The organism is uncultured Thiodictyon sp. (genome assembly GCA_903837595.1).
GTDB lineage: Bacteria > Pseudomonadota > Gammaproteobacteria > Chromatiales > Chromatiaceae > Thiodictyon.
Genome location: CAILVI010000029.1, coordinates 1 through 57671, shown reverse-complemented (window position 1 = coordinate 57671; position 57671 = coordinate 1). Strand labels below are relative to the sequence as shown.

Below are 57671 nucleotides of genomic sequence, written 5' to 3'. Positions count from 1 at the left end.
ACTCCTCACCACCTTGGAGAACCGCGGCCGCCGCCCCAAGCCTGCGACGGCTGACGACCTGACGCGCTTCCCGGCACTGTATCGGCGACTCTGCGCCCAGTATGCCCTGGCGCGGACCCGCCGCTATGCCCCAGGCCTGATCGCGGAATTACATGACCTGGTGCGGCGCGGCCACCCCTGTCTGTACCGCCGCCGGTTCGCCTGGCTGGCCCCAACCCTGGGCTTTATGGCCGCCGTGTTTCCCCGTACCCTGCGCCGTCACGCCCGCGTCTGCGCCCTGGCCGCGGCCCTGTTTTTCCTGCCCGCGCTGGCCATGGGGCTCGCCTGCGGGCAGGACGGTGAGGTGGTCTATAGCCTAATGGACGCCTCCCAGGTGGCGGAGTTGGAGTCCATGTACGACCCCGGTACCCGCAAGCCCGGACGCCGAGCGGACCGGCAGGCCGATACCGATTTCCAGATGTTCGGTTTCTACGTCATGAACAACATCGGCATCGGCTTTCGCACCTTCGGCGCGGGGCTGCTGCTGGGGCTGGGGAGCCTCCTGATCCTGGTCTTCAACGGCCTCAACATCGGCGCGGCGGCCGGTCATCTGACCCGCCTGGGGTTCGGCAGCACCTTCTGGCCCTTCGTCAGCAGTCACAGCCCCTTTGAGCTCACCGCCATTACCATCTGCGGGGCGGCCGGACTGCTGCTCGGGCGAGCACTGCTCGCCCCCGGGCACCTGACCCGATTGGGCGCCCTGCGCGCCAATGCGCGCGACGCGGTGGTACTGGCGGGTGGGGCGGCACTGATGCTGCTGCTGGCGGCCGTGGTGGAGGCCTTCTGGTCGGCAGGGGGGGCGCCCGCGGGGGTTAAATACCTTGTCGGAACAATTGGATGGGTGGCCGTGGCACTGTATTTCGCGCTGGCGGGACGGGGGGCAGACCGTGGAACTTGACCGGATCACCGTCGCCCTGCGGCCCCGCGGGGTCTGGGAGCGACTCGACCTGGGCTTCGCCCTGGCACGCGCCTGGTTCCCGACCCTGTGGGCGCTCTGGTGGCTCAGCGCCCTGCCCATAGCACTCTTGGCCCTGCTCCTCACCGGCGCCCGCGCCGACTGGTGGGGCATTCTGGTGTGGTGGTGCAAACCGCTCTGCGAGGTGCCCCTGGTCTGGTGGATTAGCCGCGCCCTCTTCGGCGAGCGAACGCCGCTGCGCTCGGCACCGGGCCTGCTGCGGGCCGCTTGGACGCGCCGCCTGATACCCTATCTGCTGTGGCGGCGCCTTACGGCCCGCCGCTCCTTCACCTTGCCGATTGGGCTACTGGAAGGATTGGACGGCAAGGCGCTGGGGCAACGCCGACAGCTCCTGAGCGTCGGCGCCGGGGCCGGCTGGCTGACCGTGATCTGTTACCATTTCGAGGCCATCCTGTGGGGCGGGCAACTGCTCTCGCTCTATTATCTGATTCCCAACGGGCTGGCCGGCCTCGATCTGGAGGCGGCCCTGACCGACTCCCAATCCTGGCCCTATTGGGTGAGCGGCGGGTGCTACCTGCTCGCCTGCTCGGTGATCGCGCCCTTCTATGTCTGCGCCGGTTTCACGCTCTATATCGGCCGGCGCACCGAGTTGGAGGCCTGGGATTTGGAGCTGGCCTTTCGTCAGGGGCGCGCGACTGGGGCGTCCGGCACCGGCGCCCCTTGGCGACCCAAGGCCGACAGCAGGCGCACGGTAGCCCTGGCCGGCCTGCTGTGCGCCGCCCTGCTGCTCGCCTGGCCCGGCCCACCGGCGTTTGCGCAAGCCGCACCGCCGCCCTTGCCGGAGCCGACCGCCGCACGCGCACTGATCACCGAGGTCCTGGCCGACGAGACCTTCGGACGCACCCGCCAGAGCAGCGTCTGGACCTATATCGGGGATGAGGCAGCGGACGAGGAGCCGTCCGCCCCCCGCTGGCTCGACGGTCTGGGCGATCTGGCGGTGATCCTGGGGCGCGTGTTCAAGACGCTCCTGGTGGTCCTGGCGGTCGCCGCGCTGGCTCTGTTGATCCAACGCATCCTGCGGGACTGGCAACCGGGCACTTGGCGACGACGCGCCCGGCCGGCGACGCGCCCGCGCGAGGCAGTGACATCACTGGGCGGGGAAGCGGACCCGAGCACGGCGAACTTGGCGCAGGCGGTGCGGGCACGCCTGGCCGCGGCAGACCCGCGGGGCGCCCTGGCCCTGCTTTATCGGGGGGCGATCGCTCACCTTCGCAGCCGTGGTGTCGCGATCCCGGACGCCGCCACCGAGGGCGAATGCCTGCGCCTGGCCACGGACCACTTAGGGGCCGCCGACGCGGCTCCCTTCCGGTACCTGACCAGGGATTGGCAGGCCCTGGCCTACGCCCAGCACACGCCGGAGCCGCAGACCATCGCCGCGCGGCTCACCGACTGGCTGCACTGGACGGGGGCTGCCGACGGTTCTGAAAGCACCGATCATGCCGGCTGACCGGCGCATCCTGTGGCTATGCCTGGGCGGCTTGGCCCTGATCGCCGCAGCCGCCTGCACCGCGTGGTTTTTCGCCAATTTCGAGCGCCACCCGCAGACGGTTGAGATCGGCGCCAGCGCGCAGGCCCGCCGCAACCCGTTCCTGGCCGCAGCGCGCTTCCTCGTCCGCGTGGGTATCCCGGTGGAGAGCCGCACCGGCCGTGACCTGCTGCTGCGCCCGCCGCCCACCACGGACACCCTGGTGGTCAACGGCCTGGGGCCGCTCAACGCGCGGCGCCGGGCGGCATTGCGCGCCTGGCTCGAGGGCGGCGGCCGTCTGGTGGTGGAGGCGACCGACCTGTGGGACCGAGACCGGCGAGCAGACGACTTCCTGGGGCAGTTCGGTATTCGCCTTGAGAAAGTGAAAACGGCGACCAAAGATACCCCGGGCCTGGCCAAGGTCCAGTGGGGTGATGGGCTCACGCCGCTAACGGTCCGCTTCCGTCCGGATTGGTCCCTGGAGGCGCGCAACGTCAATCACCCGTTCGTAGTCCGGGCGAATGGACACACCCACCTGGTACGCCAGGCGGTCGGCGCCGGGTGGCTGACCGTTACCAGTGACAGTGAGTTTCTCACCAACGGGCACATCGGGCGTCATGACCACGCGCTGTTCCTGGCCGAACTCGCGCGGCCGGCCGCCGGGGGCAAGGTCTGGCTACTCTATGACAGTGCGGTGCCCTGGCTCGGTGCACTGCTGTGGGCCGCCGCGCCCGCCGCCCTGGTCGCGGCGGCGGTCCTGATCCTGGTCTGGGCCTGGTCACTGGGGGCCCGCTTGGGACCCCGGGCGGGCACCCCGGACCGGCGCCGCCGCGACCTGCTCGAACATCTGGACGCCGCCGCCGCCTTTGCGTGGCGCCATGGGCGCGCCTCCCAACTGGTAGCGACGACCCGTCGTCAGGTGCAGGGCGCCTGGCAGCGGCGGCGCCCCGAACTGCGCCACTTGGGACCCATGGAGCAGGCGGCAGTGATCGCCAAGGCCAACGCCCGCCCCACCGAGGTGATCGCGCGCGCCTTGCAGGCGCAAGCCCAGGGTGTCCCCGGCTTCATCGACCAGGCGCGCGTCCTCCAGTCACTCTGGGAGGGTACGAGGCCCCGGCGCACCGGAATACCGGGCGCGCCGCAGCCTCGCAGACCGCCCGTACCCATTAGCCTAAGTCCGGCAATGACTCTTTCCAGGATTACGGAGACGCGATGAACCAGTCAGAACCCAGCGTGACGGTCGCCGAGGCCGCCCGGCAACTCCAGGCACTGGAGGGCGCCGTCGCCCAGGCACTGGTCGGCCAGCCCCAGGTGATCCGCGAGGCCGTGGTCGCGCTGGCCGCTGCCGGTCATGTCCTGCTGGAAGGGGTGCCGGGGGTGGGCAAGACACTCCTGGTACGTGGCCTGGCGCAGGCCCTGGGCGGGCATTTCGCACGCATCCAGTTCACCCCGGACCTGATGCCGAGTGACGTGACCGGGCACGCACTGTTCGACATGACGAGCGAGGGGTTCCGCATCCGGCGCGGTCCGATCTTCTGCAACCTGCTCCTGGGCGACGAGATCAACCGCGCCCCGGCCAAGACCCAGTCCGCGCTGCTCGAGGCCATGCAGGAGCAACAGGTTACCATTGAGGGCCAGCCCCTGGCACTGCCCGCGCCCTTCCTGGTCTATGCCACCCAGAACCCCATCGAACAGGAGGGCACCTATCCACTGCCCCAGGCCCAGCTCGACCGCTTCCTGCTCAAGGTCTTCATCGATTACCCGGGGGCGGAGGAAGAATTGGCGGTGGTGCGCCAGATGACCAACGGGCAGATCGGCGACCGACTCGACACCTCCCGGGTCACGCAAGTCCTTGCGCCAGCAGACGTACTGGCGGTGCAGCGTGCGGCAGCGGGGCTGCGGATGGACGACAGCGTCCTGCGCTATGCCGTGCGCCTGGTACGAGCGGCGCGCGACTGGCAGGGGGTCGAGACGGGCCCGGGCACCCGCGCAGCCATCGCCCTGGTGCGCGCCGCCCGCGGCCACGCACTGATCGAGGGTAACGGCTTCGTGACCCCGGACGACGTCAAGATCATGGCCCCCGCGGTGCTGCGCCATCGACTCAAGCTCACCGCCGACCTGGAGATCGAGGGTTACCGCCCCGACGATGTCCTGGTCGACCTGCTGGCGGGGGTGCCGGCGCCGCGGAACTAACTCATTGTTGATTGATGATTTCGGATTGATGATTGATGGTCGGTGCAATCAGAAATATTCAATCAGAAATCCGAAAACCCCAAATCCGAAATCCACAATATGCACCCCCGCCCGCCCTTGCTCCTTGCCCTGGCCGCCTGGACATCTGTCGGCCTCGCTGCCGCCTGGCTGCCCTGGGCCTGGCCTGTGTGGCAGGGCAGCGGGTTGCTGATCGCCGCCGTCGCCCTCGGTGACTGGCTGGCCCTGCGCCGGCTTGCGCCGCCGCGGATCACGCGGCGCATGGGCCGCGCCCTACCGCTCGGGGTCTGGAGCTCGGTCACCCTGGAGGTCGCCAACCCGTCGGATCAGAGCCTTAAGCTCAGCCTTCATGACCTGCACCCAGGCGAGTTCGCCCTGCGCGGGCTCCCCGTGGACCTGAATCTGGGTCCCCGTCAACACGGCCGCGTCCAGTACCGCCTGTGCCCACCCAATCGCGGTGACTTCCCGCTCACCGGTTGTGACGTCGCCACCCGCTCGCCCCTGGGCTGGTGGCGGCGCACCCGCATCCTCCCCCCCGCGGAGACCCTGCGCGTCTTCCCCAATTTCGCCGAAATCAGCCGCTACACCCTGCTGGCGGCCAATGACCAATTGGCCGAACTCGGGGTGCGACGGCTTAGGCGCCTGGGCAGCGGGGCCGAGTTCCACCAGTTGCGGGAGTACCGGGAGGGCGATTCATTACGCCAGATCGACTGGAAGGCGACCTCGCGGATGCGCAAGGTCATCGCCCGTGAGTACCAGGACGAGCGCGACCAGCGCCTGGTCTTCCTGCTCGACTGCGGCCGGCGGATGCGCCACCGCGATCAGGGTCGCGGCCATTTGGACGAGGCGCTGAACGCGCTGCTCCTGCTCGCCTATGTGGCCGTGCGCCAAGGGGATGCGGTCGGACTCATGACCTACGGCGGACCGCAGCGCTGGTTCGCCCCGCGCAAGGAGCCCGGGACCGTCAACCGACTACTCCAAGGCGTCTATGACCTCCAGCCGAGCCTGGAGGCCGCCGATCCCCAGGTCGCGGCCCGCGTCCTGCTGGCAGCGATGCCGCGCCGCGCCCTGGTGGTGATCATCACCAACAGCCGCGACGAGGACCAGGAGGGCCTGGCCCAGGCCGCCCAACTCCTGCGCCGCCGTCATCTGGTGGTGATCGCGGACCTGCGCGAGGCCACCCTGGATCGCGCCCTGGAGGCCCCGATCGACACCCTGGATGAAGCCCTGCGCTTCCATGCCGTCCATGGTTGGATGGCCGAACGCCGGGAGCACCAGGAACGCCTGCGGCATTTGGGCATCCAGGTACTGGACCTGCTCCCGGCGCAATTGCCCATTGCACTGGTCAATCGCTATTTCGAGATCAAAAGGGCGGGGGTGCTTTAGACGCGCTGCTGACACCGCCTCTTCTGGTGACACCGCTGCAGCGGTGTCACCCATGTGTCAGGCGCTCCGCGCCGCGCCTGCCAGACATCCCGGGCTACAGGTCACTGGGAACGCCCAGCCCTGCGCTATGTTCCCCAGCGTACTGACCGCATGGGTCTTGCAGCCTAATGTGGCCACCATCACGGCGGGGTCTCTTGCCACTGCGATTGATCCCAGCGCGGCCGGCAGCGCGACGATCGACCCCCGCCCCTGATAGCCCTGCGGCAGTCGCCGCCCACTTCGGCGACGCTGATCAGGATTGCCAACACTGGCCCCTCCCCTGTTTTTTCGAGAGATAACCAAATGAAATACCAATTTTTCTGCGTCGCGGTGATCGTCGTACTTGGCTTGGGTGGCTGCACTGGTCCGCAAGGGCCGTCCGGGATGCAAGGTCCGACCGGTCAGACTGGGCGGACCGGCGTTGATTCCGTGCTGGTGACGCCAGCCACGAGGACGACCACCGTGGTCACGAGACCGGCAAACCCGACGAGAACAACCACCACCACGACACGCGCGTACTGAAACCGTGGGCGCTGGTGGCACCGCGCCAGCGGTGTCACCTCTCCTTTTCCTACTATGACCGTTGGTCGGATTACGCAAGCCAAAACGCCCGCGCCGTGATCATAATGATTCCATCGCCCTCACCCACCTCCCGCTGACCGCACGGCGCCCGCCGACCGCGGCCCTCAAATGTCCGCACCACCCTCCCCTCTGGAGTCCCTGATGACCCTGCACGGTATCCTTGATTGCTCGCCTTGGCAGGCGGTAGTGATCACGCTCGCCATGACCCATGTGACCATTGCCGCGGTCACCATCTATCTGCACCGCGCCCAGGCCCACCGCGCCCTGGACCTGCATCCCGCGGTGGCGCATGCCATGCGCTTCTGGCTGTGGCTGACCACCGGCGCGATCACCAAGGAGTGGGTCGCAGTCCACCGGCTGCACCATGCCAAGGTCGAGACTGCGTTGGACCCCCACAGTCCACAAGTCCTGGGACTGCACAAAATCCTGACCCAGGGCTATGAGGTCTACCGGGCGGCGGCGGCCGATCCCCAGACCCTGGAGCGCTATGGCCAGGCCACCCCGGACGACTGGCTGGAGCGCCATCTCTATACCCCCCATCACTGGCTGGGTCTGGCCATAATGCTGGTCCTGGACGTGCTGCTCTGCGGGCTTTACGGCCCGGTGATCTGGGCCGTACAGATGCTGTGGATACCCATCACGGCGGCCGGCATCATCAACGGCATCGGCCACTACTGGGGCTACCGCAACTTCGAGACCGCGGACGCCTCCACCAACATCGTCCCTTGGGGCATCCTGATCGGCGGCGAGGAGCTGCACAACAACCACCACGCTTTCCCCAGTTCAGCGCGGCTCTCCTCCCAGTGGTGGGAGTTCGATCTGAGCTGGCTGTATATCCGCACCCTGAGTGCGCTGCGACTCGCCCGCATCAAGCGGGTCGCGCCCCGCCTGACCGTCATCAAGGGCAAGCCACTGGCAGACATGGACACCCTACGCGCCGTGGTGATGAGTCGGATGCATGTCTTCGCCCGCTACACCAAGGAGGTCCTGACCCCCGTCTCGCGGGCCGAACTGTGCCGCGATGCCGCCCACTACCGCCGCCTACTGGCGCGCGAGGGCAGCCGGCTCGATGCCGTCGCCCGCGCCAACCTGGAACACCTGTTGGCCCAGAGCCAGACGCTCACCACCGTCTACCAGTTCCGCGAACGCCTCCAGGCGATCTGGAGCCGCAGCACCGCCAGCCAGGAGGTCCTGCTGGGCAATCTACAGGACTGGTGTCGCGCCGCCGAGGCCACGGGCATCCAGGCCTTGGAGCGCTTTGCGCAGAACCTCAAGGGGTTCTCGCTCCAGCCGATGACTGCCATCTGAGGCAAACGATGGCCCCGGCAACCCAACCGTCGAGGCTTCAGCCGGAAGGAGCTTTGCTCTGTGGTGACACCGCTGCGGCGGTGTCACCCCTGTGTCCGCACTCTGCGCCGCGAATGCCCAACATACCTCGCAATGGTGGCACGCCACGGGGAGCGACTCCCCCGGTGCGGCCTAGACTATCCGCGGTAGTGCTGCAATCTACAGGGTGCGGTGAGTTGGGTCGAACGATTCACCGCTAACACCATACTCGCCGCGGGTGCAGCGTTGTCGCCGTAGTTCCCCGGGGCCCTCGTCTAAAACAGCTCCTCGAGCGTTCGGGGGTTTCGTGGTTCGGGCTTGACATTCGGCCTAGTCTTCGGAGTCACGACCTTAGTGCCTTTACGTGCCGGCAGCGACACAGGCTTCACCGCCCGAGTGCTGTCGGCCGCGGTCGGCACAACGGGTGTGGCGCCCACAGCAAGCGCAGTGACAGTCTCCAGGTTATCGGGCTCGACGTCCGGTGGCGACAAATAAGCCCTGGCGATCAACGGACTGAGTGTCGGCTCCAGGGATTTCAGTATTTGTACCGGCAGCGCGCTGGTGAAGTGGTAGCGCACCGCGGTCGGTCCGGTCACATAGGCGGTCAGCACACCAAAGAAGCGGTCGCCAATGAAAAAGGCAAAGACCCCGGCGCGGCTGATGACCTGGCTCGCGATGCGCCGCATGCCAGTGCCGAAGATCTCGCGGCGATGATCGCCGGTGCCGGTCTTGCCGCCGACCAGTAGCGCCTTGCCGTCCGGGCCTTTGAATACCCCCTTGACGCGCGCGGCGGTGCCCTGCTCCACCACTGCGACGAGGGCGCCGCGCGCGGCCCGTGCGACCTCCGGCAACAGCACCTGTTCGCCCTCGCTCGGGGGCATCCGTAGCTGTGTTTCGTAGGGCGTTGCAGTGGCGAAATCGAGGCGTTCATAGCGCACCAGCGGCCGGCGTCTGCCGTCATTCAGCAGAATACCGACGAGTTCCGCCAGCGCCGCGGGACGGTCCCCCGAGGCGCCGATGGCGCTGGCATAGGATGGCGTCATGGTCTCAAAGGGATAACCCACGCGCTTCCAGGCGTCATGTATGGCGACAAAGGCATCGATTTCGAGCTGAGTCGAGATCCGGCTGTCCTGCGCCTGCCGCGGGCCGCTCTTCATCAGCGAGAGATAGACCTGCTGGCGCTGCTCGCGACTGGCGCCCATCACCTCGCTGAAGTTGGCGCTCGGGTGCTCGACTAGATAGCCGACCAGCCAGAGCTCCAGCGGATGGATATGCGCGAGATAGCCGCGGGCTTGCAGGTTGGTCAGCAAGGCCAGGGCCTCCGGCCCACTCTTGCCGTGATATTTGTCATAGAACCGGCGCAGATAGATATTGCCCTCGCGCGCGAAGAAGCGTTGCAAATACTCCAGCCGCAGCCGGTTATCGTCGTCGTCAATCCCGTGTGCCACCCCGTCCGGATGGTATAGATGATAGTAGACGATATCGCGCATCAGCCTGATGAAGACCAGATTCACCGAATTCTGCAACGCCGTCCGGACGGTGATGACGGCACCATCGTCTGAACTGTTGAAATTGGCAAAGGTATGCAGACTGCCGCCGGTGAAAAATGCCTCCTCGGGACTGGCCGAATAACGCCGGTCGAGTGCGCCTTGGAGCAGCGTGCGCAGATCGATCCTCGGATTGTCCAGGATCTGCTTAATCACCCACTCAGTCAGGTGATCGCGCGCATCGATCTTCACTGCCCTGAGCCGCTGCGTGGATCGGACCGAATATTCGCCATACAACTGCGCGATAATCTCCAGATAATTGACCAGGGTCCGTAATTTGGCGGTGGAGCCCAGGTCCAGTCGGATACCCTCGCTCACATCCATAGGTTCGTCGTAGCTGTCGGCCTGTACGCGCAAGCGGTTTCCTTGCGGTCCTCGCTCGTATAGCACCAAGCTGTAGACGACGGGGCTCGCATCGCTTTGGGTGTTGAGCAAGTGGGAGCCAACCACACCCGCCGCGCGCGCCCGATCAGGTTCACTCAACTGGTGCAAAGCGACGCTCACAGCCCGTTGTGTATCCAGGTCCAAGGACGCGCGCCCGGTCAAATCGAGCCGATCCAGATCATAGAGCCGATCCAGGCCCAAGGCCGCGGCAAGCCGGGTACGCAAGACACCCGCGGTCTTGCGGTCTCCGCGATATCCAGTCACCCCGGGCACCGGCGTCTCGCCCACATCGCCCTTGATCCCCAACGCGGCATCGCGTAGCGCCGCACTGATGACGCCGTGTTCGGCCAACACCCGCAAATGGCTGTCGGCCAGGGTTTGCAGATCGGTTCGGCCATTGCGCAGATACCACGAGGGGCGCCGCTGGGAGAGCAGCAGACACAAGACCTGACGGTAGGCCAAGGCCTGCGCATCGGTGATCCGGGCGCCCGGGCGGTCGCCGGCTAGGGCCGCGTCACCCAGCAGGCGGTTGACGGTGTCGAAGTCCGCCCCGAACCAGGCCCATAGGGCATCGCCGAGACCCTGCACCTCGCCATAATCGGGGACGGCGGCGAGCGGTATGGAATTCAGATAGGTCAGAGCAATCCCGCGTCGCGTCTTGAGCGTGTCCGGCCCCGCCAGGTAGGCGCGCAGCGAGGCGCTCACCATCTGCTGCAATTTATCCCGCACCGACGCGGTTCGGCCGTCGTGAGAATGGCGAAACTTTTCAATCTGGGTCGCCAGCGTGCTGCCACCGGCAACAGGGAGATTGACCCCGAGTTTGCGCGCCACCAGGCCGGCGCCGGCACGGGCAAAGCGACCCCATTCGACTGCGGGATTGGCGTGTGGATCCTGCTCATCCAACAGTTCGCGGTTCTCAATAAACAGCAGGGTCGCCAACACCAGGGGCGGAATCGACTCGAAATTGGGGTAGACACGGGCCGGATACTGCTCATCAAACAGCATCTTGCCATCACGGTCAAGCAGCCTGAGTCCGGCCTGGCTCTTCTCTGCATAGGTGGCATTTAGGCCCCAATCCACCCCGCCCAGCAGCTGCGGCGAGAGCTGCGCCTGGGCGGTGATGGCGAACCCTTCACCCTGAAGCCGTGGCAGAAAATCCGGCAGTTGCGCATAACCCAACCGCTGGTCATAGGGACCGCCGGTCGGATAACGGATAGTCGGACTGGGTCCAGGTTCCACCTGAAAGCGCATCCGCGCACTGATCGCGGAGAAATAGCGCGCCTGCAGCTCGGAGGTCGTCATTTCCTTCATGACCAAGTAAGCGGTAACCGCCAACAGCGCCGCGATCGCTACACTCAACCAGTGTCTTGCAAGATACCGCACTGACAGGCCCTCGACGTTGGCCATCTTCCTGGCGGCGGCTTCGGCGGTTCGGCGATAAACCGTGGCGGTGAATCGGCTATTGCTGGGTGATGTAGACCTCAACTCGCCGATTGCGGCTGCGCCCCTCCGGGGTTTGATTATTCGCGACGGGGTGGGTCGAACCGAGTCCTTCGGTTTGAATACGCTCCGGGGCCACGCCGAGTTTGACCAGAGCGGCCTTGACCGCCGCCGCGCGTGCGGCCGAGAGGGTCAGGTTCGCTGCCTCTTGACCCGTGTTGTCGGTAAATCCCTCCACCTTGGCGGTCAACTGCTGAAACTGGGTCAGGAGCGCGGCAATCGGTTGCAGCTTCTGTGGTAGCGCGTCAGGTAATTTTGACTCGCCGGGGGCAAATTGCAGGTCAGAGTCCCACAGGATGAAAACGAACCCCCTGTCCGATAAGCAGGCGCCCACGCCGGCAAATGCCTTGTTCAGTTCGCCGGCCCCCTGGCCCGCTTGCAGATCGGTAATGATCTTCTCCAGCTCGGCGATCTTTTGGTTGGCGGCGTTCAACGTCCGCAGTGTGTCTGTCAGGATACGTTCGGTGGCCTTGGTGTCGGATGCAGACTGGGGCGTGCAGGCAGCGCAGAGTGCCAGGACGCCTCCCGTGACCATCACCGTCACCAGGTTCAACCATCGGCGCGCCACTGCGCGGTTGGGCGTCGCATGAATTGCCATAGCGTTTGACATGAATAACTCCTGATCCGCGAAGATCAGCCCAGGCGAACGCGGAAACACTGGATCAAAGCCGTGGTGACCGAGTGCGCTGGGCGGATTCACTTGGCCACTGCGTGACGGCGATTATCGCTGCTGGAAAACCGCTAAGCAGGTCGCCGCCTGCTCAGGTACCAGCAGCGGCGGATATTGGACGATGCCCTTGATGGCGCCCGCGTTCTTGATGATGTACTTGACTTGAATCTGCTCCACCGCCAAGCCTTCCAGGATATCGCGCTCAGTGGGGAAATCCGTCGGACGGAATTGGGCACTGCCCCGCTCGAACGTGCGCAGGAAGGCAAGAAATCCCTCGGGGCCCGGCCAGGTCTTCGTCAGGGTAACCTCGGGCATGACAATCTTGAGGTCGACCTCGCCGCACGTCTCCGGCTCCCAGGTGAAGTTGCGCGAGCTCGGGAAATTGAAGTTGTCCAATACCTGTTGCTCGCCTTTGCAGGTCAAGGCCAATTGCGTTTGGCGCGGTATCGATTTGGCCGTCTTGTTGATATTGGTCGGCTGCGCGCTGACGGTGACGGTGTAAGAGGGCTGGAGCGGCGGACGGTTGATCGAACCCTGGTTCAGAAATGACAGGAACGGGTCCTGGAGCGGGAACTTGATCCCCATCCAGGTATCCGCGGTCCAGCCTCTTGGCGTTTGCCGCAGGAAGGGCTTGGCTGGACCGCCCAAGAATTTTGGGACGAGCCCTTGTTTGTCGAAGAGTTGTTGCCAGAGTTCGCCCTGGGGAAGATTGAACGCCGGTGCGACGACATCCGTCTGCCATACCTCATTGAAACCGCATGCCGATTCGCTGAGCAGCATCGCCACCAGGAAGTCCAGCGGCCCATCGATCAGGGCCTGCAAGCTGCCCTGATCGGCATTGCCCTTACCCAGTGATTGCCGCAAACGGTGGGCAGCCGCGGTCGCCAGATCGACCGCACCGGAGGTCTTGGGGTTCGGTGCCTGACTATAACTCTCCGCGATCAAACGGAAGGCCGCGTCGGTGCTGGTCGTGGCCGGGAGCAGGGTGCCCAGCGCAGTGAGGTAATCGGCGAGGTCCTTGGCGGCGATGGCGGACACATCGGTGCGCTGCGCCAGGTCGGAGTCCACTTCGGCCACCCGGCCAATCACTTTCTGTTTCCATGTGGCCGCTTTCGTTTTTCCCTGATAGACCCGACTCATCTCATAGAAGGCTTTTGAAAACTGGGCGATGGGGGCTGGTGCCGCGAGTGACGCGATGGCCGTGAACTCATCGTTCATCCGGTTGATCAGGTGGAAGTAGGGATTCTCCATGGTTGGCATGGTAGCGCCGGCGTTCATCCAGTCGAGTCGCGTCAACAGCAGGTTGCGCCCCGTGTCGAACTGGCTGGCAAAGCTGCCCCACCGGCTGTAGAACTGGGCGGCATACCAGGACCAGAAGGCGGCGGTACGCGGCGCAAGCGCATCCGAGCTCGGAATCACGAGTGCCAGACGGGTGAGAAAGCGTTCGATCTCATCCTTACCGGCGCGGGTGAAGGCCGCCGCGACTATGAGCGAGGGGTCTGGCGTCCCCATGCCGGGCCAGAAGTTCCCGAGGGTCACGGCGGACAGACCAGGTTTGCTGTCGGCCCAGTCGGTCAACCAGTGCAGATTGGTCGATTCCCGCTGGATCAGTTGCAGGGCCATGGTTTGGCTTTGTTTGAGTTCGCTTTCCAGTACCGCCTGGTTCGTCTCCCAGTTGACAAAGGTGCGGTACAGGTCCGGGAACAGTGCGATCACGTAAGGCTCACGCCGACCGAAGCTGAGCGCAATGGATTCCAGCGGGTCAGCGAGCCCGTCGTCCTGCGCCTGGTTCTTGCTATTGCGGTTCTTGACGGTCGCCACGCGCCAGACGAGATATTCGAGAAAGGGCTCGATGGAGCTTGACTGGTTGGTGTATTGCAGGACGGCCAAACGCTCACCCATGGCCCGTTCCATCGGTTGGAGCACATAGGTCCGAAACCATTCCACATAACGTTGCTTCAGCGCGGTGACGGCGGTGTCTCCCTGGGAAAAAAAGGCCAGCGCGGGCGGCAGCCGCCCTTGCAGCCCCTGTTCCATGGTAAGGATATTGTCACGTAAGGTGCCCAGGGTGACGAGGTCCGCCGCGCGGTCGACCCCCAGTTGCGGTTTGCTGGGGAAGGCTTGGCGAGCCGGGGTCATAGCGTCGCGTTCGGTGATATAGGAGAGGCTCGCAAGTCCGACCACGGTGATCAGCAGCAGATACCAGGCGCCCAGGGCGAGTCCTGCGGTGGTGGACCGCCACTTGAGGTATTCGCGGATGCGCCGAAACGACTGGCGGTCCTGAGGGAGAATGGTCGTGAAGATGTCGGGAAGAAACAGCCCCTGACTGGTGTTCTCCGATCCCCAAGAGGTCTCCCGCGTGCTGGCGAGCCCGCCGAGCACACCCGTCTTGAGCGGGCCGCTCTGGCGGGCGCTGGAGATGAAGATCCCGCGCAATAACGGGGTCTCCAGATAGGGGGTCTCGTGGAAGGCGCCGGTGACGAAGGCCGCGATAGCCGGGCCCAAACGCTCGAATTCGTCCGGGAAGAGCATCGCCCGGCCGGCATTCCCGGCGGCGCCATAGGATAGACGCAGGCGTGCCTCCTTGAGCCGCTGCGTCACCTGGTGTATGGCGTCGGTCAGAAAATCCGCCGGTCGGCGGTTGGTTGATTCATTGAGCAGACCGACCACCTGACCCCGCGCACCGGCAGGCAGGAGCTGGCTCAGGGCGCTCATGCCGAAGACCAGGTCCATTTTGGTGAGCAGCAGATAAACGGGGAAGCGGGTGCCGAGTACCCGCATCAGCTGATCGATACGCCGACGCAGCACGCGCCCGTACTCGCTCAGGGCGTCCTCGTCGCCGGCCAGCAGTCGGTCCGCCGGGAGTGTCACAATCAGGCCGTTGAGTGGTTCCTTGCGGCGGTATTTGGCCAAAAGGGTCAGGAAATCCTCCCACTCCAGTTGGTCTTCCTTATCCCGTGGGACGGCATAGCGCCCCGCGGTGTCGAGCATGACGGCATCGGCAAAGAACCACCAGTCGCAGTTGCGGGTGGCGCCGGTGCGCACGGCCGGGTCGGCATCAGTGAGAATGCTCGGCAGGCGGGAACTGGTGAGCGCGGCCGTCTTTCCCGAGCCCGTGTCACCCAGCATCATGAACCAGGGTCGGGCATACAGCGGGTCGCGATTATGCTGCCGGGGGGCGGCGCGCAAGGTGGCGATGGCAGCGCTCCAGCGCTCCTCCAGGTCAAGCAGACGCTGGGGTTTGCGTTGCGCTGATTCCGCGCTGACGCTCAGGTCTTGGGCGACGACACGCTTGACGAACGCCCGTTCGCGGCGCCGCAAGAAATAGCGCCGCAAGAAAAAGACCAGCACGAAGATGAACAGGGCGGCGGCGATGGCGAGCAGGGCGACCCAGTTGGGCCAGCCACGATACTGGGCCAGGAGCAGGCCGCCGAACCCAATTGCCGCCAGCACGACCAGCAACAGCAGGGCCTTAAGGATCGACATCAGGAGTTTGGTCATGTCAGGCGTCGTGGCAAATGGGTGCGGCAGGCGGAGGTCATGTCAATGACTTAAGCCAACTATTGACGAACAGGTTCAATCGGGTGGCATACGCGTAATAGACCATGACGGCCAACAGGACGGGAACACCCGCGAGCAGCAGTGACCGCATGACGCGGTGCTGCTTGCGTGGTGACGCGCTCAGCCTTTTCTGTCCATAGACGTCGGGCACGAGGCGGTCCAGTGCGGCAATGGCGTCCAGGCCCAGCCGGGCGATCGTCTCACTGGTCAGCTGCGCCAGCCGCTGGCGGTCCGACTCACGGAAATACGCGCCCTTGAAGCCGAGGACCAGGCAGGTGGCATAGACCTCGTGCACCTCACGCGCCTCGCGGGGGTCATCGTCCGGCGGCACCTCGACGCTCGGGGAGGTCGGCGCCAGCCCCGTCGAAGCGGCGGATACCATCGATCGCTCCAGCGTCTCCCAGTCAGACGGCTCCACCGCGGCTGGCGGCGGTGTCAACGGTCCCAGCCTGGCGTTTAGCCGCTCGAGATGGGCGAAGAACTCAACGCCGGCATTGGGTTGGTCGAAACGGGCCTGTTGCAGGCTAGGACGCAGCCAGTGGGCCCGTTCGCTCCAGTTGGAGTTGAGGATGGCTTCGTCGGCGAAGGCGCAGACCGCAAACAGGGCCTCCTCGGCATACCGGTTGCCTGCGTGTTGCGCCTTGGCCATGGCTTGGTCGAGTAGCCGGTCCATATCCTCTCGCGCCGTCTGATAGGGCGTGGTGGCCAGGGTGGCATCGCTCCCCAGCAGGGCCGCGAAGGTCAGGGCCGGCAAAAAGTCGTCAATCAGTGCCACGGATCACCTCGCCAACACGGCCAATTGGGCATCGAGGTCCGTCGGTGCATCGCCCCAGAACATGGACAGACTCTGCGCCTTGATCACCTCGTCCCACTGGGCACCGGCCATCGCGACACGGAAATAACAGGTGCTCGGGCGCCGCGGCAGACCGGCCGGCGGCAGTTCGGAGGGCGTCAGCGACAGGCCGGGCAAGGCGCGGACCAGGAGCGAATCCAGCGTGCTGCTGGCGGACAGCTTGAGCGCATGCCGTGCCTTGGTGCGCAGGGTGGCAGGCTCCAGGGAATCGGCATGCAGTACCAGCCAGACCTCCCCACCGGTAGCTTGGGTTTGCGCGAGCACCTGATCCGGGACCACGGCGGTCCATAAGGGCTCAGCGTAATTGAACCGGACCACGGAACGGGGTGCGGCCGAGATCTTGCCCAGCAGGCCGTGGATGCAATCGCTGGTGGCCTGGAAGCAGTGGCCCAGGTCGTCATGATCGTAGGGTGGAACGACCGCCTCATTCTGCCAGTTCTTACCCAGGGCATCGAGCTCCGAGGAGAAGATGGAAAGCTCCCCCACCAGCTCACGCAGCGTGCCATAGGTGTGCCACGGCGACTGACCGGGCGCCGCGGTGACCAGGTCAAGCCGCGCGGCATACCGGGCGATCGTTCGCAAAGCCATCAAGAGCAAGGTGAAATCGGCGGAGAGGCTATCGCGACCGGAGAGATTCTTGTAACCCTCGATGCTGCCGGCCTTGCCCAGGAGGTGATCGCGTAGTTCCCGGATGATGGTGGACAGGGTGGGAGAGGCGCCGAGGCTCAGGCAAGGCCCGACGTAGGTGGGATCGAGGATCACCTGATCACCGTCGCGCTTCAACCTGGCCAGCGGGATGAGTTCGAGTTCCCCGGCCTGCTCCAGTTCATGGTCGAACACCAGATTAAGCACATAGGACAGTCGCCGGAGCGCCGCCGGGGGGCCGTCACCGTAGAGGTCAGGGACCTGGCTCGGCTGCGCCGGCGCGACCAGTCGGGTGGGGGCCGCCGCCATGTTGGCGGCGTTGTCGGACACCGTGACGTTGTGCCCGGCGGGCTTGGCGCTGCGCACGCCGATGCAGACGACGCTGCTGCGATCGGCCGGGATGGTGTCCGGTCCGATGATCCGGCTCGCACACACGGCATTGTCGGGGACGCTGATCAGGGTGGCCTGGTTGGGCAGCAGCAGGCTGATGGCGTTGATTTCCAGTCGTCCGGAGGCCAGGGCCGTTTCGTTAAGGCCACCCGCGGCCAGCCCCCAGAAATAGGGGCGCAGGTGTGTGAGCAGGGGTGCTAAGACCTCCGAGGCCTGCTGGCTCAGGATCTGGAAGTGTTGGGGCTGCAGAAACAGTCCCTGATGCCAGTAAACCGGACCGTTCGCCATCAGTTGAGCCCCATGCGTTGTATTGAGTTGGCGGATAGCAGCACATTCATGGTCAAGGGGCCGGGGTTGTAGACCGATGAGATCGACCAGACATGCAGCCGGCTCTTGAGGATCGGGTAACTGTCGAGCAACGCACTGTTGCCCGGTTGCAGCTGATAGTAACCGGCCACCAGCGCCACGTTGACTGCCCCTTCCGCGCGGTCGAAGACCTGCGTGGATTCCTCTCCCGGCGTGATGAACAGGCGCTGCACGTCGGCGACACTGGGATCGAAGTTCTCGCACTGGAGGAGCTTAGTGAGACCCCCGACCGTTCTCGCTAGCTCCTGGAATAACGTGGGCGTCTTGAGTTGGTAGACGCACAACAGGATGGTATGGTTGTCGCCCTCGAAGGGGTTGAGATCCGCTGCTGCCGTCAGCTTGATGGTCAGCGCCTTGGGCATGTAGGTCCAGACGAGCTGGCTGGCGCTGGGGGCGTTTTGCGCGATCTCCCAGGGCTTGGGTGGCGGTGGCGGTTTGCTCGCGCAGGCGAGTTGAGCGGCAGCGAGACCGACTGCCAGAACGATGGCGAACAGCCGGTGGCTGGCGATCGCCTCCAGCCCGTCCGGCATGGGTGACCAAAGGGCCCTGGCCCCGGCGTTCAGATCGCGTTTCTCTCTGGTAAAACCCACTAATCGAGGAACGTTCATGTGTCAGTCGCTAGCGGCTAGACCAGGGTCATGGAAAAGACTTCGGGATCGTCGACATCCGGGAAGGGACCAAAGATCAGTGCATCCGGGGTCTGGGTGACACGTACAAAATAGGATTGCGCGGGCGATAGCTGATTTTTTGCACCCCAGGCGGAAAACTCCCGCTCGCCGAGGGTGATCTTCATGTCCTGCACCGGGTAATGCAAGGTGGACTTGTTCGGGATGACCCCCGCCAGACCGACGCCATGGGCGTCCGGCGCTGCGCCGGCGCTGCCGGTACAGCCAAAAAAGGCCCCCTGCCAAGGGTCCTGTCCCGGCCCTACCTCGAACCAGAGCCCGAGTCCCGGCAGCGGATGCACGGCCAGGCGATAGTCTTGGCGCAGTTCCTGGCGCTTGGCATTGGCCCGCACCAAGGCCTTGGTCCCGAGTCCCGACAGCACCACCTCGGCCGCACCCAAGGGGGTCGGCAGTGAGCCCGGGTCCAGCGTACCGCCGCTGGGGGAGATGAGGATGGGGAAGTCGCTCCCATGGGCGGACTGGGCCGCCAGTGCGAGCAGCGCCAAGCCTTGGCGGGTCGCCGGTTCGGCGAAGCGGGCGGTCTGGCCAACGATGATCCAGGCCGCGCAGTGGTCCCTGGTCAGCTCGCTAATGGCACCGGCCCAGGCAAAGTTGGCGAGATCGTCTTCCCAGAAGTGACCGCCCGGCGCCAGCCCGTAGTGAGCCAGTTCCTCGAAAATCAGCCGCCCGAGACCCTCGTTTTTCTCCAGAATACTGATCCATACCGATTTCTTCACGATCGACTCCCCGGTGGGCGATAGCGATGACGGGTGCAAATGGCGGCCGGTGCCGGGCGCCTCAGTCAAAATCCAGGGTGAAGTCCCCCGCCTCGCCGACATCCAGATGGACGGCGGCGGGCATGGCACCATCCGTCATATGACTCAGAATGGCCTGGGACAGACGCGGCAGAATGGTACCATCGACGATGTATTGGATGTTACGGGCACCGGTTTCCACCTCCGTGCAGCGGGCCGCAAGCTGCTCGACGGTCTGGTCGGTATAGGTCAGCTGCATCTTGTTGTTGGCCAGGAGGCGCGCGGCCAGGGCGTCCAGCTTGAGCCTGGAGACCCGCTGCATGGCATCACCCGACAGACTCCGATAGGGCACGATCGTCATCCGGGCCAGCAGGGCCGGCTTGAAATGCTCCGACAGCAGCGGGCGGATCGTCTCGATCAGGGTTCCTTGGTCCAGGTCGGCGCCATCCTTGGTCATTTCCTGGATCACGTCCGAGGCCAGATTGGAGGTGAGCATGATCACCGTGTTGCGAAAGCTGATCTCCTTGCCCTCGCCGTCGGTCATGGACCCCTTGTCGAAGGCCTGATAGAAGAGGTTCAGCACATCCAGGTGGGCCTTTTCGACCTCGTCAAGGAGCACCACCGAATACGGCCTTTGCCGGACCGCCTCGGTGAGCATGCCGCCCTCCCCGTAGCCCACATAACCCGGCGGTGAACCGATCAGGCGCGAGACCGTGTTCCGCTCCTGGAATTCGCTCATATTGATGGAGACGACGCTCTGCTCGTCGCCGAACAGGATGTCCGCCAACGCCAGGCCGGTTTCGGTCTTGCCGACGCCGGAAGGGCCGACCAAGAGGAAGACCCCATGGGGTTGCTCGGGGGCACGCAGACCAGCCCGGGCGGACTTGATGACCTCCGCGACCCCAGCAATGGCGGCGTCCTGACCCTTGATCCGCTCCCCCAGGCGGCGTTCCAGATCGATTACCAAGGCGGCCTGCTCACGCGCCATCTTACCGGCCGGAATACCCGTCCAGTCGCTGACCACCCGGGCGACGACATCCGGTGTCACCTCAATGGCGACCAGGCCGTCACCGACCCGGGCCGCCTGATAGGTCGACTTGGCGGACTCGCAGGCGGTGCGCAGCGCCTCCAGATCGGCCGCCGCGGGCTCCCCCAGGGCCGCGTTCATCGCCGCGCGTGCGGCGATCAGCCCATGCGCCGCGTTGCGTTCCTGTTGCCAGGCCGCGCGCAGGGTCTCGGCCTGGCTGGTGGCGCCGGCGATCTGCTCCTCCAGGACGCGGATGCGAGGGGCGTCGACCGCGGCCCCATCGGCCTGGTCACGCATCAGGGTGCGCCGCTCGCGCTCGGCGGCCTGGATGCCACGTTCGATATCCTCCAGCTCGGCCGGCTGGGAGGACAGACTGACCTTGACGCGGGCGCAGGCCGTATCGATCAGGTCGATCGCCTTGTCCGGCAGGAAACGGCCCTGGATGAAACGGTTGGAAAACTCCGCCGCGCTCACCAGGGCATCGTCGCGGATAATGACCGAATGGGCCTTTTCATAGGAATCGCGCAGCCCGCGCAGGATCAGGGTCGTGGTCTCGACACTGGGCTCGTCCAGCTTCACCAGCTGAAAGCGCCGGGCCAGGGCCGGGTCCTTCTCGAAATATTTTTTGTATTCGGTCCAGGTGGTCGCGGCGCAGGTCCTGATCTCGCCGCGCGCCAACGCCGGCTTCAGCAGATTGGCCGCATCTGAGCCGCCCGCGGTACCGCCCGCGCCAATCAGGGTGTGGGCCTCATCAATGAATAGCACGATGGGGGTGGCGCTCGACTTGATCTCGTCCAGCACCCCCTTGAGGCGCCGTTCGAATTCACCCTTCATACCGGCCCCGGCCTCCAGCAGGCCCATATCCAGCGACAGCAGTGAGACGCCATCCAGCGCCTCGGGCACGTCGCCCTGGGTGATGCGCAGGGCCAGGCCCTCGATGACGGCCGTCTTGCCCACGCCGGGTTCGCCGACCAGGATGGGGTTGTTCTTGCGGCGACGGGCGAGGATGTCGACGATCTGACGGATCTCCACATCCCGGCCGAACACGGCATCGATCTTTCCGGCCTTGGCCTTGGCCGTGAAGTCCTCGCAGAATTTGGCGATGAAACTCTCCCCGGCCGCGCTGCCCCGGGCCGCGGCTGCGGTGGCGGCACCCTGGGCGGGCCGTTCACCCGCGTCCTCGGTGGACACCTTGGCCAATTCCCAGAAGTCCTTTTGCAGCGCCTCGCGGTTGATCGGCGCCAGCAGATCGGTATAGCCGCCCTGGGCATAGAGGGCCGGCTTGCGCAGAAAGGCGAGCAGCAGGGCGCCGGTGCGTATCCGCGCGAGCCCCAGGTCCAGCGATGCCACCAGCCAGGCGGATTCGAGCAACTCCATGAGCAAGGGGGAGAAGACCGGCCGCGATGAGTTGCCGGAGCGGAAATCATCCAGGCTGTCGTTCAGCGCGGACTTGAACCGGCCGCTATCCACCCCGAAGCGTGCGAGGGCCAGTGGCAGGTCCGTCTGTTGGTCTTGAAGACAGGACAGCAGCAGGTGCTCCACTGTCACTTCATAGTTGGTGCGGTTCACCGTGAGTCCCGCGGCGGCATGCAGGCAGGCCGTGCAGGTGCTGTTGCATTTGTCGAGCAGGGCCTTGATGTCAACAGTGATCATGGATGGATACCTTGCGCAGCGTGTGTTCCGACATCCGGCGGCAGTCGGGGTAGAGTGCGTAAACGCTCTCCCCGGGCGCCGGCGTCATCCAGGCGTCTTGTCCCAGGGAGCACCAATCGGGATCACCCAGGCGGGCGGGCCGAGCCTCGTCCGGACTCAGAATCAATTCCAGGTCGAATTCAAGTGGCTGGGTGCACCAGAAGCGGATCAGCATCACCAACTCATCATAATCCGGCCCCCCCAGTCGGTAGCGCCGAAAGGTCGTGGCGCGCAATGGGCCGATGCGGATGTGGATCTTACCCATGGCGTCACCGACCTGACTGCCGATCCAGGTCGTTTCACCCAATACCCCGTTACCTTCGCCGAGCTGCCACTGTTGGTCGAGGGGAATCTCCGCGGTCCGCGGCTGGCATTGCGTAATGGCCACGCCGGCATCGAGCTGGTCGGCCAGCAGGCATTTCAGGCCAGCCGCGGAGCGCGGAAACTGCGTGAGCAAGCCAATCGCGCGCAGCAATGCACCGGGGTGGCGGAAGGGCCGTTGGAGCAGCTCCGGGTGACCCAATCCGGCGAGGGCGTACAGGCGGGTGAGGACATCTTGGTCCTGCTCCTCGCACACCTGATGGATCAGCTTGTAGTGGTGGTCGGCCAGGACGTAAAGAACAAAGAAGCCATGATTCACGACGTCCAGAAAATCGCGGCTGACGCTCTGGTCCTCACGCTGTTCGTCGAGCAGTTCCTCCGTATAGAAGGTCGGCAGCGGTGAGGAGGGGCCGTAAAGCCCGAGGAAATTGGCGGTCAGCTGGAACCGGCGGGCCGTCGCCGCGTCGGCCGGAAGCTCGCTGATGGCATCAAGGTCCGTGGCGGGGAATCCCAGTGAGAGATGGGGACGGATGCGCAGTTGATCGCGAAGAAATGCCCGCTCCCCCTCCTTGCCCGGCTGGCCATGTGCCCGCCTGAGCAGTTTCACCGCCTGGATAAACGAGAAGGTACGCGGGGCCGCCAGTAACCGATTTAGGATCGAGGGGGACTCGCGACGCTCCGTCATCACCGGCGGATTCATAGCAGGACCCGATCGCCCAGGCGCGCCGGCCAGGTGAATCTCAGCTTACGATTGGTGTCCTCGACGGTCATCTTCGTGAAGCTGTTGATGGCGGCATAGTTTCCCAAAAAGACGTCCAGGATGGAACCGAACAGGAACAGATCACCCTCGCCGATGAAACCCGCCAGGCGCAGTTGAATGTTGATCTCCTGACCACGCAACAGGTAGCCCTGCAAGAAGCGATCGGCAGCACGTAGATCCAGGCTGTCGATGGCCTCGATCCGCTTGGTGTTGGCGAGCACCGCCTCCCGATTACGGGTCTCCTGAAAGATATAGAGCTTGAGCATCGCGCGCAGATTCTCGGCCGCGGCGAGCGACTGATAGTTCAAAAAGACGTGCGAGAGCAGACGCCAGAGTACATTCTTGCCCAGTGGCGGCTGAACCTGGGCGGTCGGTGAGCTCAGGTTGGCGAAGTCCGCGAGGATCGGCGAGGACTCGGTCGGCATCCGGATGTCACCGGCCCGCAGTGTTTCAGGTAACGCGGCATTGCTGCACAGCGCCTCGATTGAGAGTGTTTCAGGTTTAGGTACGCCCTGCGCCCCGGGATCGGCGACGGACAAATACAGTTCGGCCTGGCCACCGATGGGTGCCAACCGGTGGTGGAGTGCGTAAACGGGTTTGGCTTCTGCCTGCGGATTAAAATGTTCAAAGGGCAGATAGTCCCGCTGACTCACCCCACCCTGGATGAAACCGGTCACCTTGGTGACCGAGTGAATCTGATAATGCCGGGGATTGGCGCCGCTCGGGCGCAGCAGATAGTCCGGCCGCCGGTGGTCGAGCAGCAGGGGGTCCGTATGATGGGGAAAGAGGTTCAGCGCCGGGGTGACGAAGAGCTGGAAGTGCTCGCGGCGCATCGGCGGTGCCGCGGCCGGGAGATTGGCGAATTCGAATTCCAGGCTGAAGCCGGTGCCGACCCCATGCTGTGACAGCGCCGCGAGCCCGGTCACATCAAAAAACAGAAATTTTTCCGGCAGCGCGAAATACTCCTGAAGGATGCGATAGCCGGGGAACGAACGGGTCGGATACGGCAGGAGCGCCTCCGTTTCCTTAAAGCCGACGGGGGTAAGGGCCGCCGTCCCCAGCGGGATGACGGTACCATCCGGGGCGATGAGCCGCAGATCCCGTACATGGGTCAGGATCAACCAATTGCGTTGGGACGCCTCGGTATAGACCCCGGCCAGATGCAGGCGCAGTGTCTTCAGTGGGCTGGCCCGCAGGTCCAGTCCACCCAATGACAGGTCGATCCGCAGCAGGCCATGACCGGCACCCGGCGCGGTAAAGACGACATTGGTAATGGTGATGGGTGAGAGTTCGACCTCCTGGCAGGTCGTGAAGGTGCAGCGCGTCCCCTGCGTTTCCAGTGAGTCGATGGCGGTGCCCTGCTTGACGATGCTGTACTGGCGCAGACTCGGCTTCGGGGTGAACTGGATCAGGGTCGCCGCTGGTATGTGGCTCAGGTAGTGCGGAAAAATCAGTTGGATGAGACCGTGCAGGATTTCGGGGAAATCGCTGTCCAGCTTTTCATTCAGCAGGCCGGCGAGGAACGCGGTGCCTTCCAGGATGCGCTCCACATCGGGATCGGCCGACTGACCGGCGAGCAGTGGGGCGAGGCCGGGGTGGACGGCGGCGAATTCCGCTGCCAATTGGCGCAGATGGGAGAGTTCCTGCTGATAGTATTTGTCGATCACCGCGGGTTACTCCAGGACCTCAATGCGTCCGTCGGCGTTGAGCACGGCCTCGAACACGACCGGGACCTTCTTGTCATTGACCTTGATACTGGCAGCCAACTTGAAGGCGATGACAAAGGGGCTGTCGGCCTTGGCCTGATGGGTCACCGTGACCTCGACCAGGCGTGGTTCGTATTTGGCGATGACCTTACCGAGGGTCTCCTCGATCTCCGGCAGGGTATCGCTGTCAAAGGTGCTGCCAATGCTGGTGAAGTCGGGGATGCCAAAGTCCGGGGCGATCGGTACGCTGCCCTGGCGCGTGTTCAGGATCTCCATGAGATGGCGCAGCACCGAGGCAATCGCCGCCTGAGGCTCGGATTCGCCCCGCCAGGAGGGGTCCAGTTCGATGGCGCGCAGCCGCTCGAGCAGTCGCTTTTCCTGCATCTTGACTCCCGCCGGTGATGACGCGGCCGGTGCGATCACGCCCCGCGGGCGCCTCGGTGGGGAGGCGCCCGGTCGGACCCGTCGCGCCCTCAGGCCTTCCAGTTATCTGTATACTCGATGTTCCCGTCGGTATAGGTCCAGGTGATCTTGGAATAGGTCCAGGACACCTCTTCCATGTCGTGATAAGGCTTGTCTTCAGGCAGGAAGGTCATCGGTGTGTATTCCCGCATGGTGACGATGATGGCCTCCTCCAGCTTGATGGTGAAATATTTCTCCTCGGTGCCATCGCTCTTGATGCGGTAGTAATCGATCTCCACCGTACATTGCTCACCGGTGCAACAGGTCTTGAACAACTTGGGCGAGGATTGGTCCTTGTGCTTGGTGAAGGTCAGTGGGTGGTGGATACGCTGTCCGGTCGGCAGACCGGTGTGCGTATCCTTTGGGATCTCGACCGTATGATCGCCGGCGTAAATCAGGATCTTGTCTTTCTTGTCGCCGCCCTGGGGGCAATCGCCTTTGATGTCACCCTGACTCTTGCCGGTGACCTTTGCATATGCCGTCAATGCCATGATAGTTGCCTCTTGCGCGTGATGATTGATGTCAGATCGCGGTGCCGGCTGCCCACTTTAGCAGCCGCCGCGAACCGCTACTGGCGACGCCCGTGGCTTCTGCACACCGTCCTGCTGCCCGATGCCGGCCGCCCGAGCGCGCGTGATCCGGCCGATCCGCGGCGCCTATTCCTTGTCCAGCTTGCCGACCAGCGACAGGGTGAAGCTGGCGCCCATGTACTTGAAATGCGGCCTGGCCTTGAGTGTGACCGAATACCAACCAGGGTCGCCGGCGACATCATTGACCTCGATCTGGGCCATGCGCAGCGGACGCTTGCTGCGGGTCTCCGGGTCCGGATTGTCCATCTCCGTCACATACTGGCTGATCCAGGTATTGAGTTCGCGCTCCAGGTCCCCACGCTCCTTCCAGGTACCGATGTTCTCACGCTGGATCACCTTGATATAGTGGGCGAGACGGTTCATCACCATCATATAGGGCAATTGCGTGGACAGCTTGAAATTCAACTCCGCGGCCTTGCCCTCCGGCGTATCCGGAAAGACCTTGGCCTTCTGCGCCGAGTTGGCGGAGAAAAAGGCCGCGTTGTCCGAGCCCTTACGCATGGTCAAGGCGATAAATCCCTCTTCCGCCAGCTCATATTCGCGACGCTCCGAGATGAGCACCTGGGTCGGAATCTTGGTTTGGGTTTGACCCATGGCCTCGAACTGATACAGCGGCAGGTCGCCCACCTCGCCGCCGCCCTGTGGACCGATGATGTTGGCGCACCAGCGATACTTCGCGAAACTGTCCGTCAGGCGCGAGGCAAAGGCGAAGGCGGTATTACCCCAGCAGAAATCGTCGTTGTCCTGCACCTCCTCGACAAAGGTGAAGGCCTTGGTCGGCAAGGTAGCGGGCGAATAGGGAAGACGCAGCAGGAACTTCGGCAGGGTCAGGCCGACATAGCGGGCATCCTCGGTCTCGCGGAATGAACGCCATTTCGTGTATTGCGGCATCTCGAAGATGGAATGAAGGTCTTTGAGATTGGGGAGTTGCTCCCACGTCTCGATGCCAAAGAACTCCTTGCCGGCCGCCGCAATGAAGGGGGCATGCGACATGGCGGAGACGGCGGCCACGTCTTTCAGGAGCTGGACGTCCTGGGGGCCGGGCCCGAAATCGTAATTCGCCACCATGGCACCGATCGGTTGACCGCCGAACTGTCCATATTCCGCCGTATAGACCTGACGATAGAGGCCGGATTTGACGATCTCGGGGGCGTCTTCGAAGTCCGACAGCAGTTCCTGCTTGGTGACGTTGATGAACTGGAGCTTGACATTCTGGCGGAAGTCAGTGCGGTCGACCAGGAACTTGAGTGAGCGCCAGGTGCTTTCGAGTTTCTGAAACTCCTGCTCATGAATCACCGCATTGACCTGGGCGGACAGCTTCTGGTCGATCTCACCGATCATGTCATCGACCAGTGCCCCCGAGATCTTGACGTCCGGGCGGCCGGACACCAATTCCTTCAGAAAGGCCTGCAGACCGGCCTTGGTCATGGCGTAACCCTCGTCCGAGGGCTTGAGCTTGGAGGCCTCGACGATTTCGTCAAGCAGGTCGCTGGTGGCGACCGCCGCTGCGGTGTCAGCCGGTTGGGCTTGGGTTTGTTCCTCGGCCATGGCGGTGGTTACCTTGCAAAATTTAACTTTAAGTTCCGGGGCGACCGGCGTCAGGTCTGGCGCCAACGCGCCGCACCGCTGCTTTCACACCGGCGGCGCTGGGTGGTCGTCAACCTTCAATACCGAGTTCGTGGAGCAGCTTGGCGCGAACTCCCTCGTCCTTGACCAAGTCCTGGACCTTCTTGCGGAAATCCGGGACATTGGCGAGTGGCCCCTTGAGCGCCTTGAGCGCCTCGCGCAGTTCCAGCAGCTTGGCCAGTTCCGGAATCTTCTGCGCCAGGGCGTCCGGCTCGAAGTCCTTCATGCTGCGGATGTCCAGATTCACTGCCATCTGGTCATCGTCCTTGCCGGAGAGCTTGTTGGGTACACTCAGGGTCAGATTCAGGCCCTGACCCTTGAGTACGTCATTGAAGGTATCCTTGTCGATGGCAACCGGGTCACGATCCTCCAGCATGCGATCATCGGTGCGTTGCGTGAAGTCGCCGAGAATGAGCAGTTTGAGCGGCAGCTCGACCTCTTCCTTGGCGTCGCCGGTGGCCGGCCGATAGACAATATTGACGCGCTCCTTGGGAGCGACTGAGCCTTCTTTCATCGTCAAATGACTCCTCTGTGCCGAGTGGGTGTGGGGTCAGATCGGGCGACCGTCCTGGTTCATGGCGGCAGATTCATGGCTGCCGAGGGTTGCATGAGGCCAATGTCCACGGCGAGGCGGCGGGCCTTGGCCAGGTCCTCGTCCGCGCCCCGACCGGCCAAGGCGTGGTGACAACCCAGCAGCAGTTCCAACGCCAGGTCCGGCTGCCAGGTCGTCAGCCCCCGCGACGCAATCTCAGCCAGCAGGTGCTCGGCCAGGGCGGCGGCGAGATCGAACCGTTGGGCACGGCCCAACAGACCCATTTGGGCATGGCGCAGCCGCAGTCGCGAGGCCCCGTCCGCGGCCGCGTGGATGGCCGCGGTGAGGTCGTCCAAGGCGCCGCCCTGGTCAGCGGCCGCGAAGCGCTCCTGCGCCCGTCCGATCGCCGTGGCGACTGGGTCGGCCGCCCCCTGGGTCCCATGTGCAGACTGCAGGTCGCCGATCCAAGACTGCGTCTGGGGGTCGGCGAAGGGGGTCCCGTCGGCGAAGGCCAGCCGGTCCACCCCGGGCAGCCGGACCAGCAGACTGCTCAACTCGGCACGGATCGCGGCGCGGGCTGCGGTGTAGTCCGCCCCCAGACCCTCCAGCGCCGTGTCGAGCAGTCGATGTAGATCGAACCAGAAAATGGCCCCGGTGAATTGCTCCTCGATCATCGTCGCCGCCTCCATGAAACGCCCCGCGTTCAATTGGGCCAGCAGCGCGGACTTGATGGCCTCATCCGGGGCCGGGATCAGGGTCTGACCGCCCTGGCTAGGCGGTACCTTCGCCACCCTGAGCCAGGCGCCGAGCCGGTTTGCCTTCCAAGTCCAGGGGTCGGCGAGTGCCTCGGCCCGGCTCAATTGGGCGAAGTTCAGGGCGGCGGCGGCCAATGCCGCGCGGGCCGTCTCGAGCGTCTCGCCCCGCGGTGCCGTTGGCCCGGACGGGCTGGTCGCGCCCGGCGCTGTCCCGGTTGGGACCGGGGCGGGCGGTGCTGTCGCGTGGGGTTGGTCTGGCGGGGGCGCCGGCGGGGGCACGGCCGGCGGCGGCTCGACTGGGAGGCCTTGCAGCTTGCCGATCAACTCCCGCAGTGACCCACAATCGGGTAGCAACGCCGCCATGGTCTGGTCCAGTGCACTGATACCCTCGGTCAGTGACTGGTGAAGTGCCGGGGGCAAGGGTGCCGCGGGGGGATTGCCCTGGAGCCAACCTGTGGTCTCGTCCCGCCACCAGTTCAGCGCGTTGACACGTCCGCGCAAGCGCTTCAGTGGCGGGAAGGCATCCGCCCAATAGGTCTCCAAGAGGTCGCGCAAGACCTGCAACCCCGCCGCTAGCCCCGCCAGCCCCTCCAGATGGGTCTGGCCGACCGCCAGATAGGTCGCCGCCTGCAGGTCCTTGGACCGGGTGGCCAGGATCCGCGCCGCCAGTTCAACGACGCGCGGCCAAACCACCGGCTCGGTCTGGGTGACGGAACTGAGCTTGCCGATCTCGGTCAGCAGATCGGCGTAATCCGTGTCGTAACGGGCGTCTTCCCCGGCCGGTGCAGGGCCAGGGACGGGGGTTTTCCCAAGGTGCGAAATATCCAATCGTCGACCTATCTGCCTGGGTGTAGGGGATCAGCGCCACGGGTATGGACGGCATTAAACCACAGGAATCTTTGGCTGTACTATGGCAACGTGCGTCCCAGATCGCCTTAATAGGTGCTGGTTTGCGGGATGCAAGGGCGTCGGGCGGCAACAGCGGCGAGCCCCGAGCGCCGGCGAGGCCCGCGTCTGGTCCCGGGCGATGGCTCCGCGGGGGCCTGGCCGCACCCCCGATGACTCCTGATGGACGCTTCATCAGCGTCCGTGCCCGTGGACTTGCCGGCGCGCCGCGTGGCCTCATATCGGCAGCAGCCGCCCGCCACTGCGGTCTCACCCCGTGCACATCACGCAGGTCGCGCCATGCCCCCACTGACGGAGAACACCTTCACCTTCGAGAGTATGGGCCTCGCCCCTGAGACCTTTGCGGTCGTGCGCTTCACCGGCGAAGAGGCCCTCTCGACCCTGTACCGTTTCGACCTCCTGTTGGCCGCGCAGCGGGCGGACCTCGACCTGGCCGCCGTCCTCCAGCAACCGGCCACCTTCACCATCAAAGGTCCATTGACCGGCGGCGCCGACCTCCCCTATCACGGCATCCTGGCGAACTTCGAGCAACTGCATCAGGCCGGCCAGTACTATTTTTACCGGGCCGAGTTACGACCGCGACTCTGGGGGCTCACCCTAACCCGCCACAATCAGGTCTTTCTCGATCAGACCATCGCCCAGGTCATGGCCCAGGTGCTGCATGACGGCGGGCTGGAACTGGGGTTGGACGTCGAATTGCGTCGCATGACCAAATATCCGGCCTGGGACTACGTCTGCCAGTATGGCGAATCACATCTCGCTTTCTTTTCCCGCTGGCTGGAGTGGGCCGGCGCCTATTATTGGTTCGAGCAAGGCGCCCAGGCCGAAAAGTTGATCGTCACCGACAACTTGATGGCCCATACACCGATGCCCGGCAAGGCGACCGTGCGCTATTCGCCCATCTCCGGTCTGGATGCGGCCGGCGCGGGTCAGATCGTGGCGGCGTTCAGCCTGCAGCAACGCCCGGTGCCGCACAACGTACTGCTCAAGGATTACAACTATATGAAGCCGCACCTTGACCTGCAGGCGCAGGCCGAGGTCCAGCAACAGGGGCGGGGCGAGGTCTATCTATATGCCGAGCACTTCCTCGACGCGGCGGTCGGGGCGCGCCTCGCGACGGTGCGCGCGGATGAGTTGCGGTGCCGGGAGCGAGTCGGCGAAGGGACCTCCCAGGTCCCCACCCTGAGCCCCGGTTACCTCTTTACCCTGGCGGGACATTTTCGCGACGACTTCAACCAGACCTACCTAACCACCAGCGTACGCCACGAGGGCCGCCAGCCCGGTTATCTGCATGGCGGCTTGGGTGTCCAAGACCCGGCAGAGGGTGATCGACTCTTCTACCGCAATACCTTCCAATGCATCCCCGCCGCCACCCAATTCCGGCCGGGCCGGGTAACGCCGCGCCCGCGTATCCACGGCACCATCCCGGCCCGGATCGATGCCGCGAGCTCCGGTCAATACCCGCAACTGGATCAATACGGACGCTACAAGGTCATCCTGCCCTTCGATCTGTCGGGCCGCGGCGGCGGCCAGGCCTCGGCTTGGCTGCGCATGGCCACCCCCTATGCCGGCAGCAATCATGGCATGAATTTCCCGCTCAACAAGGATACCGAGGTCGCACTGTCCTTCTTCGACGGCGATCCGGATCGCCCCTACATCCTCGCCGCCATGGTCAATCCCAGCACCCCGAGCGTGGTCAACGACCAATCCCAGACCCAATGCCGGATCACCACCGCCGGCCAGAACAGGCTCCATTTTTCGGACGAGCAGGGCAAGGAGTATATCCAACTCACCACGCCCAACGGCAATGTTGCGCTGAAAATCGGTTATCACGGTAGCGACGGTGCGGGTGGCGCCAATCAGGCGGGTGCGACGGCCGGTGCGGCAACGGGTTCCAGTTACCAGTCGAAAAATGCGATGTATCAGTCGCCGTTGGGTGGAAATGTGAGGGGCCAGCGGGTCCCATTTGCGGCCCCGACGCCCCTCGACACAGCGTCTCTCGCACTCACCCATGAAGGGTATGGCGGACGCCATCGTGCGCCTTTTGCGGGTGGCGTGATACCCAGGCCGCCATCGGCGACCCCGCCATCGGCGACCCCGCCATCGCCGTTTGGGGCGAACAATTCGACTTCGACTTATGTTCCGCCGCCGCCTGTACAGATTTCATGGCAGGGCACCGGGAGCTACGTGTTGGAGTGCGGAGGATTCGCCGAATCGATATTTGGCGACCAGACCACCACCGTGGTGGGCTCAACGAATACCTGGGTCGGCGGCTTGTATAGCACCGTGGTGGGCGGAGTGAATGCCACTTTGACCCTTGGTGCGAACACCCAATATACACTAGGCGGCGTGGTGGCCTTCAATGCGCCCGATAAACTCGAGTGCTCCGGCACCAAGAACTCATTCAGCAGCCTCGAAAACAAATTACATGGCGAGATAGCGGTCGTTGCGACTGCGGTAAGCAACGTAGAGGGTGAGGCGAACAAGATCAGTGGAATAAACACCAGACTCATGACCGCGGAACAGACGATCGCCGGGACCAGAACCGAGGTCACGGAGATGGCCGAGCATTTCAGAACAGAAGTGACTGAGTTGACAGAGACCATTAGCGAGACCTACGCGACGAAAGTGGCACTGACGGCGACTGAGGAAAAAGTCCGCGGGAAACTGTCTGAGGTTAGCAGCTCGGTGAATAAGGTCAGTGAAGAAGTGACGCGACTGCAGGGGGAAGTATCTGAAATCGACACGGCATGCAACAGGGTCGCCACTGAGGTCTCCGAAGTGGCGACCAATGTCAGCGTCATCTCCACCGTGATTGAAATGATGTGAGCCGGTGAGAGGCACCGAGCGATGACCCCGGGGCTTCGTGATGGCGAGGCGATCGGCAAACCGTGCCACGGCCATCCCGACTATTCTTTCACCATGAGGTTCATTGGCAATGTCTCAACAGACTGGTCCACTGTTCACCTTCGTCTCTGCCGGACTGGCCGCGGATACCTTCCAGGTCGTGCGCTTCACCGGCCTGGAGGCGCTCTCCACCCTCTACTGCTTCGAGATCCTGCTGATCTGCGGGCGCAGGGACATCGACCTCGATGCCGTGATCGAGCAGCCCGCCACCTTCACCATCAAGGCGGCCGGCCAACCGGCATTGCCCTATCACGGGATACTCTCCAATCTCGAGCAATGGCATGAGGCCGACCGCCATTACTTTTATCGCGCCGAGTTGCGACCGCGGCTCTGGTGGCTGACCCTGACCCGCCACAATCAGGTTTTCCTCAATCAGGCCCCCGCGCAGTTCCTCAGCCAGATCTTGCGTGACGGCGGCCTGGCACCGGGGCTGGACTTTGAGTTCCGCCGTACCAACGCCTACCCCGTCTGTGACTATGTGTGTCAATATGGCGAATCCGCGTTCGATTTCCTCTCCCGCTGGATGGAGTGGGGCGGCGCCTATTACTGGTTCGAGCAGAGCGAGCAAGCCGAGAAGATGATCGTTACCGACACCCGGATGGCCCACACCACTATGCCAGGAGCCAACGGGCTGCGCTATTCGCCCATCTCCGGCCTGGACGCCGTGGCGGGTCAGGTGGTGCAGGCATTGCGCATGCATGTGCGTCCAGTCCCACGCCAGGTCCGGCTCAAGGACTACAACTACATGAAACCCCACCTTGATCTACAGGGCCAGGCGGTGGTACAGGCGCGCGGTCGGGGCGAGGTCTATCTCTATGCCGAGCACTTCCTGGAGCAGGCGCAAGCCAATCGTTTGGCCACAGTCCGCGCGGAGGAGTTACGGTGCCGGCAACGCCTCTTCCAGGGAGAGTCCCAGGTCCCCACCCTGCGTCCTGGCTACACCTTCAGTCTGACCGGACATTTTCGTGACGACTTCAACCAGGACTACCTGACCACGTGGGTGAGCCACGAAGGCAGTCAGGCGCGCTATCTGCAAAGCGGCCTGGGCCTGCCAGGCGATGACCGCAACTCGCTGTTTTACCGTAATACCTTCCAGTGCATACCCGCCACCACCCAGTTCAGACCGCAGCGGCTGACCGCCTGGCCCCGTATTCACGGGACCATTCCCGCCCGTATCGATGCCGCCGGACTCGGTGACTACCCCGAACTGGATCAGTACGGACGCTACAAGGTCATCCTGCCCTTCGACCTGTCCGGGCGCGGCGACGGCAAGGCCTCGGCTTGGCTGCGTATGGCCACGCCCTATGCCGGCAGCAACCATGGAATGCATTTCCCGCTGACCAAGGATACCGAGGTTGCACTGTCCTTCTGTGATGGCGATCCGGACCGCCCGTTCATCCTCGCCGCCATGGTCAACCCCAGCACCCCGAGTGTCGTCAACGAGCAATCTCAGACCCAGTGCCGGATCACCACCAACGGCCGCAACACGCTGCATTTCTCAGACGAACCAGGCAGGCAGTACATTCATCTCACGACGCCGAGCGGCCAAGCCGCCCTGAAGATCGGCTATCACGGGGGCAGTGGTGCGAGTCCGGCAACCCCGACCACGAATGCGGCGAGTGGTGCAAGTGGCGCGACCTATGAACCGCACACCACGATGTATCAGGCAAATTTTGTAGTGACTCAGACTGGTCACGGTGCTGGTCACTATGCCCAGGTACCGACCGGGACGACCGCCCTGGGCCGCGGCTGCCAGCCTGACGCGACTGCGGCGGTAATGAATCGGCCATCCCGCTCACCGTTGGCGGTCAACAATGCCAGTGAGGGTGAGGGTGAGGATGACTCCAATATAGACATTTCCTGGAAGGCTGACGGCAAGTATTCGCTGGAGTGCGGCGCCAAGGCCGAGACGATCATGGGCGACGAATTCACCAGCATCCTAGGCGGTTCGGAAGAGGTCATCCTCGGATTCGATAATGCGACGGTGATGGGCTTGAAGACCGACCTGGTAGCGGGGGGCTTGGTCGAATATAACTTCCCCTCCAAGTGGGAGTGGTCTCCGTTAAAACATGAAATAAGTGAGGTCGAAACCAAATTAAAGACGCAGGTCACCGCGGTGGCCGCGGACGTCACCAAGTTGACCGGAAGGGTCACGACGGCAGAAACCGAGGTCGCCAAGATCACAGGCATCGAAACCAGGGTCACCACCGCGGAACAGGCCATCACTGATAACAAAGATGCGATCACCGCGACGGTGACTAAGATCCAGACTGAGGTCAATGACCTGACAGTCAGCATTAGCCAGACCTACGCGACGAAAACGCAACTGGCGGCGACTGAGGACAGGGTCAGCGCGGACCTGACTGAGGTTCGGGGCGCGGTGAGTCAGGTCAGTGGCGACGTGACGAAACTGCGGGCGGACGTATCGCAAATCGACGCGGCATGCAGCAGGGTCGCCACGGAGGTCGCCGAAGTGGCCACCAATGTAAGCGTCATCTCCGCCGTGATTGAAATGATGTGAGGCGGCGGTCGCTACTGAACGCATGCGCGGACGGGGGGCCGGTGCCAGAATTGATAGGCATCGCGTTTTGTGATGTGATGAGCGGGTAACCCCTGAGGGTAGTCGCCGCTGGCGAACGCGCAGCGGCGCAACCCGTCGGCACAGCTTGCACCGAGGTTTATCGAAAATGGCAGCAGACTCAGGCCCACTGTTCAAATTCGTCTCCACCGCACTGGACCCGGACACCTTCCAGGTCGTTCGCTTTACCGGCGTGGAGGGATTATCGACCCTGTATCGGTTCGAGGTCCTGCTGGTGTCCCCGCAAGACTCACTGGACCTGGAGTTGGTGCTGGCCAGTCCGGCCACCTTCAGCATCCAGACGGATGACAGCAGGCAAGCGGCCCCCTATCACGGTATCATCGAACAGTTCCAACAGTTGCAGAAGGTCGATGACCAGGTCGTCTACCGGGCGGTGCTCGTTCCCAAACTGTGGCGCTTGACCCAGACCCGCCACAACCAGATCTTTCTGGACCAGACGCCTCAGGAAATCATCGAGGCCTGTCTGCAGGACGGCGGCTTGTCCCCAACCGACTATGAGGTCCGGATCCAGACGCCGGGGCGACGCTGGAACTATGCCTGCCAGTACAATGAATCGCACTTCCAGTTCTTTTCGCACTGGGCCGAACGCTACGGCTATTACTATTACTTCGACCAAAGCGGCACCGCGGAGAAGCTGATCTTTACCGATACGCTCATGTCCCACGAACGGCTCGCGCAGTGCCCGACCCTGGGGTTTGCCCCGACCAGCGGTCTGGATGCCATGACCAGGCAGCAGGTGGTCAGGGACTTTAATCTCACACTCAATCCGCTGGCGCACAAGATCAAACTCAAGAACTACTATTACGAACGGCCCGATCTCGACCTGGAGGCTGAGGCGATTATCTCCGCCACCGGGGTGGGTGACATCTATACCTATGGCGAAAGTTTTCCGACCCGGGACGAGGGGCAACGGCTCGCGGCTATCCGGGCGCAGGAACACCTCTGCCGGCACCAACTGTTCGATGCCGGCAGTCAGGTCCCCTTTATCACGCCAGGCTATCGCTTCAGCCTGCGCGAGCACTATCGACCCGATTTCAACGGCGACTATCTGATCATCGGCGTCAGCCATGAGGGGGGACAGGAAGGCTATCTGACCAGCGGGCTGGGGACTCGCCTCGCGGGCGCCGGCGAACGCCCCGCCTATCGCAATCGTTTCACCTGTATTGCGGCCGAGGTACAGTATCGTGCACCCCGCGAAACTGAACGACAGCGGATCCACGGCACCCTCTCGGCCAAGGTCGACGCGGCCGGTTCCGGGAAATATGCCGAACTGGATGCAGAGGGGCGCTACAAGGTCATTCTGCCATTCGACCTGTCCGGCAAGGGACAGGGCAAGGCCTCCGCCTGGCTGCGCAAGGCCGGGCTCTATGCCGGCGCCGATCATGGCATCCATTTCCCGCTGCACAAGGGGACCGAGGTGGCATTGGCATTCCACGATGGCGACCCCAACCGCCCCTATATCCTCGCCGCCATCCCCAATCCCAGCACGCCGAACGTTGTCAACGCGCAATCCCAGACCCAGTGCCGGATCACCACCGCCGGGCAGAATCAGCTGCACTTCGAGGATCTCGAGGGGCAGCAGTCTATCCATCTCTCAACCCCGACCGGCAATAGCTTCCTGCGGCTTGGTTTCGGCGGCGAGGCAGGGGGCGGTGGCAGCGGCGGGGATGGGTCCGGCGACGGTAGCCCGGGTAATACAGGTAATGCGGCTGGCAGCGGAGCGAATGGTGCGAGCTATGAGCCGCACAATACGATGTATCAGGCGAACTACGTGGTGAGGGATACCGGCAAGGCGGCCGGTCGATTCATGGCGGCGCCACCCCGGACGACGCCTGCATCTGGCGGGTGCCACGGGACTCGTGGCCGGCCCGCCGCGCAGCTCCAGGTGATCGGCGCAATCGCTTCGACGGCCCCCGCCGGTGCCCTCATGTCCCAGTCGCCGTATGGGGTCAATCAGTCGTCCTTTTTTTCTCAGGACGGGATCGTACTGAATACCGACAAACGCTTTAGTGTCAAAGCAGGCATACAGAATTCAACGATTCTCGGCGAAAACGGCGCATTTGTCGGTGGGAATGACAATAAGTTTGTGGCAGGCCTCCGCACGGACAGCACGATCGGCCCTAGACTTAACATACAGGTGGGCGCAGTAAAGAACCTGAGCTTTTCCAAGTTGTCACTGACAACGGACCAGACAAGGGCCGCCGCGAGCACCAAGAAGTTAAATGGAACAATCGATCGATTGACTGCACAGTTAACAGACGTAGAGGGTGAGGTGAACAGGATCAACGAGATAGAAACCTGTGTCACAACGGCGCAACAGAGGATCACTGAGACCCAAAGCGAGGTCAGCGCGACCGCCACTAAGATCCGTTCTGAAATCAACAATCTGGCAGTGGACGTTAACCAGACCTACGCGACGAAAGTGCAACTGACAACCAGCAAACAGGAGATCGACGCAAGCGTGACACAGGTCCAGGCGGAGGTTAGTCAGGTCAGTGGCGATGTGACGCGGCTGCAGGCAACCGTCGCAGACATCAACACCGAATGCAGCAGGGTCGCCACAGAGGTCGCCGAAGTGGCTACCAATGTTAGCGTCATCTCCGCTGTGATTGAAATGATGTGAGGCGGCGGTCGGCGCCGGACGGGGCGAACGGTAAACCTTGCCACCGCTAACTGGAATAATTTAGTGAACATCTTGTCTCCACCCTGGCCAGCGCGAATTAAGTCATTGCCAGAGCGATTATGCTCAGGTGATGGGGTGGCCGCACCGCGAGGCCGCCGCCATGCTGACGGTCGGCGAGTCTCGCTACCTCGCACCCTTGCGTTCTTTCACCACCGGGTCCACTAGAAATGGCACAAGAGCTAAGCCCACTGTTCACATTCGTCTGCGCCGACTTGCCGGCCGATGCCTTCAAGGTGGTGCGATTCAATGGGGTTGAGGGGTTGTCGACCCTGTACCGGTTCGAGATCCTACTGGTCTGCGCGGACGACTCACTGGACCTGGAAGCGGTGCTGGCCAGTCCGGCGACCCTCACCATCCGGGCGCAGCCGGGCGGGCCGGCGTCCACCTACCATGGCATCCTTGAAAACCTTGAACAGTTGCACAAGGTCGGCGACTACGTCTCTTACCATGCCGTGCTGGTCCCCCGACTGTGGCTCCTGACCCGGACCCGGCACAACCTGATCTTTCAGGACCAGACACCGCGGCAGATCATCGAGTCCTGTCTGCGCGACGGCGGTCTCTTGACCACCGACTATGAGGCCCGAATCCAGAGCCAGGGGACGCCCTGGCCCTATGCCTGTCTATACAACGAATCGCACTTCCACTTCTTTTCTCACTGGGCCGAGCGCTACGGTTATTACTATTATTTCGATCAGAGTGGTGCCGCGGAAAAGTTGATCTTCACCGATACCTTCATGTCGCACGAACCGCTCGCGGACTGCCCCATCCTGGACTTCGCCTCGACCAGCGGTCTGGATGGCACGGCCCGGCAACACCTCGTGCGGGACTTCAAACTGAAGCTGAATCCGCTGCAGCACAACATCAAGCTCAAGAACTACCATTATGAACAGCCTGATCTCGACCTGCAGGTCGAGGAACTCATCTCCCCGACCGGGGTGGGTGAGCTCTATACCTATGGCGAAAATTTCTCGACACGCGTCGAGGGGCAGTTGCTGGCGCGCATCCGCGCGCAGGAACAACTTTGTCAACACCGGCTGTTCACTGCCGGCAGCGAGGTGGCGCCCATCAGCCCCGGCTATCAGTTCACCCTGCGCGGGCACTATCGGCCGGATTTCAATTGCAGCTATCTGATCACCGGCGTCAGCCATGAGGGTGGTCAGGAAGGCTATCTGATCAGCCGATTGGGGATCAAACTGCAGGACGCCGCCGCAGCGCCAGGTTATCGCAACCGATTCACCTGTATTCCGGCCACGGTGCAGTTCCGGCCCCCGCGGCAGACCGAGCCATCGCGCATTCATGGCACCATCTCCGGCAAGGTCGACGCGGCCGGTTCCGGGCAGTATGCCGAACTGGATGCACAGGGCCGCTATAAGGTTATCATGCCCTTCGATCTGTCCGGGAAGGGCCAGGGCAAGGCCTCGACCTGGCTGCGCAAGGCCGGGCTCTATGCCGGCGCTGACCATGGCATTCACTTCCCGCTGCACAAGGGTGCCGAGGTCGCACTCTCATTCCACGACGGCGATCCCAACCGTCCCTATATCCTGCTTGCCCTGCCCAATCCGCAGACCCCGAACGTGGTCAATGAACAGTCCTCGACCCAGTGCCGCATCATCACTGCCGGGCAGAATCAACTCCAATTCGAAGACCAAGCGGGGAAGGAGTACGTCCATCTCGCCACACCGCACGGCAACACCTATATACGCCTGGGGTTCAGCGACGGTGCCGCGGATGGCGGCGGTAGCGGTGCCCCGTCCCCGGGCACGCCAAATCAATCGCCAGGCCGTGGCGCCAATGCTGCAACCTATGAGCCGCAAAATACCATGTACCAGGCCAATTATGTCGCGAAGGATACCGGCAAGGATGCCGGGCGATTGATCCCGGTGCCCGCCGGGTCCGCCCCTACGCCGCGCGCCCGCCGGAGAAAGCGTGGCAGGCCGGTTAGCGATTGCGTGGCGGCCGGCACAAAGGGTTCCGCCAACCAGCCCCTTGACCCTCAGTACCAGTGGCAGTGTGGAGTCAATCAGGCTGGGTTTTACGATGAAGCGGGCATCGTGTTTCGGACAGATAAGCGCCTGAGTATCAAAGCAGGCAACCAGAATTCGGTCATCCTGGGCGAAAACGGGCTGATGGTGGTGGGCGCAAACAGTGGCGTTTTTGCAGGCGCAAACACGGCATGGACCTTCTTGGATGACAATAAGATAGTGATGGGCGCCCGAACGGACATGACCACAGGTCCCAGATTAAATATGCAGGTCGGGCCATTGAAGGCGATAAATTCTTCTGTAGATAAAGTGGCGGTAAAGATCACCGCGTTAACCGGTTCGCATAATGCAGTGATTGGTGATAGCGTAAGGTTGGTCGCCCAAATCAAGCTGCTCGCTGACGAGGTCGCGAATATCGCGAACTCGCATACGACTCTTGTGGCCAATGTGCAGACGGCGGTACAGCAGTCCAACGCTCTCGCGGCATACACGAACGTGGTCGCGAGTGCGACGAATACAGTTGCCGACCAGGCGAACCAAGTGGCCGGCAACACCACGGCTATCGGAAATAGCCTGACTCAAGTGAGTAACGCAGTTAACACGATTGCCGCAAATTCAAACCTGATTGCCACCAACTCAACTGCTATTGGTACCGAGTGCAGCAATCTGTTTGCCATCCAGACACTCACTTAGTTAATGCTCGTTTCGACGGCCGACCAGTGATACTCTGGTGAGTGCGTAAGCAGGTATACTGGAAATAACTCGGGCGCGATCCCCAGGGGTAACTGTCGTCTGGGTCAGCGCGAACGCTGACACCTTTCAGGTGGTCCGCCGCACTGGTCTGGAGGGGCTGTGGACCCTGGGCCGGTGCTGGCGCTGTTGGTCTGCGCGAACGCCTCTATGGGGCTCGCGCGGGTTTCAAAGTGGGTCAGCAGGTGGTGCCTGTTATTGAGCGTGGCCCAGGGTGAGGTGGAGCAGATGACGGAGTGCTTAATAAACCGGGGGGGAGGTCAGCCGCTGGTCGGCCGCCGTCGGCGAACGCTTTGGTACGACTGGCATTGTAACCGACGTGTTGGCGGTTGTCTGGGACTCGTTGCTGGCCCCGTATGTGATGAGAATAGGTACTGGTCTTTCGGTCTTTGGACCCAAATGGGGTGGACACATCGGTGAAGATCTTCAAACAGAAACAGCAGTCCATCATCCCCCGTCCATTCGCCCTGCAGGGCCGTGACCGGATGGCGATCGGGGTCCTGGTCTTTTTCGACCTGAACGACCCGGACCATCCGCTCTCCGAGCAGGACCTGTGGAAGGCGGTCCCGGGTGAACTCGGCAAGCAGGGTTCGCTCGACCAAGGGCTGCCCAAGCCCAGGGGAGAGGTCCTGGTCTTCGGCTCGGGCTTCGCACCGCGCGGGACGACGCGCACGGCGTCGCGGGTGTCGATCGAGGTTGGCCCCATCAAAAAGTCGCTCGATGTCTTCGGCGACCGCTTTTGGGAGGCCGGGCGGATCACCGACCCGCTGCCGTTCAAGGAGATGCCGCTCACCTGGGATCGTGCCTTCGGTGGCCCCGACTTTGCCCCGAACCCGCTTGGCAAGGGCGTCAAACCGGTGCCCGGTCCGGGCGGGCACGAGTTCCACCCGCTGCCGAACCTGGAACTGCCCGGCCGGACTATCGGCTCACCGACGGATCGGCCGGAACCGGCCGGCCTCGGCCCACTCGACCTGATGTGGCCGCAGCGCTTCAAGAAAAACGGGACCTATGACAAGCGCTGGAAGCGGGAACGCTGGCCCTGGTTTCCGGACGATATGAATTGGGAGTTTTTCAATCTGGCCGCTGAGGATCAGTATGCCCAGGGATTCTTCCAGGGCGGTGAGCGTTGTGTAGTCACCGGGATGCATCCGGACCTGCCGGTGATCGAGACCACGCTGCCACGCATCCGCATGCGGGTCTTTGTGACGTTGAACGGGGAATACCGGCCACATTGCTTTCCCACCGGCCCGCTGCCGTCCAACCAGTTGCGCCCGACCGACGAATTCAGGGAGGTCAGCACCCGCCTGGAGACGGTCTGGTTCTTCCCGACCATCCAGCGCGGATTGGTCTTGTTTCGGGGGGTCACTGACATCAAGGACGACGAGATGGCGGACGTGTTGCGAATCCTGGTTCGTCCCGAACCGCTGGACAGCACACCCCAGACCATCGAGTTTTACCGCGAGCTGCAGATACGGGAACTCGACCGGGGCGTGAACATCGACCCGGCGCCCCTTCAGCGCGCGCAGGAGATGATCAAGGACGCCAAACGGCGGATCGGCAATATCCCGAAGCAGATCGACGACATCCGCAAGTCGAGCATGGGGCAGAAGCCCACCATGCCGCTGCCCGACCCGGCAGAGGAGGCGGTCAAGTACCATCGGATGCTGGACAAGAGCCTGGCCCTGGTGGACCGCATGGAGGCCGAAAAGCTCGCGATCGAACAGAAGGTCGGCGTCAAGGCCCCCATCGACAAGGCCATCTTTACCCATTTCCGCCAGAAGATCGCCGAGCTCAAGACCACCCTTGACAGCACCACGACCAAGCTCGCGGCGGCCAAGGACGAGATCATCGCGGCCCACGACCAGGGGCTCAAGCAGGCGACCGACCACTTCAAGACCCTGTCCCCTGAGATCCAGGCCAAAAGCGGGCTGGACCTCAACCAACCCTTCAAGCCCATCTATCCATTCACGAGTGGGTTTGGCCCCTGGCACGAAACCGGTCATGCCTTTGTGGTGCGCTGCCGCAAGGACCTGGAGTTGGACGAGGGCACCCAGGCGGAGTTGGAGCGGCTCGGTATCCAGTCCCAGACGCAGCGCCGACATTGGCTGGGGATCGCCGCCCAGGCGCGGTCTTGGCCGGGCCCGGAGTTCGGGCTGGCGGCGGGTCAGACCGTCGATCTGCCCGTCGGCCTGGTGCTGCCCCGGTTCGAGGGGCCGCGGCTCAACCGGATCCTGGTCCGGCCCAAGGGGCCGGACGGGACCTATTCGCTGCCGCTCCGAGAGAAATTGGCCGAGGGGTCGGACGCGTCCGCGCTCTTCATCGAGAGCGCCTCGTTGATCGACCTGCCGGGGCTGCCGGCGGCGGCCGGCGCCCCGGTGGTGGTGGTCGCCACCGAGTTGGAGGCACTCTATGCCGAACAGGAGGCCGGTGATTTCTGCTCGGTGCTCGCGGCCGAGTCGGCGGCGGTCAAACGCTGCGAAGACGCCGACAAGGCACTGAAGGCGGCGCCGCTGATCCTGGTGGCCCTGCCGGAGAAATACGCCGGCTCCGCGTCACTGACCAAGGGCCTGTTGGCCTGGCAGGCGGCCTTCCCGCAGGCCGCGCCGCTGGAAATGGTCACTGGCGCTACCCTCTTTGAAAGCCGGACCCAAGAGCCGGTGCGGGACTGGATCGTGCGTCACCTGCCCAAAGAGATGGCGGCGGTCCATGACACCGGAATCACCCTGCCCGAGCCGGGCAAGCACCTGAGCCCGGATTTCATGAAGGGGTTCAAGCTGGAGTTCCCGAACCTCAAGGCGATCATCCCGGGTGTCATCGCACAGCTGCGCGCGTTCCACTTGGCCAAGTTCGACGACGTGACGGCGAAACGCGACGAGGTCATGGCACAGGCACGGGAGCAGTTGATCAAGTACGGTCAGGACCCGGCCATCCTCGACCGGAAGCCGTCAGAAGGGCCGGTGGACTTCGCGGGTAAGGGCAAAGACATGGCAGAGCAGATCCGCCAACAGATGGCGAAGCTGAAACAGGCCGGGCACTTGAGCGCCGCGGACGAGACCAAAATGACCGATGCCGCCGACTGGGCGGAGCGCTTCAGCGCCGAGTCGCAGGTGAAATGGGATACCGGCATGAAGCTGTTGGCCGAAAAGAAGGCAGAGCTGGAGGATGGCATCGCCAAGGTCAGAAACCACGAGGTCCCGGCGGCGATGAAGGCCAAGTTCGCAGAGGCGGGCATTGATCTCGACAAGATCCGCCCACTCACCCGCGAGCAGGTCATCGCGCTGCGCGACCAGGGGCAATCGCCGGACGGCGCCGACCTGACCGGAATAGACCTGTCTGAACTCGACCTGCATGGGCTCAACTTCACCGGCTGCAAGCTCACGCGCACGGCGTTGCGCAAGGCCAACCTGGACGGTGCCATCTTCACCAAGGTGATGGGCGCGGGGGCCGACTTCAGCGAGGCTTCAATGGTCGGTGCCGTGCTGGACAATGCGATGTTCCAGGGAGCCAAGTTCACCAAGGCGAAGCTGCAGGGGGCAAGCTTCAACATGACCATGGCCAACAAGGCCGATTTCAGCCAGGCGGATCTGCGTAATACCAAGGTCCATATGGCCATGTTCAAGGAGATCAAGATGAACGGTGCTGATTTGCGCGGCGCCAGCCTGGAACTGACGATGCTAGGCGGCGAGGCCTCACAGACCGATTTCAACGGGGTGCGGATGAAACAGGTCCTGGCCGCCAAGATGAACCTTGATGGAGCCAGGTTCACCAATGCGACCCTGTTTAGGACCCTGTTCCAGGAGACCAAGGGGCAAGGGGTCCAGTTTAGCGATGCGGACCTGCGCCAGTTCCGCATCGCCAAGGACTCTGAATTGCCCGGCGCGGATTTCTCGCGTGCTGACCTGCGTGGTGCTGGGCTGCGCCAGTCTAATTTGACCGGCGCCAATTTCACCCGCTCCCGGCTCGATACCGCGGTCATCGACAACTGTTTCATGCCACAGGCCAAACTCTACAAGGCCAGCGCCAAGGGAACGCGGCTGCGCAATACCAACCTCGAGGGTGCGGACCTGCGTTTCATCAATCTGTTTACTGGTTCCGTGGGTAAGACCCGGCTGGTAAAGGCCGACCTGCGGGGCGCCCATCTGTATTGCGCAGATATGTTCAAGGTGGTCATGGGTGAGACGCGACTGGAGGGGACCGTGCTGACGGGGACCCTGCTTGAGGGACGGGAGGGACTGATCGATGGTAAAGCTTGACCGCGAACAGCTACTGGCGGCCCTGGCCGAGGGTCGGCAGATCGAGCAGGCCGACCTGTCCGGGGTGGACTTGGGTGGGACCGATCTCGGCGGCGGGCGCTTCCGTCAGTGCTCATTCGTCGGCGCCAACCTCTCCGGTGCCGGATTTGCGAAGTCGTTTTTGGACAAATGCGATTTCTCTCGGGCCTCCTTCGCCGGGTCAACTCTCGAGGAGGGGATGTTTCGTCATCTCACCTTTGTGGGGGCGAACTTCTCGGGCGCGCGACTACATCGCTGCATGCTCCAGCATTCGGACTTCTCGGGTGCCGACTTCCGCCAGGGCACCATCAGTTGGTGCATGGGTCAGCATACCAATTTCACCGGTGCGGACCTGCGCGGGGCGATCTTCGAGAAGGCCATTATGAACGAGGCCTGTTTTGCCAGTGCGAATCTCGAGGATGCGCGACTGACCCGTGCGACCTTTATGAAGGCTAACTTACAGGGTGTTTCATTCAAACGTGCCCACATGTTCAAGTGTGTTCTGCGCGAGGCCAACCTGATCGAGCAGGACTTTTCCGGGGTGACTTTGGCGATCGTCCAGTTCGATGGGGCCATCCTGCAACGGGCCAATTTCGCGGGTTCTCACCTCAGCATGTCCAATTTCTCCGGTGCCGACCTGACCCAGGCCGATTGCACCGGGATCACCGCCGAGAATTGCATGTTCATGGGGGCCATCCTCCATGAAACCCGCTTCGCCAAGGCCAATCTCGTCCAGTCCATCTTCAGCGGCTGCAATGCCGCGCTGGCCGATTTCAGCGGGGCGCAGATGGTCCATGCGATCTTCAAGGAGGGCATCTGCCGGGGAACAAAATTCTGCGGGGCCGATCTGAGCCACGCGGATTTCTCTAAGGCCGATCTGACCATGGCCGATTTCTCGCGGACCCAGCTGTATCGGGCCAAGCTGCACCAGACTATCGAGCAGGATACGCGCTTCACCGGCGCGCTCATGGTGATGCTGCAACGCACCAACGATGACTTTCGCCGGGCAGAGGATTGGGAGCCGCCGCCGGACTAACAACAGATGCTCCGCTGGGAGCGGCCGCCCGCGAGGGCCGGGCGCCGCGCCCACGGTCGAGGTTCAATCAATCGCCGCGCCCACAGAGAGAACACCCATGACGCGACTCGCTACCAAGCTCGATCCCCGTCCCTGCCTGAGTTACGGCACGCTCGAAGCATCCGCCGACGGTCAATTCAGTGTCCTGACCGATACGGGACGGTTTCGCGCGGTCAAGGCCGCCAGCTGTCTGCTGACCCCGTGGCCCGGGGACACGGTATTGCTGTCCATTGCCGAGACCGCCCCGGTCTATGTGCTGGCGGTGCTGGAACAGGCGGACCCGGCCGCCTCCCGGCTCGATCTGCCGGGCGATGCAACCATTCAGGCGAGCGGCGATCTACATCTGGCCGCCATGCGCGCACTGACCTGTTCGGCCACGCGCCTGACGGTGGGGGCCGACGAGGCCGCACTCTCCATCGTCCGTACCAGCTTTATTGGCACCGTGGTCTCGGTCCAGGCCGAGCGCATCAAGAGCGTATTCGCCACGGCGGACCAAGTGTATCGTGACCTGACGCAGCGCATCGGGGCGTATTTCCGCGCTACCAGTGAGCATGAGGAGATCCACGCGAATTCATCGCGCACCCTGGTTGCGGCGGATCTCTCGATGCAGGCCAAGAATACGCTCATCGTCGCCGAGGAGAACGTGAAGATCGACGGCGAACTCGTCCATCTGGGCTGACCGCCCGCCCTGACCACACTGCCTTAACCACCTTGGCTATGGAGCAACGACCATGTTCGCACTCACCATGGGCGCCGGGATGAATCTGGGATTTCCGGATGTGTGCATCACGCCGGTCGGTCCGATTCCAGTCCCTATCCCTTATCCCAACATGCAGATGTCCGCCACCAGTGCCCCGGCCGCCTACACGATACTCATGGATTGTACGCCGGCGCTCAACCAAAGCTCAGCCGGGCTGGTGTCAGTGGGCGATGAACCCGGTGTGCTGCTGGGGGTGGTATCGCACCTGGAGTCGGGTGAAGCGGAATATATCGTGGGCTGTATCACCATCATTACCGACGGCATGCCGCAGCAGCGACTCACCAGCGTGACCGGCCAGAACGCCGTGGCCGTACTCCCCAATGCGCCGGGCATCTGCACCGTGCCCAGTCAGGTGACGGTGCTCACCCTGGGATAAGGGCCAGCCGGGTCAAAATGACAGGGTATAGGTATTGAGCTCGCCGTTATAGATGAACAGGCATTGACTGAGTAGGTCCCGGCCCAGCAGACCGTCGATTCCTTGATGCCGCAGGTTTGACTCGATAGCGCAGACCGCGCCAAAGATCCGATTGATGTTGGGGTGAGGGATCATCAAGCTGATATCGTACTGCTGGCAGCTATGCGCGTTGTGCGCGTTGGTCGAGGGCGTGTGGATATCGACCAACCCGCTCGGGCGCAACTGCAGTCGCTCGATAATCCATGGGTCGAGACAGGTGAAGTGAGTCCCGGTATCGATCAAGAGCCGGACGCAAACCCACTCGGGGACGTCCTCCCCGGCCTGCTGCATCGCCTCGCGCCGCGTGGCGGACACGCCGATTTTGGCGTCCAGCAGCGGGCCCTGTTGGGAGATACGCAGGTTTACGCTGGGCATGATGTGTCATGAGGAAGGCAAGCGAACGAGACTGCCTCTTTGGCACCGATCTGTTTCACCATCAACGGCGCCAGGCCGCACTGCTGGTCACCTACCTTCAGCGCATCCTCGTATGATGCGAAGGTCCCCAGCAGTTGCGTGCGCGCGATCACGGAAAACTGGCCTTCCTCAGCAAACAGCCCATCTGGACAGGGTGCCGATCTTAGGCGCGCGCAGGCCGCTGGGCAAGCGGGTTGATGGCTGAGCAGCAATCCATACCGTTTCATTTCACCGCAAACACCTCGCCCCGCGGCACGAACGGCAGACGCCGGCCTTCCGGCAGCAAGTAGGCATGGTCGAAGGCAATCTCCACCGCGTCTTCGCACTCGCCATCCGTGATCAACAACAGCGGACCCTGCCGGGGGAACTCCCCACGCTGGGCGAGGCGGCTCAGGCAGTCCACTCCCGGTTGCAGCACAGTGCCACCCCGGCCTTTCAGCGTAAAGCGCTCCAGCAGGCGTTCCGGCTCCACCCAACCGCTGTCATACGCGGCGGCATCGCAACACACCAAACGCACCGCATACACGTCACGGGCGAGGCTGTAGCTGGCGATCGCGCCCAGCGCCTTGCCCAGCAGTTGCGGCGGCATCGACCCTGACGTGTCCAGCACCACACCAAAGACCCGGCTCTTCCGCTCCTCCTCCGGCGGCTTCACCGGCGACGGGCGTGGGATGCCGGGGGTGGCGGACTGGCGGCGCGAGGGCCGGGCATAGCTGCGACGAAGTTCCGGCGGCGGGAAACGCTCGTCGAACCATTCCGCCAGCCGCACATCCCAGGGGATCGGCGGCTGGCTGAGGCTGCGGATCTCCTCGATCAGCCCCGCCGGGATGGTGCCGCGCCCACTGCCGAATAGCCAGCGGTCCAATGCTTGCCCCAGGGCACGACGGCAGTATTCCTCCGCATCCACAAAGGGGCCGTCCCGCGCCTCGCCCAACATATCCGGCTGGCCGGGGCCGCGCAGCGTGGCGAGCTTGCGCGCCCGGCGCAGGTCACGGGCCAGCAGATCGTAGACCTCCTCCGCACTGTGCACGGCCAGGGCGGCATCGTGCAACAGGCCCAACGCGGGCGGCGTACCGACGCCCATGTCGATCAGCCAGGCGTTGATGAGGAAATCGCAGGCGACATTCCACAACAAGGGATCGCGCCCGCGCCGCCGGGAGGCGTGGTTCAACCCGGCATGGAGCAACTCATGGGCGAACACAAAGAGCGCCTCCGCCTGGCTCAGCCGCGCCGCCGGGTTCATCCAAATCCGCCTCGCCCCGACATCAATGGCGGCCACCTGGATGTCATATTGCCGGCACTGCGCCAGGCCCTCCTCCAGGTCGAAGCCGGCGGCCAGGGCACCCAGCAAGGGATAGCCGTCCATCAGCCGGCGCTTGGCCCGCTGTGCCGGGCTGTCGGCCGGGCTGCCTTGGCCGGCGGCGGTCTCCCGGCCGCCCACTACCCGCAAGGCACGGCCCACGCCTTGGGCGATGCCCTCCGCGAGCAAGGCGGGCCAGTCCGGGGGCCTGCGCCAACGGTCCGAGTCCTTGCCGTCGATCCCCACAAACAGCGGCCGGCCCCCGCACCACAACCGATGCCACTGCGCCAGGGACGGGTCCACGCCGTCGGCGCACCACCGCCGGAACAAGGCGTCCTCACCCCCGGCAGGCACCGCGACCGGCCCATGCCACAAGACCTCCGGCGATTGCCCCAGCTTCAACTCCTCGCAGAACCGCTCGGCACTGAGCAGGCAGGCGGTCTCCCAGAGGTCCTGCGGCGCACGCCCGCGCACCATGCCGAAGCCCAGACAGACCGAAGCGATGCCGATCACCCGCGCCCATTCATCAGGAGAGGCGCGGCGGGTCGGGTGCAGATAGATCGAACCGTTGGGCGTGACGGCCAGCCACGCGTTGTCATCGACAAACCTGGGGGGCTTCTCGGGGTAGAAGTGGATGACGTTGAGCAGGGGCACCAGCACCGCCTTCTCCCGCAGCAGGGCGAGCCCGGCATCGCGGGCCTCCTGCGCCGGGTCAGGATGGCGTGGGCGGGCCATGGCTCAGGCCTTGTCGTGTCCGGCCAGCCGCGGCAGGTCGCGGGCCACCTCCACCAGGAACCAGGTCGGCAGGCGGCGCCCCTCATCGTCTTCCGCCAACACCGACTGGGCGATTTCCACGCTGATGCGGGCCAGCTCCTTGAGCCGGTCCTTGGCGCGGATGGCCAATTGCTGGTGTTCGCCGCGCCGGTCGGCGTCGTCCTGCGGCAACTCCTTACGCAGTAATCCGCGCAGCGACTGCGCCAGAAAATAGAGGATGTCGCGATCACCGGGCGCATCCGGCCAATGCGCATCGCCCTTGAGGATGGCGGCGAGGGTATGCTTCTGTTGGACTTGCTTCAGGAACCCCTTGAACTGGCCGGCGTGCGGCGGGCTGAGCAAACCGAAGGCCAGGGCCTCCAGCAAGGTGTTGTCAATGGTGCCGCTGAACGAATGCAGCGCGTCGGAGAGCATGTGCCAGGAGCGCGGCGTGGAAAACGGCTCCTCATGCTTGGGCGGCTCGCTCCAGAGATGGTCCGGGCGCAATTGGATGTACTCGATCACCCAGGGGTGGATACCGCCCTGATTGACCGCCCAATCCAGCCATTGCCGATGATCGGCGCGCAAATGGATATGCGCCAGACGATTGATCAACGCGGAGGGCATGGGTTTGACGATGGCCGCGTCCTTGGCGCGGTTACCGGCGCCGATGACAAGGGTGCCCTTCGGCAAGCGATACTCGCCCACCCGTTGATCCAGGATCAGCGAATAAAAGGCCTTCTGGATCTCATGGCTGGCAGCATTGAGTTCATCCAGGAACAGCACGAACGGCTCCCGGCGCACGATGTTGGCCGGCGGGAAAAAGCGCGAGCAATCGCCGTCGATCTGGGGCACCCCCAGCAGGTCCTCAGGGGCGAGTTGGCTCCCCAACAAGGACACACATTCAAGCCCCAGTTCCTGGGCGAAGCGGTTGACCAGGGCGGTCTTGCCGATGCCCGGCGCGCCCCACAGGAACACCGGGCGCACCACGGCGACGTTCAGCAGGAACTCAAAGGCTTGGCTGAGGGTGAGTTGGATGGCGGGGTTCATGTGGGACTTGGCCTCAAATCATCCGATCCCGCCAATAGCCGGGATGCCGTCTCAGGTCAGCGACGGCGAGGACCTCCACCATCTGGCCTTTGACTCGATAGATCACCCCGAACGGAAACCGCCGCACCAGCAGTCGGCGCGTATTCTCTGAACACGGGCTACCGGCATCGGGGAAGGCCGCTGCCAGCGACACCGCTCGGTAAACCTCTTCGGCAAACTCGATTCCCAGCCCCACGCGGCAGGACTCGTAATACGCTGCGGCATGATCGAGTTCACTCTCCGCGGCCTCATGCAGAAAGAACTTCATCCCCGGTATTTCGCGCGCAGCCTGCTGAACGCCTCTTCTCCATCGATCAAGCCCGCTTCCCCCGAGTCAATCTGAGCGACGCGACGTTCCGCCTCTTCAGCCCAGAGACGCTCGATCACCGGATCAATCGGTGAGTTCAGACTGCCGAGCAGTACATCGACGAGTTCAAGCCGCTGGTCTACCGGCAGTGCCAGTGCGTCGTCGAAAACCCGTGCGGTGTTGGTGCCCATCATCGTCCTCTCACAGAGTGGTCTTTCTCGCGAACCTCGGTCGGCCTGTTCGGCATCTTCGCGAACTCGGAACTTCGCATTGTATTCCTGCGCAAGACGGGATTTCTACGCGCGCAGCACAGCGAAAATAGTGTCTTTCGTCAGCATTGTAATGATCGGAAATTCAACCAGCCGGACCGGATAGCGTGCCGATCTTAGGCGCGCTGCGGCCGCCGGGCAAGCAGGTTAGTCGTGCAGGTCGGTGAACCGTCAGCCACGCAGAGACAGGCCGGCAGACACCAACTTCTGCAGGACCACGGACGGCTCGTCGCCAGCGTTGGCAACGATCTGACGCAGCGGCACTTCCATGGAACGGCAGGCGATAGCGATGCCGACGCCCTGGTCATGGTTGGCGCCCTTCAGATCCTTGATGGCCTTGAGCGCACGCACCAGGGCGACACCGCCGCCGGGGACGATGCCTTCCTCAGCCGCGGCACGGGTGGCAGGGCGTCTTCGACGCGCCCCTTCTTCTCCTTCATATCCATCTCGGTGGCAGCGCCAACCTGGATGACGGCCACGCCGCCGGCCAGCTTGGCCAGACGCTCCTGGAGCTTCTCCTTGCCATAGTCGGAGCTGGTCTCTTCGACCTGGCTGCGGATCTGCTCGCAGCGCGCCTTGATGTCGGACTCGGAGCCGGCGCCGTCGATTTGGAGATTTTCTTGTCGTGCAGTAGGACGTAGGGCGTCTCGAGATCGGCGCTCTGGCCCTGCTGGTTGTTGATGAAGTAGGGGCAGCGGTAGCCGCGATCGAACTGCATGCCCTCCACCACGTCCAGCTCGTTGTGCAGGGAGGTGCCTTAGGCCTGTGCGAACCGCCGCGGAGGACGTACAATTCCGCCTATGTACACGTTCATCGAACTGCCTGGCTTTACCCGCTTTGCCGCCGATTATTTTAACGACTCAGATCTGGCGGATCTGCAGCGGCCCTGAACCTGTTGCGGGAGATGGCCGATCATGCCGAAATTGACTGAAGCCCAATTGCTGGCGCGCGATGCCGATCGCGATCTCGACGGCGAATTACTGGAATCGATCCGCCAGTTGCAGGCGGGCAACGTCGGACGGGTGTCAGTGGTGACGCGCGACGGTCGGGTGATCGAATCGGCGGTGGCCAGGGCACGGGTGATTTCACAATTGTCCCAGGTTCAGTTCGCCACGCTCCTAGGGGTGTCCAAGCGCACCCTGCAGGAGTGGGAACAAGGTCGCCGCGAGCCCTCCGGCGCAGCCAAGACGCTGCTCAAGGTGGCCGAGCGTCACCCGGAGGTTTTGCGTGAGTTGGTGTCCTGAGGCTTCATCGATTCGCCGTACTGCGGTACCTTCCTCGTCGGGGGATTTCCCAATCTTGGTTAAACAGCGTTTACTTTAGGCACTCGACGCGCTTTCCGCCCACTCTTACTATCACCGGCATCGTTCAAAATTGATGCGCTTTGGGCATGGACCGCATGCTCCCCGCTTGCTCGCACGTTGCAAGCCGGAACCAGGAAAAGTATCCGACCCTGGTCCCTTATGCCCGCGCGTAACCCGATCTATGCGCTGGCTCCTTATCCCATAAATTACACATACTCCGCACTGGACATCCCCCAACGACCTATTTTCGGACCACTTTATCCGACTTGGGGGCACGCAGCGGTTACGAAAAATGCTAACTTCCAGCTTCGGTTGTCTCGTCGCTATCACGCAGCTCCAGACCGATTGTTGCCAGGAATTCCCGCTCCCGCGAGTCCATTATAGCTCGACGCCCGCCCAGAACGTTGTTAACTGCGAACACTTCATCCTTGCCGAATATTCTGAGTGTAGTCGGCGCGTGGTCCGGGAGGAGATAGCGGGAAAGAACCCTTTGGTGTCTCTTCTGCAAGTCATCATTTGATGCAGCTTCTACATCAAACAAGACAGGCCGACACGAAGAAGCAGAAGGATTAAGCTCATGGCGTAATGCGCTGAATTCTTCAGGCAACGCGGCAACACGGTTCTCCGGGCGAGTCGCCTCCGCGGAAGTAAAAAGCCGCTGCACCGTCTCGTTGCCCAACTCGCCCAAAGCGCGCTGGGTCTGCACGCGAATGCGGTCATCGTCGATCGAGAGTGTTGTCAGCAGCATCAGCGCTCTGCTTCGCGTCGCCCGATAGTTGAATACCCCAATCGGCGCCACCTGGCGCGCCAGATCCGGCGGGATTGGGTCACCGCCGTCGGCAATCACGGTGTATAGATAGTCGATCGCATCGGCAATGCGGTTTCCGGGCATGCCGGTAAAATATTCACCGTAGGTCGTCGCCCAAAACCAGCGGCGCAGCCGTTCACGCTGCTCCAGGTCCAAAGGAATTTGCCCAAGCCGACGACCGAGTTCCGCAATGCCTACCAACTGCGTCGCATAGGGCAAGGCACGAGGGCCTCGCACGCTAAATTCCGCGAGGCACTCAATCGCCCAACGGACTGAGTGGCCGAGCTCCTTAAACGTTTGATCGCAGCCGTCTTTCTTGACCCGATCATTTAGTGTCCGTGGCTCTGTATCATAAATATGCAATCCCCAACGCGCCTTCAGGACGTTCAGCAAGACCTGATCCTCAATGCCGCCCCATCCGTCCGCGGCCAACTCATCACGCAAGGACTGTATCTTTCCCGCAATATCACAGCCGCCCGCATAGGCCAAGGCGCGCACCATATAGGTTTCGCTCATCGCCTTACCGCCGCTGTTGACCCGCACGAAGCTCTCCGTGACGAGCGAAAGGTCTTCGCTGACCAGCGGCACGACAGGGATTTGATAATCTTTGAAACGTTCGGCTAAAGCCTCGGCGACTTGGGCGGCCGCGTCCTTGTTCGCGCCCAGCAATCGCTTCTGATGCTCAAAGAGTCGTTTGGGATCGAGTAACGCATAGAGCGGTAGCCAAGTCACCGGCGGCTCACCTTTGCGACTGAAGAAGCGGAACGCTCGATCCTTGGGATCGGGCTCAAGGTCGTAGTAGATCGGCCAACGCATACCCTGGTCACGCAGCGGCTTGGGGTCATCCGTCCAGGTCAGGGCCGCAAATAGCGTTGCGAGACGCTGATGGCCGTCGAGCAGATAGGCATGTGGGATTTGCTCGCCAGGCGTCGTCGGCAACTTGAATGCGCCGAGGCTATCGAGACAGCGCAATGCGTGGGTTCGGGTGCGCCAGACCAAAAAGGCGCCGATCGGCATCTGCTTATCTACGCTGTCCAGTAGCGTCAGGCGCCGATCATCATCCCATTCCAATGGGCGTTGAAAATCCGGGATCAGGATAGCCCCGCTGCGGACCTCGGCCAGCAGGCTTGGCAGCCGTGGCACCTGTGGCGTTTCAAAGAGTCCGGCCATGGGCTATAACCTCGCGAACAGGGAATTCAGAATTGCCTCACGGGTGGGTTCGTCTGGCCGACGGCCGCGCTCGAATTCTGCGCGAAAGGCGTCTTCGTAGCCGCCAGGGTCCCAGTCGAAGAGGTCTGCGATCTTAGACCTGAAGCCGTCTCGCAGCGCCTTGCGATCCTGCTCGGATAGGCGCTGGAATAACGGATCGAGTTCGTGGTCGCGGACATCGCGGTTTTGCTTCCGAACCTGCGTCCTCAGTTCATCCCCCAGATCGCCGACCAAGCCGTGCTTCATGTTGTATTGGTGCCCTGCTTCCGGCCACGTCTTTCTCAGATCGCTCAGGGCATCGATGGTCTTGCGGCGTTTGGTTCTGTTACTACCAGAGACATCCTGCTGCCAAAGTCGCAACAATCGCTCGGGCAGGTAATTTTCGATGGTGCGACGGCCGAGTTGGTAATGATTTAAGGGCCAGGGCGAACCGACGGCGTTCGAAGCTTTTTCACAGATAGCCTTCAACCGCTCGGAATTCGGTGAAGGGCGTGCGCGATCAGTGAGATCGCTATCGCGGTCGAACATCACCCATAGACGCATGAGACGGGCGCGCTGAACGAGCGTCTCAGAAGAAGGATCACTCAGTTCTTCGATCAGCGCGGTCATGTCCCCAAGCCCGCCGCCATTCAATACCTCGATCCAACCCGCGTCCAATGCATCCTGTAACTGTCGGCGTTGGGTCGGCGGCGCCAGTGCGAGGAGGAACCGCAGGTCGGTGCGGCGGTGTTCGAGTAACAATCCAAGGGGCATCCGCAACAACCGGATCGCTTGCGCCAGCGTCAGTCGCCCGCGGCGCCAATCGGTGGTCGCAGCAATCGTGATAGTCGCGGTATCGCTGGGTAGACTGGCAGCACTCTGAAGTGCCTGTTCAAAGACTAGGCGGACTCGCTTTACAACTGGCTCCGGCAACACGTTCAGCCAGCCGGCAATCGGACCATCCTCGCCATCCCGAAAAATTGGCTTGGTCAGTAACGTATGGCGGCCGTCCCGGGCGAGCGCGAAGATCTCCAAGAATGGGAGCGAAAGGCCCTCCGGTCGCCCGAACAATTCCTGCTCGATCAGTACCCGCATGGTGAGTTGAACGCGCCGCCCTGCAACTGTTGATCCAATAGTCGACGGGCCAACGCCTGATCCTCGACAAAGGCCGCCGGTGGCCAACCGCCCTTGGGGCTGCCGTGGCTATCGAAATCGACCTTGGTTGCGATGCTCTCCCCGCTCGCCTCCTGGTCGATCCAATAGGCGCGGCAGCACTCGGGCGGCAGGCGGTCTTCGGCAATCGCGAGTTGAATAGCGAGCAGCAGTATCCGCGAATGGGTCTCGACGACGATGGTGGGTGGCTTATTCCCTGCCGCAATCTCGCACAGGTGGTTGGCGAGGGCCTGCTGGGCATTACCATGCAGGTGACTCTCCGGCTCCTCGATCGCGAGAATCGCGCCGTCGCCCCGCTCGCGGGCAAGAGCGCAGGCGACCAGGACCGGCAAGACCTGGATCATCCCCTCGCCGGTATCCAGCAGGTCAATGTCTCGGATCGGTCCTGCTTGGGGATTGAGCAAGAGCCGGTGGATGGGCTGCCCGACCGCGGCGGCGGCCTGGTCCAACCGCCGACCGATATCATGCCCAGCGTACCAGCGGGCGACCTCCTCGAACACGCGCTCGTCCGTCAACAGTATCTCAGCCGCCTGCGCACCGTCGGGGCCGAGCATGCGGTGTCGACTGCCGGTCTTGGTCACCAGGCGCCCCCAGCGCGTGCGCACCGATTGCAGCCATTGGATGTTGCGCCGCAGACCAAGCAGGCGTTCGCGCAGGCCCCTGAGGACGAGTACCTCACAATTCGCTGCCGGCACGAGACCGACAAAACCGGGCACAATCGACACCGCATCATCGGCTGGCCGCGTAACCGTGTATCGGCCCTGATCTGGATATGGCTCCGCCTCGGCTCTTAGCTGGGTCTGATCATCCGGCCCAATGAGCTCGAACGCGCTAATAGCAACGGCATCGGCCTCGTCGATGTACCGGAGATGGAATACATCGCGATAGTGGTGACCGGCGGGATCGCTCCAATGCAAAGTCAGGCTCAAGCGCTTGAGCCCACTGCCTCGGTTCACCACATCGAGAAAACTCGCTCCCGGACCCGCCACTCGCGCAATCTCGAACGGCGATGCGGCGTCGTCGGCCACGGAATCCGCAAGAATCGGCAGTAATCGCAGCACTGCACTCTTGCCGGCGTTGTTACGGCCGTACAGCAGGGTCAACGGCTTGAGTTCCAACTTAAGGGGTTCGGCGAAGGAGCGATAGCCGGTAGCGGAGAGGCCGGTCAATTTGAACATGGCTTGGTTGGCTCGAATCAAGGTGGATGGCTCATGTCCCGCTGAGGTTGTCGCGGTTTGCCGGAATCCTGGCAACCCCCTTATTTCGGCAGCAAAGTCCACCGATGGCAACTGCTGTCGACGCCGGAGACGCGATCGACTGACCCGGTGAAATGGACGTTGGCGGACATGGTCGTCTCCTGGATCAGCGATGGAGTCACATTAGCATAGGCGGGGCGACGGACGTCAAACCAGATTCAGGGCCTTCGGCCCATAAAAAAAGCCCCGCCGAGGCGGGGCTTTCTGTCACCAAACCGGTGACGCCAGGCGACTTACATCATGCCGCCCATTCCACCCATCCCACCCATGTCGCTCAAGCTTTCGATTGATTCTTTCAGATCGACGTACTCTTTCAACCAGTTATAGCTTATGCGCATATTAAAATTGCCTTAAGAACCTTTCGTCGTTCTCGTAGAACATCCTTATATCGTTTATGCCGTATTTTAACATCGCTATTCTCTCGACCCCCATGCCGAACGCAAAGCCGGTGAGAATTTTGGGGTCATAGCCGACCTTTTGAAATACCTTGGGATTAACCATGCCGGCTCCGAGTATTTCCAGCCATCCCTTGCCGCCGCACACGCTACATCTCTTTTCTCCGGCCGATCCGCCGCAAATTATACATGATATG

The 57671-nt window shown here is 63.2% G+C and carries 38 protein-coding genes and 2 pseudogenes (1 of these 40 running past the window's edge); 15 read left to right on the top strand and 25 right to left on the bottom strand.

What is annotated here, in order from left to right; genetic code table 11:
• The 6 genes from QZY44_RS01890 to QZY44_RS01865 form a co-directional block, all read left to right on the top strand.
• Window positions 1–937, top strand: the 3' portion of a protein-coding gene (locus QZY44_RS01890) for a stage II sporulation protein M (protein WP_295441484.1). Its footprint begins 56 nt before the window's first position; the window shows 937 of its 993 coding nt (coding positions 57–993); its start codon lies off the left edge, out of view; the stop codon is at window positions 935–937.
• Entirely contained in the window at window positions 927–2462 is a 1536-nt protein-coding gene (locus tag QZY44_RS01885) for a DUF4129 domain-containing protein (protein WP_295441482.1), read from the top strand. The genes QZY44_RS01890 and QZY44_RS01885 overlap by 11 nt, the downstream gene beginning before the upstream one ends.
• Complete coding sequence (locus QZY44_RS01880) at window positions 2452–3696, top strand: DUF4350 domain-containing protein (protein ID WP_295441479.1); 1245 nt, start codon at window positions 2452–2454, stop codon at window positions 3694–3696. The genes QZY44_RS01885 and QZY44_RS01880 overlap by 11 nt, the downstream gene beginning before the upstream one ends.
• The gene (locus QZY44_RS01875; RefSeq protein WP_295441476.1) at window positions 3693–4673 is read left to right on the top strand and encodes a MoxR family ATPase; all 981 of its coding nucleotides are present in this window, start codon (window positions 3693–3695) and stop codon (window positions 4671–4673) included. The genes QZY44_RS01880 and QZY44_RS01875 overlap by 4 nt, the downstream gene beginning before the upstream one ends.
• Window positions 4674–4772: 99 nt before the next feature.
• A complete protein-coding gene (locus QZY44_RS01870) occupies window positions 4773–6077 on the top strand; it encodes a DUF58 domain-containing protein (protein ID WP_295441474.1) in 1305 nt (434 codons plus the stop codon).
• Between the two features lie 762 nt (window positions 6078–6839).
• Window positions 6840–8006 (top strand): fatty acid desaturase, encoded by a 1167-nt coding sequence (locus QZY44_RS01865; protein WP_295441471.1) that lies wholly within the window; start codon window positions 6840–6842, stop codon window positions 8004–8006.
• Between the two features lie 293 nt (window positions 8007–8299).
• Here the strand turns inward: QZY44_RS01865 and QZY44_RS01860 are convergent, their stop codons facing one another.
• The 15 genes from QZY44_RS01860 to tssA form a co-directional block, all read right to left on the bottom strand.
• Complete coding sequence (locus QZY44_RS01860) at window positions 8300–11314, bottom strand: transglycosylase domain-containing protein (protein WP_295441467.1); 3015 nt, start codon at window positions 11312–11314, stop codon at window positions 8300–8302.
• A 100-nt stretch (window positions 11315–11414) separates the two neighbouring features.
• Window positions 11415–12065 (bottom strand): OmpA family protein, encoded by a 651-nt coding sequence (locus tag QZY44_RS01855; RefSeq protein ID WP_295441464.1) that lies wholly within the window; start codon window positions 12063–12065, stop codon window positions 11415–11417.
• A 111-nt stretch (window positions 12066–12176) separates the two neighbouring features.
• Window positions 12177–15626: a type VI secretion protein IcmF/TssM N-terminal domain-containing protein gene (locus QZY44_RS01850; protein ID WP_295441462.1), complete on the bottom strand. Its 3450-nt coding sequence runs from the start codon at window positions 15624–15626 to the stop codon at window positions 12177–12179.
• A 37-nt stretch (window positions 15627–15663) separates the two neighbouring features.
• Window positions 15664–16461, bottom strand: coding sequence for a DotU family type IV/VI secretion system protein (locus QZY44_RS01845; protein ID WP_295441458.1), 798 nt, complete (start codon window positions 16459–16461; stop codon window positions 15664–15666).
• Window positions 16462–16464: 3 nt separating this feature from the next.
• The gene (gene tssK / locus QZY44_RS01840) at window positions 16465–17862 is read right to left on the bottom strand and encodes a type VI secretion system baseplate subunit TssK (RefSeq protein ID WP_295441456.1); all 1398 of its coding nucleotides are present in this window, start codon (window positions 17860–17862) and stop codon (window positions 16465–16467) included.
• Window positions 17862–18548, bottom strand: a complete 687-nt coding sequence (tssJ, locus tag QZY44_RS01835; protein WP_295441454.1) for a type VI secretion system lipoprotein TssJ — start codon at window positions 18546–18548, stop codon at window positions 17862–17864. Before tssJ ends, tssK begins: the two co-directional genes overlap by 1 nt.
• A gap of 17 nt (window positions 18549–18565) precedes the next feature.
• Window positions 18566–19342 carry a hypothetical protein gene (locus tag QZY44_RS01830; protein ID WP_295441452.1) on the bottom strand — a complete coding sequence of 259 codons (777 nt, stop codon included), beginning with the start codon at window positions 19340–19342 and terminating at the stop codon, window positions 18566–18568.
• 61 nt (window positions 19343–19403) lie between these two features.
• A complete protein-coding gene (gene tssH, locus QZY44_RS01825; protein WP_295441449.1) occupies window positions 19404–22040 on the bottom strand; it encodes a type VI secretion system ATPase TssH in 2637 nt (878 codons plus the stop codon).
• On the bottom strand, window positions 22027–23085 hold the full coding sequence (gene tssG / locus QZY44_RS01820) for a type VI secretion system baseplate subunit TssG (protein WP_295441447.1): 1059 nt from the start codon (window positions 23083–23085) through the stop codon (window positions 22027–22029). The genes tssH and tssG overlap by 14 nt, the downstream gene beginning before the upstream one ends.
• Before the next feature lie 11 nt (window positions 23086–23096).
• Window positions 23097–24827, bottom strand: a complete 1731-nt coding sequence (tssF, locus tag QZY44_RS01815) for a type VI secretion system baseplate subunit TssF (RefSeq protein WP_295441445.1) — start codon at window positions 24825–24827, stop codon at window positions 23097–23099.
• 6 nt (window positions 24828–24833) lie between these two features.
• Window positions 24834–25250 carry a type VI secretion system baseplate subunit TssE gene (gene tssE, locus QZY44_RS01810; RefSeq protein WP_295441443.1) on the bottom strand — a complete coding sequence of 139 codons (417 nt, stop codon included), beginning with the start codon at window positions 25248–25250 and terminating at the stop codon, window positions 24834–24836.
• Between the two features lie 89 nt (window positions 25251–25339).
• Window positions 25340–25819, bottom strand: a complete 480-nt coding sequence (tssD, locus tag QZY44_RS01805) for a type VI secretion system tube protein TssD (RefSeq protein WP_295441439.1) — start codon at window positions 25817–25819, stop codon at window positions 25340–25342.
• Between the two features lie 165 nt (window positions 25820–25984).
• Window positions 25985–27466, bottom strand: coding sequence for a type VI secretion system contractile sheath large subunit (gene tssC / locus QZY44_RS01800; RefSeq protein WP_295441436.1), 1482 nt, complete (start codon window positions 27464–27466; stop codon window positions 25985–25987).
• Between the two features lie 109 nt (window positions 27467–27575).
• Window positions 27576–28058, bottom strand: coding sequence for a type VI secretion system contractile sheath small subunit (gene tssB / locus QZY44_RS01795; RefSeq protein WP_295441433.1), 483 nt, complete (start codon window positions 28056–28058; stop codon window positions 27576–27578).
• Between the two features lie 59 nt (window positions 28059–28117).
• Window positions 28118–29659 (bottom strand): type VI secretion system protein TssA, encoded by a 1542-nt coding sequence (gene tssA / locus QZY44_RS01790; RefSeq protein WP_295441431.1) that lies wholly within the window; start codon window positions 29657–29659, stop codon window positions 28118–28120.
• A 357-nt stretch (window positions 29660–30016) separates the two neighbouring features.
• Between tssA and tssI (QZY44_RS01785) the strand changes: the two genes are divergently transcribed.
• The 8 genes from tssI (QZY44_RS01785) (at window position 30017) to QZY44_RS01750 (ending at window position 47140) form a co-directional block, all read left to right on the top strand.
• Window positions 30017–32566, top strand: a complete 2550-nt coding sequence (tssI, locus tag QZY44_RS01785; protein ID WP_295441428.1) for a type VI secretion system tip protein TssI/VgrG — start codon at window positions 30017–30019, stop codon at window positions 32564–32566.
• 109 nt (window positions 32567–32675) lie between these two features.
• Entirely contained in the window at window positions 32676–35165 is a 2490-nt protein-coding gene (gene tssI, locus QZY44_RS01780) for a type VI secretion system tip protein TssI/VgrG (RefSeq protein ID WP_295441426.1), read from the top strand.
• Between the two features lie 166 nt (window positions 35166–35331).
• Complete coding sequence (gene tssI, locus QZY44_RS01775) at window positions 35332–37866, top strand: type VI secretion system tip protein TssI/VgrG (RefSeq protein ID WP_295441425.1); 2535 nt, start codon at window positions 35332–35334, stop codon at window positions 37864–37866.
• 227 nt (window positions 37867–38093) lie between these two features.
• The gene (gene tssI, locus QZY44_RS01770; protein ID WP_295441422.1) at window positions 38094–40601 is read left to right on the top strand and encodes a type VI secretion system tip protein TssI/VgrG; all 2508 of its coding nucleotides are present in this window, start codon (window positions 38094–38096) and stop codon (window positions 40599–40601) included.
• Between the two features lie 473 nt (window positions 40602–41074).
• Window positions 41075–44911, top strand: coding sequence for a DUF2169 domain-containing protein (locus QZY44_RS01765; RefSeq protein WP_295441420.1), 3837 nt, complete (start codon window positions 41075–41077; stop codon window positions 44909–44911).
• Window positions 44898–45965, top strand: a complete 1068-nt coding sequence (locus QZY44_RS01760) for a pentapeptide repeat-containing protein (protein ID WP_295441418.1) — start codon at window positions 44898–44900, stop codon at window positions 45963–45965. The genes QZY44_RS01765 and QZY44_RS01760 overlap by 14 nt, the downstream gene beginning before the upstream one ends.
• A gap of 97 nt (window positions 45966–46062) precedes the next feature.
• The gene (locus tag QZY44_RS01755) at window positions 46063–46683 is read left to right on the top strand and encodes a DUF3540 domain-containing protein (protein ID WP_295441416.1); all 621 of its coding nucleotides are present in this window, start codon (window positions 46063–46065) and stop codon (window positions 46681–46683) included.
• 52 nt (window positions 46684–46735) lie between these two features.
• A complete protein-coding gene (locus QZY44_RS01750; RefSeq protein WP_295441414.1) occupies window positions 46736–47140 on the top strand; it encodes a DUF4150 domain-containing protein in 405 nt (134 codons plus the stop codon).
• 12 nt (window positions 47141–47152) lie between these two features.
• On the opposite strand, the gene QZY44_RS01745 is transcribed toward QZY44_RS01750, so the two are convergent.
• From QZY44_RS01745 to QZY44_RS01720, 6 genes and pseudogenes are all read right to left on the bottom strand, one after another.
• A complete protein-coding gene (locus QZY44_RS01745) occupies window positions 47153–47593 on the bottom strand; it encodes a hypothetical protein (protein ID WP_295441412.1) in 441 nt (146 codons plus the stop codon).
• Window positions 47594–47855: 262 nt separating this feature from the next.
• Window positions 47856–49667, bottom strand: a complete 1812-nt coding sequence (locus QZY44_RS01740; protein ID WP_295441410.1) for a hypothetical protein — start codon at window positions 49665–49667, stop codon at window positions 47856–47858.
• Window positions 49668–49670: 3 nt separating this feature from the next.
• Entirely contained in the window at window positions 49671–50735 is a 1065-nt protein-coding gene (locus tag QZY44_RS01735; RefSeq protein WP_295441408.1) for a MoxR family ATPase, read from the bottom strand.
• 13 nt (window positions 50736–50748) lie between these two features.
• Window positions 50749–51042: a type II toxin-antitoxin system RelE/ParE family toxin gene (locus QZY44_RS01730; protein WP_295441405.1), complete on the bottom strand. Its 294-nt coding sequence runs from the start codon at window positions 51040–51042 to the stop codon at window positions 50749–50751.
• Entirely contained in the window at window positions 51039–51275 is a 237-nt protein-coding gene (locus tag QZY44_RS01725) for an addiction module protein (RefSeq protein WP_295441403.1), read from the bottom strand. Before QZY44_RS01725 ends, QZY44_RS01730 begins: the two co-directional genes overlap by 4 nt.
• A gap of 276 nt (window positions 51276–51551) precedes the next feature.
• Window positions 51552–52107, bottom strand: a pseudogene (locus QZY44_RS01720) (TCP-1/cpn60 chaperonin family protein); the annotation flags it as partial.
• A 157-nt stretch (window positions 52108–52264) separates the two neighbouring features.
• Here QZY44_RS01720 and QZY44_RS01715 point away from each other — a divergent pair.
• Window positions 52265–52594, top strand: a complete 330-nt coding sequence (locus QZY44_RS01715) for a helix-turn-helix domain-containing protein (protein ID WP_295441401.1) — start codon at window positions 52265–52267, stop codon at window positions 52592–52594.
• A gap of 355 nt (window positions 52595–52949) precedes the next feature.
• On the opposite strand, the gene QZY44_RS01710 is transcribed toward QZY44_RS01715, so the two are convergent.
• From QZY44_RS01710 to QZY44_RS01695, 4 genes and pseudogenes are all read right to left on the bottom strand, one after another.
• On the bottom strand, window positions 52950–54632 hold the full coding sequence (locus QZY44_RS01710; protein ID WP_295441398.1) for a DUF262 domain-containing protein: 1683 nt from the start codon (window positions 54630–54632) through the stop codon (window positions 52950–52952).
• 3 nt (window positions 54633–54635) lie between these two features.
• Complete coding sequence (locus QZY44_RS01705; RefSeq protein WP_295441396.1) at window positions 54636–55745, bottom strand: hypothetical protein; 1110 nt, start codon at window positions 55743–55745, stop codon at window positions 54636–54638.
• Window positions 55733–57001, bottom strand: coding sequence for an AAA family ATPase (locus QZY44_RS01700; RefSeq protein ID WP_295441393.1), 1269 nt, complete (start codon window positions 56999–57001; stop codon window positions 55733–55735). Before QZY44_RS01700 ends, QZY44_RS01705 begins: the two co-directional genes overlap by 13 nt.
• Window positions 57002–57418: 417 nt before the next feature.
• Window positions 57419–57671, bottom strand: a pseudogene (locus tag QZY44_RS01695) (phenylalanine--tRNA ligase subunit alpha); the annotation flags it as partial.

Coding starts and splice junctions, on each gene's coding strand:
- tssD (WP_295441439.1), bottom strand. CDS start 25,819: ATGGCATTGACGGCATATGCAAAGGTCACCGGCAAGAGTCAGGGTGAC.
- tssI (WP_295441426.1), top strand. CDS start 32,676: ATGTCTCAACAGACTGGTCCACTGTTCACCTTCGTCTCTGCCGGACTG.
- QZY44_RS01855 (WP_295441464.1), bottom strand. CDS start 12,065: ATGTCAAACGCTATGGCAATTCATGCGACGCCCAACCGCGCAGTGGCG.
- QZY44_RS01750 (WP_295441414.1), top strand. CDS start 46,736: ATGTTCGCACTCACCATGGGCGCCGGGATGAATCTGGGATTTCCGGAT.
- QZY44_RS01740 (WP_295441410.1), bottom strand. CDS start 49,667: ATGGCCCGCCCACGCCATCCTGACCCGGCGCAGGAGGCCCGCGATGCC.
- QZY44_RS01735 (WP_295441408.1), bottom strand. CDS start 50,735: ATGAACCCCGCCATCCAACTCACCCTCAGCCAAGCCTTTGAGTTCCTG.
- QZY44_RS01850 (WP_295441462.1), bottom strand. CDS start 15,626: ATGACCAAACTCCTGATGTCGATCCTTAAGGCCCTGCTGTTGCTGGTC.
- QZY44_RS01700 (WP_295441393.1), bottom strand. CDS start 57,001: ATGTTCAAATTGACCGGCCTCTCCGCTACCGGCTATCGCTCCTTCGCC.
- QZY44_RS01725 (WP_295441403.1), bottom strand. CDS start 51,275: ATGATGGGCACCAACACCGCACGGGTTTTCGACGACGCACTGGCACTG.
- QZY44_RS01870 (WP_295441474.1), top strand. CDS start 4,773: ATGCACCCCCGCCCGCCCTTGCTCCTTGCCCTGGCCGCCTGGACATCT.
- tssB (WP_295441433.1), bottom strand. CDS start 28,058: ATGAAAGAAGGCTCAGTCGCTCCCAAGGAGCGCGTCAATATTGTCTAT.
- QZY44_RS01715 (WP_295441401.1), top strand. CDS start 52,265: ATGCCGAAATTGACTGAAGCCCAATTGCTGGCGCGCGATGCCGATCGC.
- tssC (WP_295441436.1), bottom strand. CDS start 27,466: ATGGCCGAGGAACAAACCCAAGCCCAACCGGCTGACACCGCAGCGGCG.
- tssK (WP_295441456.1), bottom strand. CDS start 17,862: ATGGCGAACGGTCCGGTTTACTGGCATCAGGGACTGTTTCTGCAGCCC.
- tssI (WP_295441428.1), top strand. CDS start 30,017: ATGCCCCCACTGACGGAGAACACCTTCACCTTCGAGAGTATGGGCCTC.
- QZY44_RS01705 (WP_295441396.1), bottom strand. CDS start 55,745: ATGCGGGTACTGATCGAGCAGGAATTGTTCGGGCGACCGGAGGGCCTT.
- QZY44_RS01730 (WP_295441405.1), bottom strand. CDS start 51,042: ATGAAGTTCTTTCTGCATGAGGCCGCGGAGAGTGAACTCGATCATGCC.
- QZY44_RS01760 (WP_295441418.1), top strand. CDS start 44,898: ATGGTAAAGCTTGACCGCGAACAGCTACTGGCGGCCCTGGCCGAGGGT.
- QZY44_RS01865 (WP_295441471.1), top strand. CDS start 6,840: ATGACCCTGCACGGTATCCTTGATTGCTCGCCTTGGCAGGCGGTAGTG.
- QZY44_RS01875 (WP_295441476.1), top strand. CDS start 3,693: ATGAACCAGTCAGAACCCAGCGTGACGGTCGCCGAGGCCGCCCGGCAA.
- tssH (WP_295441449.1), bottom strand. CDS start 22,040: ATGATCACTGTTGACATCAAGGCCCTGCTCGACAAATGCAACAGCACC.
- tssG (WP_295441447.1), bottom strand. CDS start 23,085: ATGACGGAGCGTCGCGAGTCCCCCTCGATCCTAAATCGGTTACTGGCG.
- QZY44_RS01755 (WP_295441416.1), top strand. CDS start 46,063: ATGACGCGACTCGCTACCAAGCTCGATCCCCGTCCCTGCCTGAGTTAC.
- QZY44_RS01710 (WP_295441398.1), bottom strand. CDS start 54,632: ATGGCCGGACTCTTTGAAACGCCACAGGTGCCACGGCTGCCAAGCCTG.
- tssE (WP_295441443.1), bottom strand. CDS start 25,250: ATGCAGGAAAAGCGACTGCTCGAGCGGCTGCGCGCCATCGAACTGGAC.
- QZY44_RS01745 (WP_295441412.1), bottom strand. CDS start 47,593: ATGCCCAGCGTAAACCTGCGTATCTCCCAACAGGGCCCGCTGCTGGAC.
- tssI (WP_295441422.1), top strand. CDS start 38,094: ATGGCACAAGAGCTAAGCCCACTGTTCACATTCGTCTGCGCCGACTTG.
- tssJ (WP_295441454.1), bottom strand. CDS start 18,548: ATGAACGTTCCTCGATTAGTGGGTTTTACCAGAGAGAAACGCGATCTG.
- QZY44_RS01880 (WP_295441479.1), top strand. CDS start 2,452: ATGCCGGCTGACCGGCGCATCCTGTGGCTATGCCTGGGCGGCTTGGCC.
- tssI (WP_295441425.1), top strand. CDS start 35,332: ATGGCAGCAGACTCAGGCCCACTGTTCAAATTCGTCTCCACCGCACTG.